At 63.1% G+C, this 55064-nt stretch carries 56 protein-coding genes and 1 riboswitch; of the genes, 25 read left to right on the plus strand and 31 right to left on the minus strand.

Going from position 1 to position 55064, the window contains the following annotated elements; all coding sequences use genetic code 11:
* The 3 genes from BLT09_RS11270 to BLT09_RS11280 form a co-directional block, all read left to right on the plus strand.
* Positions 1 to 836: electron transfer flavoprotein subunit alpha/FixB family protein (locus BLT09_RS11270; protein ID WP_091593031.1), on the plus strand; the 836-nt coding region annotated here is incomplete at its 5' end.
* Positions 837 to 953: 117 nt separating this feature from the next.
* A complete protein-coding gene (locus BLT09_RS11275; protein WP_023797239.1) occupies positions 954 to 1832 on the plus strand; it encodes a 3-hydroxybutyryl-CoA dehydrogenase in 879 nt (292 codons plus the stop codon).
* Positions 1833 to 2237: 405 nt separating this feature from the next.
* Complete coding sequence (locus tag BLT09_RS11280) at positions 2238 to 2579, plus strand: hypothetical protein (protein ID WP_091593033.1); 342 nt, start codon at positions 2238 to 2240, stop codon at positions 2577 to 2579.
* Here the strand turns inward: BLT09_RS11280 and BLT09_RS33640 are convergent.
* From BLT09_RS33640 to BLT09_RS11310, 7 genes are all read right to left on the minus strand, one after another.
* Positions 2576 to 3091, minus strand: coding sequence for a hypothetical protein (locus BLT09_RS33640; RefSeq protein WP_139172583.1), 516 nt, complete (start codon positions 3089 to 3091; stop codon positions 2576 to 2578). The two genes, BLT09_RS11280 and BLT09_RS33640, sit on opposite strands and share 4 nt — an antisense overlap.
* 109 nt (positions 3092 to 3200) lie before the next feature.
* Positions 3201 to 4226, minus strand: coding sequence for a gluzincin family metallopeptidase (locus tag BLT09_RS11285; RefSeq protein ID WP_342028444.1), 1026 nt, complete (start codon positions 4224 to 4226; stop codon positions 3201 to 3203).
* A 224-nt stretch (positions 4227 to 4450) separates the two neighbouring features.
* Complete coding sequence (locus BLT09_RS11290) at positions 4451 to 5239, minus strand: TfuA-like protein (RefSeq protein ID WP_091593038.1); 789 nt, start codon at positions 5237 to 5239, stop codon at positions 4451 to 4453.
* A 2-nt stretch (positions 5240 to 5241) separates the two neighbouring features.
* The gene (locus BLT09_RS11295) at positions 5242 to 6474 is read right to left on the minus strand and encodes a YcaO-like family protein (protein WP_167366404.1); all 1233 of its coding nucleotides are present in this window, start codon (positions 6472 to 6474) and stop codon (positions 5242 to 5244) included.
* The gene (locus BLT09_RS11300; protein ID WP_091593043.1) at positions 6471 to 9494 is read right to left on the minus strand and encodes an AAA family ATPase; all 3024 of its coding nucleotides are present in this window, start codon (positions 9492 to 9494) and stop codon (positions 6471 to 6473) included. Before BLT09_RS11300 ends, BLT09_RS11295 begins: the two co-directional genes overlap by 4 nt.
* A gap of 493 nt (positions 9495 to 9987) precedes the next feature.
* Positions 9988 to 10626 (minus strand): NrsF family protein, encoded by a 639-nt coding sequence (locus tag BLT09_RS11305; protein ID WP_091593044.1) that lies wholly within the window; start codon positions 10624 to 10626, stop codon positions 9988 to 9990.
* A 1-nt stretch (position 10627) separates the two neighbouring features.
* Complete coding sequence (locus BLT09_RS11310) at positions 10628 to 11179, minus strand: sigma-70 family RNA polymerase sigma factor (RefSeq protein WP_091593047.1); 552 nt, start codon at positions 11177 to 11179, stop codon at positions 10628 to 10630.
* 207 nt (positions 11180 to 11386) lie between these two features.
* Here BLT09_RS11310 and BLT09_RS11315 point away from each other — a divergent pair, with 207 nt between their 5' ends.
* From BLT09_RS11315 to BLT09_RS11325, 3 genes are all read left to right on the plus strand, one after another.
* A complete protein-coding gene (locus BLT09_RS11315) occupies positions 11387 to 12394 on the plus strand; it encodes an iron ABC transporter substrate-binding protein (RefSeq protein WP_091593049.1) in 1008 nt (335 codons plus the stop codon).
* A gap of 174 nt (positions 12395 to 12568) precedes the next feature.
* Positions 12569 to 14155, plus strand: coding sequence for an ABC transporter permease (locus tag BLT09_RS11320; RefSeq protein WP_167366405.1), 1587 nt, complete (start codon positions 12569 to 12571; stop codon positions 14153 to 14155).
* Complete coding sequence (locus BLT09_RS11325) at positions 14152 to 15234, plus strand: ABC transporter ATP-binding protein (protein ID WP_091593054.1); 1083 nt, start codon at positions 14152 to 14154, stop codon at positions 15232 to 15234. The genes BLT09_RS11320 and BLT09_RS11325 overlap by 4 nt, the downstream gene beginning before the upstream one ends.
* Positions 15235 to 15273: 39 nt before the next feature.
* Here the strand turns inward: BLT09_RS11325 and BLT09_RS11330 are convergent, their stop codons facing one another.
* From BLT09_RS11330 to tlpA, 5 genes are all read right to left on the minus strand, one after another.
* Positions 15274 to 16341 carry a sn-glycerol-3-phosphate import ATP-binding protein UgpC gene (locus tag BLT09_RS11330; protein WP_091593056.1) on the minus strand — a complete coding sequence of 356 codons (1068 nt, stop codon included), beginning with the start codon at positions 16339 to 16341 and terminating at the stop codon, positions 15274 to 15276.
* Positions 16342 to 16348: 7 nt separating this feature from the next.
* The gene (gene ugpE, locus BLT09_RS11335) at positions 16349 to 17197 is read right to left on the minus strand and encodes a sn-glycerol-3-phosphate ABC transporter permease UgpE (RefSeq protein ID WP_023797226.1); all 849 of its coding nucleotides are present in this window, start codon (positions 17195 to 17197) and stop codon (positions 16349 to 16351) included.
* Between the two features lie 8 nt (positions 17198 to 17205).
* Positions 17206 to 18090 carry a sn-glycerol-3-phosphate ABC transporter permease UgpA gene (ugpA, locus tag BLT09_RS11340; RefSeq protein WP_091593057.1) on the minus strand — a complete coding sequence of 295 codons (885 nt, stop codon included), beginning with the start codon at positions 18088 to 18090 and terminating at the stop codon, positions 17206 to 17208.
* Between the two features lie 84 nt (positions 18091 to 18174).
* Positions 18175 to 19485 (minus strand): sn-glycerol-3-phosphate ABC transporter substrate-binding protein UgpB, encoded by a 1311-nt coding sequence (ugpB, locus tag BLT09_RS11345; RefSeq protein ID WP_091593059.1) that lies wholly within the window; start codon positions 19483 to 19485, stop codon positions 18175 to 18177.
* 240 nt (positions 19486 to 19725) lie between these two features.
* A complete protein-coding gene (gene tlpA, locus BLT09_RS11350; RefSeq protein WP_091593061.1) occupies positions 19726 to 20412 on the minus strand; it encodes a thiol:disulfide interchange protein TlpA in 687 nt (228 codons plus the stop codon).
* A gap of 34 nt (positions 20413 to 20446) precedes the next feature.
* On the opposite strand from tlpA, the gene argH reads away from it, so the two are divergent.
* The 3 genes from argH (at position 20447) to lysA (ending at position 23602) form a co-directional block, all read left to right on the plus strand.
* A complete protein-coding gene (gene argH, locus BLT09_RS11355) occupies positions 20447 to 21847 on the plus strand; it encodes an argininosuccinate lyase (protein WP_091593063.1) in 1401 nt (466 codons plus the stop codon).
* Positions 21848 to 22075: 228 nt separating this feature from the next.
* Positions 22076 to 22282, plus strand: a complete 207-nt coding sequence (locus BLT09_RS11360) for a lipoprotein (protein ID WP_091593065.1) — start codon at positions 22076 to 22078, stop codon at positions 22280 to 22282.
* 51 nt (positions 22283 to 22333) lie between these two features.
* Complete coding sequence (lysA, locus tag BLT09_RS11365) at positions 22334 to 23602, plus strand: diaminopimelate decarboxylase (protein WP_091593067.1); 1269 nt, start codon at positions 22334 to 22336, stop codon at positions 23600 to 23602.
* A gap of 68 nt (positions 23603 to 23670) precedes the next feature.
* Here the strand turns inward: lysA and BLT09_RS11370 are convergent, their stop codons facing one another.
* Complete coding sequence (locus tag BLT09_RS11370; RefSeq protein ID WP_091593070.1) at positions 23671 to 23973, minus strand: ArsR/SmtB family transcription factor; 303 nt, start codon at positions 23971 to 23973, stop codon at positions 23671 to 23673.
* A 50-nt stretch (positions 23974 to 24023) separates the two neighbouring features.
* Here BLT09_RS11370 and BLT09_RS11375 point away from each other — a divergent pair, with 50 nt between their 5' ends.
* Both BLT09_RS11375 and BLT09_RS11380 read left to right on the plus strand, forming a co-directional pair.
* Complete coding sequence (locus BLT09_RS11375; protein WP_091593072.1) at positions 24024 to 24965, plus strand: threonine/serine dehydratase; 942 nt, start codon at positions 24024 to 24026, stop codon at positions 24963 to 24965.
* 172 nt (positions 24966 to 25137) lie between these two features.
* On the plus strand, positions 25138 to 27792 hold the full coding sequence (locus tag BLT09_RS11380; RefSeq protein ID WP_091593074.1) for a TIGR02302 family protein: 2655 nt from the start codon (positions 25138 to 25140) through the stop codon (positions 27790 to 27792).
* A gap of 12 nt (positions 27793 to 27804) precedes the next feature.
* On the opposite strand, the gene BLT09_RS11385 is transcribed toward BLT09_RS11380, so the two are convergent.
* Positions 27805 to 28662 (minus strand): LysR family transcriptional regulator, encoded by an 858-nt coding sequence (locus BLT09_RS11385; protein WP_091593075.1) that lies wholly within the window; start codon positions 28660 to 28662, stop codon positions 27805 to 27807.
* A gap of 312 nt (positions 28663 to 28974) precedes the next feature.
* Between BLT09_RS11385 and BLT09_RS11390 the strand changes: the two genes are divergently transcribed.
* Positions 28975 to 29925 (plus strand): DMT family transporter, encoded by a 951-nt coding sequence (locus BLT09_RS11390; RefSeq protein ID WP_091593077.1) that lies wholly within the window; start codon positions 28975 to 28977, stop codon positions 29923 to 29925.
* A gap of 12 nt (positions 29926 to 29937) precedes the next feature.
* Here the strand turns inward: BLT09_RS11390 and BLT09_RS11395 are convergent, their stop codons facing one another.
* From BLT09_RS11395 to BLT09_RS11405, 3 genes are all read right to left on the minus strand, one after another.
* Complete coding sequence (locus BLT09_RS11395; protein WP_091593079.1) at positions 29938 to 30309, minus strand: response regulator; 372 nt, start codon at positions 30307 to 30309, stop codon at positions 29938 to 29940.
* A 61-nt stretch (positions 30310 to 30370) separates the two neighbouring features.
* A complete protein-coding gene (gene hpt, locus BLT09_RS11400) occupies positions 30371 to 30913 on the minus strand; it encodes a hypoxanthine phosphoribosyltransferase (RefSeq protein ID WP_091593082.1) in 543 nt (180 codons plus the stop codon).
* Between the two features lie 27 nt (positions 30914 to 30940).
* Positions 30941 to 31588 (minus strand): hypothetical protein, encoded by a 648-nt coding sequence (locus tag BLT09_RS11405; RefSeq protein ID WP_091593500.1) that lies wholly within the window; start codon positions 31586 to 31588, stop codon positions 30941 to 30943.
* Between the two features lie 194 nt (positions 31589 to 31782).
* Here BLT09_RS11405 and ftsE point away from each other — a divergent pair, with 194 nt between their 5' ends.
* The 3 genes from ftsE (at position 31783) to BLT09_RS11420 (ending at position 34222) form a co-directional block, all read left to right on the plus strand.
* Entirely contained in the window at positions 31783 to 32442 is a 660-nt protein-coding gene (ftsE, locus tag BLT09_RS11410) for a cell division ATP-binding protein FtsE (protein WP_023797212.1), read from the plus strand.
* Entirely contained in the window at positions 32435 to 33421 is a 987-nt protein-coding gene (locus BLT09_RS11415; RefSeq protein WP_091593084.1) for a cell division protein FtsX, read from the plus strand. The genes ftsE and BLT09_RS11415 overlap by 8 nt, the downstream gene beginning before the upstream one ends.
* 81 nt (positions 33422 to 33502) lie before the next feature.
* Positions 33503 to 34222 (plus strand): YdcF family protein, encoded by a 720-nt coding sequence (locus BLT09_RS11420; protein WP_091593086.1) that lies wholly within the window; start codon positions 33503 to 33505, stop codon positions 34220 to 34222.
* Between the two features lie 24 nt (positions 34223 to 34246).
* Here the strand turns inward: BLT09_RS11420 and BLT09_RS11425 are convergent, their stop codons facing one another.
* Genes BLT09_RS11425 through BLT09_RS11435 form a run of 3 tightly spaced genes read right to left on the minus strand, consistent with a single transcriptional unit; the run spans position 34247 to position 35934 of the window.
* Positions 34247 to 34879, minus strand: coding sequence for a pyridoxamine 5'-phosphate oxidase family protein (locus BLT09_RS11425; protein ID WP_091593088.1), 633 nt, complete (start codon positions 34877 to 34879; stop codon positions 34247 to 34249).
* 12 nt (positions 34880 to 34891) lie between these two features.
* The gene (locus BLT09_RS11430) at positions 34892 to 35362 is read right to left on the minus strand and encodes a nuclear transport factor 2 family protein (RefSeq protein ID WP_023797208.1); all 471 of its coding nucleotides are present in this window, start codon (positions 35360 to 35362) and stop codon (positions 34892 to 34894) included.
* Between the two features lie 20 nt (positions 35363 to 35382).
* Entirely contained in the window at positions 35383 to 35934 is a 552-nt protein-coding gene (locus tag BLT09_RS11435) for a carboxymuconolactone decarboxylase family protein (protein ID WP_023797207.1), read from the minus strand.
* Positions 35935 to 36040: 106 nt separating this feature from the next.
* On the opposite strand from BLT09_RS11435, the gene BLT09_RS11440 reads away from it, so the two are divergent.
* Entirely contained in the window at positions 36041 to 36952 is a 912-nt protein-coding gene (locus BLT09_RS11440; RefSeq protein WP_091593089.1) for a LysR family transcriptional regulator, read from the plus strand.
* A 79-nt stretch (positions 36953 to 37031) separates the two neighbouring features.
* On the plus strand, positions 37032 to 37826 hold the full coding sequence (locus BLT09_RS11445; protein ID WP_091593091.1) for a lysophospholipid acyltransferase family protein: 795 nt from the start codon (positions 37032 to 37034) through the stop codon (positions 37824 to 37826).
* A 27-nt stretch (positions 37827 to 37853) separates the two neighbouring features.
* On the opposite strand, the gene BLT09_RS11450 is transcribed toward BLT09_RS11445, so the two are convergent.
* From BLT09_RS11450 to BLT09_RS11460, 3 genes are all read right to left on the minus strand, one after another.
* A complete protein-coding gene (locus BLT09_RS11450; protein ID WP_091593093.1) occupies positions 37854 to 38471 on the minus strand; it encodes a LysE family translocator in 618 nt (205 codons plus the stop codon).
* 146 nt (positions 38472 to 38617) lie between these two features.
* Complete coding sequence (locus tag BLT09_RS11455) at positions 38618 to 39565, minus strand: aldo/keto reductase (RefSeq protein WP_091593095.1); 948 nt, start codon at positions 39563 to 39565, stop codon at positions 38618 to 38620.
* 115 nt (positions 39566 to 39680) lie between these two features.
* Positions 39681 to 40259, minus strand: a complete 579-nt coding sequence (locus BLT09_RS11460) for a gamma-glutamylcyclotransferase (protein WP_091593097.1) — start codon at positions 40257 to 40259, stop codon at positions 39681 to 39683.
* Positions 40260 to 40376: 117 nt separating this feature from the next.
* On the opposite strand from BLT09_RS11460, the gene BLT09_RS11465 reads away from it, so the two are divergent.
* Together BLT09_RS11465 and BLT09_RS11470 are read left to right on the plus strand one after the other, a co-directional pair.
* Positions 40377 to 41375, plus strand: coding sequence for a DUF2125 domain-containing protein (locus BLT09_RS11465; protein WP_091593502.1), 999 nt, complete (start codon positions 40377 to 40379; stop codon positions 41373 to 41375).
* 53 nt (positions 41376 to 41428) lie between these two features.
* The gene (locus BLT09_RS11470; protein ID WP_091593099.1) at positions 41429 to 42352 is read left to right on the plus strand and encodes a sugar kinase; all 924 of its coding nucleotides are present in this window, start codon (positions 41429 to 41431) and stop codon (positions 42350 to 42352) included.
* A 91-nt stretch (positions 42353 to 42443) separates the two neighbouring features.
* Here BLT09_RS11470 and BLT09_RS11475 read toward each other — a convergent pair whose 3' ends face one another.
* Both BLT09_RS11475 and hisC read right to left on the minus strand, forming a co-directional pair.
* Positions 42444 to 43379, minus strand: coding sequence for a prephenate/arogenate dehydrogenase family protein (locus tag BLT09_RS11475; protein ID WP_208602497.1), 936 nt, complete (start codon positions 43377 to 43379; stop codon positions 42444 to 42446).
* Positions 43380 to 43385: 6 nt separating this feature from the next.
* On the minus strand, positions 43386 to 44495 hold the full coding sequence (hisC, locus tag BLT09_RS11480; protein WP_091593102.1) for a histidinol-phosphate transaminase: 1110 nt from the start codon (positions 44493 to 44495) through the stop codon (positions 43386 to 43388).
* A 207-nt stretch (positions 44496 to 44702) separates the two neighbouring features.
* A riboswitch (SAM riboswitch) is annotated at positions 44703 to 44780 on the plus strand.
* A gap of 120 nt (positions 44781 to 44900) precedes the next feature.
* Here hisC and metX point away from each other — a divergent pair.
* Both metX and metW read left to right on the plus strand, forming a co-directional pair.
* On the plus strand, positions 44901 to 46070 hold the full coding sequence (metX, locus tag BLT09_RS11485; RefSeq protein WP_091593104.1) for a homoserine O-acetyltransferase MetX: 1170 nt from the start codon (positions 44901 to 44903) through the stop codon (positions 46068 to 46070).
* A 171-nt stretch (positions 46071 to 46241) separates the two neighbouring features.
* Complete coding sequence (gene metW / locus BLT09_RS11490) at positions 46242 to 46856, plus strand: methionine biosynthesis protein MetW (RefSeq protein ID WP_023797197.1); 615 nt, start codon at positions 46242 to 46244, stop codon at positions 46854 to 46856.
* A gap of 72 nt (positions 46857 to 46928) precedes the next feature.
* Here the strand turns inward: metW and BLT09_RS11495 are convergent, their stop codons facing one another.
* From BLT09_RS11495 to BLT09_RS11505, 3 genes are all read right to left on the minus strand, one after another.
* Positions 46929 to 47699: a DUF1194 domain-containing protein gene (locus tag BLT09_RS11495; protein WP_236473450.1), complete on the minus strand. Its 771-nt coding sequence runs from the start codon at positions 47697 to 47699 to the stop codon at positions 46929 to 46931.
* Between the two features lie 194 nt (positions 47700 to 47893).
* Positions 47894 to 49720, minus strand: coding sequence for an ABC transporter ATP-binding protein/permease (locus BLT09_RS11500; RefSeq protein WP_091593106.1), 1827 nt, complete (start codon positions 49718 to 49720; stop codon positions 47894 to 47896).
* A gap of 115 nt (positions 49721 to 49835) precedes the next feature.
* Positions 49836 to 50612, minus strand: coding sequence for a class I SAM-dependent methyltransferase (locus tag BLT09_RS11505; RefSeq protein ID WP_091593108.1), 777 nt, complete (start codon positions 50610 to 50612; stop codon positions 49836 to 49838).
* Between BLT09_RS11505 and BLT09_RS34260 the strand changes: the two genes are divergently transcribed.
* Genes BLT09_RS34260 through BLT09_RS11520 form a run of 3 tightly spaced genes read left to right on the plus strand, consistent with a single transcriptional unit; the run spans position 50611 to position 52079 of the window.
* Positions 50611 to 50841, plus strand: a complete 231-nt coding sequence (locus tag BLT09_RS34260; RefSeq protein WP_091593110.1) for a hypothetical protein — start codon at positions 50611 to 50613, stop codon at positions 50839 to 50841. The genes BLT09_RS11505 and BLT09_RS34260 overlap by 2 nt on opposite strands.
* Positions 50831 to 51598 carry a hydroxyacylglutathione hydrolase gene (gene gloB / locus BLT09_RS11515; protein ID WP_091593112.1) on the plus strand — a complete coding sequence of 256 codons (768 nt, stop codon included), beginning with the start codon at positions 50831 to 50833 and terminating at the stop codon, positions 51596 to 51598. The genes BLT09_RS34260 and gloB overlap by 11 nt, the downstream gene beginning before the upstream one ends.
* 40 nt (positions 51599 to 51638) lie before the next feature.
* On the plus strand, positions 51639 to 52079 hold the full coding sequence (locus BLT09_RS11520) for a cupin domain-containing protein (RefSeq protein ID WP_091593114.1): 441 nt from the start codon (positions 51639 to 51641) through the stop codon (positions 52077 to 52079).
* Here BLT09_RS11520 and BLT09_RS11525 read toward each other — a convergent pair.
* The 3 genes from BLT09_RS11525 to BLT09_RS11535 are packed head-to-tail and all read right to left on the minus strand — an operon-like array spanning position 52054 to position 54426.
* Positions 52054 to 52722: a lysoplasmalogenase family protein gene (locus tag BLT09_RS11525; RefSeq protein ID WP_091593116.1), complete on the minus strand. Its 669-nt coding sequence runs from the start codon at positions 52720 to 52722 to the stop codon at positions 52054 to 52056. The genes BLT09_RS11520 and BLT09_RS11525 overlap by 26 nt on opposite strands.
* Positions 52722 to 53609 carry an aromatic amino acid exporter YddG gene (gene yddG, locus BLT09_RS11530; RefSeq protein ID WP_091593118.1) on the minus strand — a complete coding sequence of 296 codons (888 nt, stop codon included), beginning with the start codon at positions 53607 to 53609 and terminating at the stop codon, positions 52722 to 52724. Before yddG ends, BLT09_RS11525 begins: the two co-directional genes overlap by 1 nt.
* Positions 53610 to 53637: 28 nt before the next feature.
* Positions 53638 to 54426 carry a DUF3108 domain-containing protein gene (locus tag BLT09_RS11535; protein ID WP_091593506.1) on the minus strand — a complete coding sequence of 263 codons (789 nt, stop codon included), beginning with the start codon at positions 54424 to 54426 and terminating at the stop codon, positions 53638 to 53640.
* Positions 54427 to 54680: 254 nt separating this feature from the next.
* Between BLT09_RS11535 and rpmB the strand changes: the two genes are divergently transcribed.
* A complete protein-coding gene (gene rpmB / locus BLT09_RS11540; RefSeq protein ID WP_023797188.1) occupies positions 54681 to 54977 on the plus strand; it encodes a 50S ribosomal protein L28 in 297 nt (98 codons plus the stop codon).
* The last annotated feature ends 87 nt before the right edge of the window (positions 54978 to 55064 follow it).

Here is a 55064-nt window from a genome sequence, read left to right on the forward strand (position 1 = left end):
TGCATGTGCTGGTCGCCGGCAACGGCGCCAAGCCGGCAGCGGACGCCGCCGCCAAGCTCAAGGGCGTGAGCAAGGTGCTGCTTGCCGAAGCCGACGAGCTCACCGAGCGTCTCGCCGAACCGCTGGCGGCGCTCGTCATCGGCATGGCCGATACGTATGACACGATCGTCGCGCCGGCGACCTCCTCGGGCAAGAATGTCGCGCCGCGCGTGGCAGCCCTGCTCGATGTCGCGCAGGTGTCGGAGATCATCGAGATTGTCTCGCCCGACACCTTCAAGCGGCCGATCTATGCCGGCAACGCCATCCAGACGGTGCAGTCGAGCGACGCCAAGAAGGTGATCACCGTGCGCACCGCCTCCTTCCAGGCTGCACCCGAGGGCGGTTCAGCCCCGGTCGAGACGGTTCAGGCAGCAGTCAATCCCGGCCTGTCGAGCTTCGTCGAGAACAGGCTTTCCGAGACCGACCGTCCGGAGCTGACTTCGGCCAGGATCATCATCTCGGGCGGCCGCGCGCTGGGCTCCTCGGAGAAGTTCCAGGAAGTCATCCTGCCGATCGCCGACAAGCTCGGCGCCGCCGTCGGCGCCTCTCGTGCCGCAGTCGATGCCGGCTATGCGCCGAACGACTGGCAGGTCGGCCAGACCGGCAAGGTGGTCGCACCCGATCTCTACATCGCCGTCGGCATCTCCGGCGCCATCCAGCATCTTGCCGGCATGAAGGATTCGAAGGTCATCGTCGCCATCAACAAGGACGAGGAGGCGCCGATCTTCCAGGTCGCCGACTACGGCCTCGTCGGCGACCTTTTCGTCATTCTGCCGGAACTGCAAAAGGCGCTTTGACGCCTTCTGCCAAAGCGTATTAAATTGTGAAGGGCGGGGTAGACGAAGTCGCCCCGCCCTTTTAGTTTGCACCGCACAAAAAGCAGGCCGCAAAGGCCATTTGACGGGATCGGTGTAATGAACAAGATCGAGACGATCGGCATCATCGGGGCGGGCCAGATGGGCGGCGGCATCGCCCATGTGTCCGCGCTGGCGGGCTACAAGGTGCTGGTTTACGACATCTCGCCCGAGCGCATCGAAAAGGGCATCGCCACGATCAGCGGCAACATGGCCCGCCAGGTCGGCTCCGGCAAGCTCGAGGAAAAGCTGCGCAACGAGGCGATGGCGCGCATTTCGTCAGCACCGACCATGGCCGACCTTGCCGGTGCCGATCTGGTGATCGAGGCAGCGACCGAGGACGAGACGGTCAAGCGCAAGATCTACGCCCAGCTCTGCCCGCAGCTCAATCCGGAAGCCATCCTGGCGACGAACACCTCGTCGATCTCGATCACGCGTCTCGCCGCGCAGACCGACAGGCCGGAGCGTTTCATCGGCATCCATTTCATGAATCCGGTTCCGGTCATGAAGCTGGTCGAACTGGTGCGCGGCATTGCCACCGAGGACCAGACCTTCGAAGCGGCAAAGGCCTATGTGAACCATCTCGAGAAGACGATCACCGTCTCGGAGGATTTTCCAGCCTTCATCGTCAACCGCATCCTGCTGCCGATGATCAACGAGGCGATCTACACGCTCTATGAAGGCGTCGGCTCGGTCGACGCGATCGACACAGCCATGCGGCTCGGCGCCAACCATCCGATGGGACCGCTGCAGCTTGCCGATTTCATTGGCCTCGACACCTGCCTGTCGATCATGCAGGTGCTGCATGACGGCCTGTCGGATTCGAAATACCGGCCCTGCCCGCTGCTGGTGAAATATGTCGAGGCCGGCTGGCTCGGCCGCAAGACCGGGCGCGGCTTCTACGACTATCGCGGCGAGCATCCCGTTCCAACGCGCTGACCGGCGATACGAGCCAGCGCGCCCGGCCGCGCTAAGTGAGGACCGTGCGGCTGCTCTGTCGGCAGCCTCGTGGCCGCGGATCGAAGACCGTGCCGGTCCGGAAGCAGACGAGCCGCTTTGCGGACATTCGAGAGCAGGACCCTCAGCTTGATGCGGCATCGCTGTGAATGACCCGATATTCGACCTTCTCGCGCCGCGTCTCACCCGCACGACTATGTTGTGGGTATAATCTTGACCGCTTCACTAAGACGAGGGGCGGCAATTCTTAGGGGTCGAGTTTGTCCGTGTGGGTTCTGTTCCCGAAAGGCAAGGCCGAGTAAGGCCGAGGTCACTGCCTTTACAACGAGCCAAACTGGTTGCACTGTATCTGCTTCGCATGAGCACGACCTTCTGAAGGAGGGATCAATGGCAGGCGGCGTGGAATCGATATATTTCACCGTGACGGTTAGTAATAAATTTGTGAGAGTATTTGACAATCTTACAATGCCGAAGTCGATGACGTCTTTTTTTCAGAAAGTCAGAGATGAAAAAAAAGAGGTAGCCGTTACGACCCAAGGCAATAACGTCGGCAGTGTGGATGTCCATGTGAGCAAGGACGAGGAAGATTGGTTTGTACACGAAGAGAATATAGAGGTCGTGGCTGAAATCATATATAATATTAATGACAAAGCTTTCTCGCCACCGCCACCGCCACCGCCACCTTCGAAGTCGAAGCAAGAATCCGCCAAGGAAGATACCAAGAACTAACTTTGGCTCCCCCCTCCGCGGCTTAGCCGGCCGCCGCGATGTGCCAGCATGAAGCTGTTCCCGTAAGTGTTTGGGCTGCGGTTGCCGGGAAGATTTGCATTCAAGACGATTTCTTCGGCGAAGTCAGTACTTGTGGCAAGTTCCATGATCGGGGTTTTCATTGTAACTCCCCACATAACGTATCCTAGGTCATCAAATCCGCATCCTGTCGCGGCGGTTTCTCCTGACGTTGGATGAAAAATGAGCAGTTTTGGTTTGTCATTGCGGTAGCATTGACCTTCAAAGGCATATCCATAGACGACAGCAATCACCTCCTTGGTTGGAATTATAGGCGTGGCATCATCGCGGTTCTTGACAATGGACATGCGAAGTAAGTTTTCATTGAACGGCAAAGTCGCTGTTCTGTGACTAACTTTGCCCACATTATCGAAATTCAACCTGACACCATAGAGCGTAATCTGATCCGGCAAATAGTTTTGCGCGCTGGGTGGCGCAGGAATATCGGACGACATAGTGCTTCTCCCTCCAGTATTGTTTGGCGATCGACCTGGCCCACCAGGAGGGCCAGACGGTTTAAGCGCGTTGCCTGTAGGGGTTGGCGACCTTGCCATCCCATTCTCCTCAAAAAATCTCGCGCCAGACGAAGTTGGCGACAACACTCTCGACGAAGCGACTCGCGCGCCCGCTTTCGGCAGCCACAACCATCGCCTCGGCCGCTTCACGATAGTCCAGCGTATGGGGATCAAGCAGTTCCCACGACCGCACCATAATTTCGCCAACGAGATCGCGGGCCTCTTCCAACGCCGATTTCAGTGCGAAGAGGCGGCCGTCGTTGGCGGCGAGTGAGGCCGAAAGCAGGTCTTCGATCTCTTCTTCGGAAAGCTCACTCCTGAGATCACGAAAGTCACGCGGATCCAGGTCGGACAGCCCGCGTTCGAACAGCAGCACCTGGTAGATCTCGATAAGGATGTCGAAGAGTGCGCCCGCGAAGGGCTTGGAAAGGTCATGCACTTCCGTGCTGACGTCGCTCATCCGCAGCGAGTGGCTGAACCGTCGGACCTGCTTTTCGTCGGAGAGCTCGCCGAAGCGGTCCAGTTCGTTGTTGATCAGGAGGTTGCCGCGCGTGCGCCGCAAAAGCAAATCCAGCGCAGTATCGAAGTGCAGGAGCGAGATCAGCGCGATGAAATCGGCCACTGCTTCGTGGTAGGCGAAGTATTCATGCGGCGGATCGAAACGGGGAACTCCCATGACGCCGAAAATCACCAGATGCCCGATCTCGTGTGCGACAGCATCGAAGTTGAGCGCGAAGGGCTGCGTGGTTCCGCGGGCCTCATCGATCCCCATCTCCAGAAAGCCGTAACCCGACTGGGCGTTGTCCCAGTTCAGCCGCGGCACAATCTCGAGACGCGGATAGGTCGGTTCGAAGAACCAGGGAATCTCGCGCCCCACATAGCTCTCGCAGATGTCGAGCACCCGCCGCACGCAAGCGTAGGCATGCGCCGCCTCGAACTCCGGTGTGCCCAGCGGAATGTTGTCGAAGTGCCCGTCTGGGCCGGCTACCGCAGGCGGCCTGAGGGCACCGGCGTAAGGAGGCAGGTAAGGAAACTGGTATGGCTGCTTTTCAAGCAACGGGTCGATCACATACATCCGTCGGTCGGCTGGCCCGGGGCCGATCGCGTCAGGCGGCGTGGAGACCCAAATCATCTCGGGCCGTTCGTAACCCTGAATGAAAGGAGGTTGGGGAAAAACAAGGAAGCGTGTTCCAAGGCGCGAAGCCGCGGATCCAACCCCCGACTGCCATCTTGCGCTGGCGTCCATGCAGGCAGTCCCACCCCTCTCCTGAAAGGACAGTGTGAAGTATTCCTGTTAGATCAAAATCCATCCCGTTCCGCAAGAACAGACCCAATGTCGTCGTCCCACAGCCCGGCCGCGCCGAGATCATAGGCCCAAGCTTCGGTCAGGGTGAAAGGCGGGGTCATCGGCGCATGCGCCAGAAGTTCAGGGCAGCATGCAAGTTTCGCCAGCAAGCCGGTTGCGTCTTCGCGTTTGCGGTCGATCGCCGATCGGGGAAGCCAGTCAGCAAGCCGATCCAGGGCCGTTGCGGATTTGCTGGGCAGAGAAGATCGCGCCTCCGCGAGCAGCCTAGGATAGCTGCGATCGACGAAGTGCGTGTCGCGCGCCAGCACTTCCAGAGATCGCCTTTCCACGGCGTTGATGATGCCTGCTCGCAATGCCCGCTTTAGCGTAAGGCGTATATTGATAAGCGCTTCGCTCAGCGCCGCCGCGCCGAGTTCAGAAGGACACATCGCTACCGCGACTTCATCGTCGTCAGCGAGCGGCGTCAACGCGTACCATCGGTAGATGAACCCATGGCCCTGCATACCGAACGCCGCCAGTTCAGCGGCGCGGAGCGCGCCCATGCTTGCCGCCCCGAACACCGGAACGCCGTTTCCCAACGCCCACAGGATTTCCTTGTGACGAACTGCCGGTACCTTGCCGAACGAACCGTCGATGAGGATTATCGCTTTCGGTTGATAGGCTCTCATTGCGCGGACGATCGAACCCTGTTCGGCGGGCGGTAGATAAACGGCGTCGAGGATGGCTGCCGCTTGGGCACGCGGCAGCGTCGGTCCGAGGAAAATGACCGGCTTGTCCGCCATCCTTATCCTCTGATGAGGTCTTTGAGCGGAGGGGCGACGAGACGGACAATCTCGATATCGGGATCCGTGCTGCTATGGAGCGGCACGACAAGGGCCGCCTGCGCTCCGGCGCGCCTTAGCGATTGGAGAACGGCGTCGAGCTTGCTGGCGCCCGAGGTCGGTCCGACGCTATCGGCGGGAAGCGTGGTGGCGTTCCCTGGCACCCGGAACGAGCGTCGACACGTGTCAAGGTCCACTCGGTCGTACCACTCGGGATAGGCGGCACGTGTAATGTCTTCGCGGGCACCGGCGAGCGCGGTTACCCGGGCCTGTGCCGCCTCCATCAGTGCCTTGGCCATGGCGCCATCATGGGTAAAGTCGCACGCAAACCCCTCGCCCGGCAGCGGCGCAATCTCCTGATGGGCTTCCGATTCCATGACGGCGCAGCGAAAGACCGGCAAATCATGATCGCCTGGGACGAGCCATATTCCGGCAACGAGATCCGCGGCTGCGAGGCTTGTCAGAATTCGCGACGAATGCGGACCGCCAACACGGGCGGGGTCGATACGAATTTCCGGAAAGGAACGTGGATACCGCTTGGCGCCTGCGATGCTCGAGCGCTCGATGATTTCTAGCGCTGCATGGGTGATCGCGGAAACTAGCGTTTGCCCGGCGGCGAGTCCACGCGTGGAACGGGGAAACGCCACGGGATGCGGGGACGGAAGCGTGTAGATGGTATCGACCAGGGGGAGAGGAACTGGCAACACCCGGCCGGTGAAAATATCATAACCGTCGGTCCACTGGAGTTGCAGTTGATCCCAGCCGGCGTCGAAGTCATGGACTCGGCAGCCGGCATAGAGGGCCCGAATCTCTTCCCCCAGATCGCGCGCGCTTGCGATCCTGATGCGCTCATGCGAGACCTGCTCCGCCGCCCATCCTTCGAGCGCTTCCATCAGCGCCCCGGCCGCTGCCTCTATGAGGGTCTCACCCTTGCCCTGGGAGACAGCGTTGGAGAGCGACAATGGCCGCACGGCTTGAGCAACCGCCACGCCGGCGCGATCAAGGCGGGTCAACGATCCGATCCGCGTTATGCCAAAACGTCTCCGGACGGAGAAAAGCCCGCGGACGAGCTTCTCGGTGGCTGCGGAGTCTGTGCACTGGACACCGCTAAGGGCGGAGAGTTCGCGGTCGAGCCTAACACCGATCTCATTCGCAGGAATGGCAAGCGCCTGCGCAAAGCCGGTGTCGGACTTCACAGCCGGAGCCGATCGAGGTCCAGCCGCACGCGTGACGCCAGGGGTGCGGCCCGCTGTTCGGTGCTGATTTCGAGCGCTCGACGAAGGTCGGCCACCACCGCCTCCTGCGATTCGCCGAGGGCATGACGGAGCACAGCGCGCTGCCGTAGCAACTCAGCAAGCCAGAACACTTGCCCACTGCTGGTCGAAGCCGCGATGATGCTATCCAGTATCGACAAAGCCTCGTCGTTGCGTCCGGCGCGTTCGAACAACTCCGAACGCATGCCCTCAAAAACGGGGGCACCCTCGTAGGTCGCGATCTCGCGCCAGCGCGTCAGCCCGGTTTCGAATGCCATTACGCCAGCTGCCGCGTCCCCGCTCATACCCTGCGCCCAGGCACGGAACAGCGCCGCCTTGGCGAGTACACCCGGCGTCGCCCGTCCGAGGTCTCCGATCCTTTCGGAGACCGCAATCACACCGGGATGGTCGTTTCGATATCGTTTCAGCTCGATCTCGAACTCCAGTGCATGCAACATGCTGTTCGGATGATTGATGTGCTCGGCCCATCGTTTGGCAGCGATTATACTTTCGGAAGCCCCGTTGTCGTCGCCTACGAACCACAGGGAGAACGCACGTTCGCCCAGGCCGCAGACCTTGGCGTCATGACCTCCGTAACGGCCGCGGTTGAAACGTGCGCGATCCTCGTCGTAAAGAACGAGACCCTGCTCGACGCATTTTAGGCAGCGCGAATGCAGCCCGGCATCAATGTTAGTCGCCCATGCGCAATGCAGCGACTGGAGCCGGACCTCAGGATCTGCAGAGCCTTCAAGGTCCTGCACGAGGATGTCCGATCTTGCGCGCTGCGTCTCGTAGTCGGGAGCGGTGAACCACCAACCCCAGTAAAGCGGGAACCATTCTGCACGATCCCGATCCTTAATCGCGGCGCACAGTGATACGCCGCGCTCATAGATCGCACGCGCTTGCTGGCTGCCTCTACCGAAAAGAGCCGCAACGACCGGCCCGCGAACTGTGAGGAGGCGAAGCAGTTGCTCATTCGACTCGGCATTCCTGCCGGCCTGAGCGAGTTGTTTCTCAGCGAAATCCAGCAGGTTTTCTGCCTCCTGCATTGCTGACCGAACATCGCAAGCCTCTGCCGCCTGGATAGCGTGGCGCGCCGCCTGCAAAGGCTGTCCGGCCTGCCCGAAATGCCACGCCATCGTCTCGTCGGAGAGCGGCGGAGCAACGCCAGATTGAATGAGATTTACAACGCTTGTGTGGATTTCCTGCCGCTCGGATTTCAGGAGGCTCTCGTAGGCCGCTTCCTGGATCAGCACGTGGCGGAAGCGAATTTCCATACCGCCAGACTTCCGACGGACAATCCCGGCTTGGACAAGTCCTTCGATTGCTTCGTCCAGGGGTGTGGCAAGATGCCCAAGTTCAAGCACACAAGCCAGCAGTTTCCGTCGGAACTGTCGCCCCAGGACGCTTGCGATTTGTGCGACACGTCTCAATGGCCCCAGGCTGGCGAGGCGGGCTGCGATAAGATCCCGGAGATCCAGAATGCTATCCGCACGAAGCAACGCCTCCAATCCGGCCCGATCGGGCAAGCCAGCCTTCGCTCGTTCGCGGATCCAAAGCGCCAGCTGTTCGGCAAACAGGGGCACGCCATCGCTCTTCTCGTAGATAAAGGCGACCAGTCCATCTGGTGGCGAATCCTCCCAGATCGTGCTGATCAGCCCCGCGGTAGCTTGAGCAGTTAGGCCAGACAAGGCGACGGCAAGCACGTTTGGATCGCCGAAACCATCCAGCTCGATAGCCTCGCGCGACGTTACTGCGGCAAGGATCGGGCGTGTTTCGATCCACCCACTCAGCTTGGCGACGAGTGCTTTGGTGAGCGTGTCTGCCCAGTGAACGTCCTCGATTATCAACAGGAGCGGTCCAAGAGCGGACGGCGACGTCAGAAGTGACAGCATGGCCTCGACAACACGCGCCCTGATCTCCTCGTCCGAGAGATCGACCTGCCAGGCTTCGCCAGCGCCCCCCTCCGTCTCGCCCGCGACAAGAAATGTGATTATCTCGGCATTCAACGGGCTAAATTCCGAGCCATGTGACCGCAGGTAGCGCGTGACTGCATCACGATCCGGGTCGGCGTTGCCGGTCGTGTCTGCGATTGCCTTTCTGAGAGGCTCCAGAAACGGGTGCAGCGGTTCCGAATTACCGCGCGGCTGACATTGAAACACCAGGGTGCGCACACCCTTAGCGGCAAGATCACGGCGAAACTCGGCGATCAGCCGGGATTTTCCGATCCCGGGGTCGCCATGGAGAAGAATGAACTGGCCATTGCCGCTTGCAGCTCTAACCCAACGCCGGCCAAACAATTCAAGCTCGTCTTCGCGACCGATTAACGGCGCAGAAACGCGCCGATACGCTGTGAAGCGGTCGAACTGCTGCCGGCGAGTTATTGGCCGCCACAAAAGCACCGGTTCGCCAAATCCTTTCAGGTGCCTTGGACCGATCTCCTCGAATTCGAACGCGCCCATGGTAAGCCGATAGGTGGCTTCTGCGACAGCAACACTGTTCGGCGCTGCTTCGGACTGGATGCGAGCAGCCAGTGCCGGCGCGACGCCAATAATCTCGGTGGCGCCCGGAAGGTTCGTTTTCGAAGCGTCAGCGACGACGACCACACCTGTGGTGATGCCGACCCTTACCTTGAGGCTGGATTCGGATTGTCTCGCCAATTTCTCGCACCACTCGACAATCTCGATTGCCGCCGCGACCGCACATTCGGCGGCATCTTCCCTGGACTCGGGAAAGCCGAAATAGGCGCAGCCGCCGTCGCCTTGAACCCGCTCGAGGTAGCCATTGTAGTCGCTGATCAATGCAGCCGCTCCATTGTGGAGCGAACGTTGCATAGTGCCGAATTCTTCGGGGTCCAGCTGATTTAACAAAGTGGTCGAACCAACAATGTCATAGTACAGCGCGGTCACATGCCTGCGCTCCCCTGCAAGCGACCCGGTCTGAACTCGTTCCCTGGTGGTCATCGGACGTCCTGCAACACGCCTGAGATCGCGACGCGGCTTTCTCGGATGTTATCGAAGCTCCATCGCGAGCACTAAGGCTTAGAATAGTCCCATTGGCAACGGCATAATATGTTCCTAGCCCACCCGTCTGCTATCCGTTCGCAACCCAGCCATGATCATCAACGCGGGCTTTTAGTTGCAACGACAGGGATGGGGTGCCTTTAGCCTAACAGGAGCGTCGGCAGGAGGAGCGCGCGTGCGATCCACGTTTGGCGCAATCACGTTTCTAGCGCGCTCACTGGCAAGGTCCGCTTCCGGGATAGGGCCGCGGGTCTCGGGAATGAGATCAAGCGCAGAGCTGCCATTCAGAATCTGACATGTGGATGTGTCGCCTTCGAATCCGGCACGGGCGATCGAACTTCCGCAACCGGCCGAACCAGGTCGTTCAGAAATGCCAGATCGTTCATGAGTTTTGACGAGTTAGAGCATCACGGTCTCCGATCGCAGGCTGTCGCTACCAGCGCACGAAAAGCCGCCCGCCGAGCGCGCCGAGAGCGGCGAGGATGGCAATCGCGATCGTGTACCAGGTGGCGACGAAAAGCGGCGAGTCGTCGAAGCAGTGTGCGGCATAGAAGGTTGCCGCCAGCCCGCCGGCGAGCAGGCCCGCAACGGCTCCGGCAAGCACCGGCCGCGTCGGCGCGCCATAGCGCAGCACCGCCAGGAAGACGGCAAGCGGACCGATGCCGATCAGCGGAATGAAGGTCAGGCAGATAAGCATGTTGCTGCCGACCAGCCGCCTGCCCCAGTCGGCCGCAGGCACCGAAAGGAGTTCCAGACCCACGGCTACGGCCACCAGCAGCGGTGCGGCAATCATCCAGGTCGCCGCCCTGCTCGTTGCTGCACCGGGTGTCGACAGGGCGCGGATCAAGGCGAAGGCGCTGACCGCCAGAGCCGTCGTGAACACAAACTTGGCAACGAAACGCGTCGTATACATGGCGGTGGCGATGTCGGTGCGTGGGCCGATCGCCAGCCAGAAAACCACCGCCGCGATCAGCGTAGCCGCACCTGCGCCTATCCACCAGGCCGAGCCAAGCGGCATCGCCGTGCTGCGGACATCGGCGTCGAGCGCCTTGATGAGATCGTCGGTCCTCATGTTATTCCCGCTTGAATTGTTTGGCCCCGAACCGTTTGGCAATGGCGGCGAGACCGCGATGCAGCGACACGCGCACCGCCGTCTCGCTGATACCGAATTTCGCTGCCGTTTCACCAATGGAACGGCCTTCGACCGACACCGACGAAACCACCGAACGCTGCGCCGGCGGCAGGCCGTCCAGGGCCCGGTTGATGTCGCGCCCGCTGACCGTCTCGGCCTCCGGTTCGGCGAAGGTCTCGGCGATCTCGTCGATCTCGATCTCGATGCGCCGGCCGCGCCGTCGAAAGGCGTCGATCAGCTTGAAACGCGCTATGGCGTAGACCCAGGGCAGCACAGGTAAATCCTGGCGCCAGGTATGCCGCTTCACATGAATGGCCAGCAAGGTTTCCTGCACGACATCCTCGGGATCGACCCCGCCCTGAACGATCTTGCGCCTGATGAAGCCGCGAACGAGGGCAGCCGTCCGGCGCAGAAAGTCGGCGTAGGCCCTTTCATCTCCCGCGATCGCGGCCCGCATCAGCCGGGAAAGCTCGGCCTCGTCCTTGCCGGTCACAAGAGTTCACTCCCCGATAATTCGCGCCTCGGCGCTGATTTGTTACGTGGCCGGCGAAATAATGTCCAAGCCAAAGTAAGGACTATCACGAAGGTTTCACCTCCGGCGCCCGATTACGCAGCTCACCAATCTTGACTGCACCGATCAGGAATTGATAGTGCAGCCATGCCAAATCAAAGACCATCGAAATCGAGCGGGATGACGTCCATGAAACATGCTCTTTCCGTCCTTGCCGGAGCCACAGCACTTGCAATCAGCCTGGTCGCCAGCCCGGTTATGGCCCAGGACAGCGGCATCGTCGTCTACAATGCCCAGCATGAGAGCCTGACCAATGCCTGGGTGGAAGGTTTCACCAAGGAAACCGGCATCAAGGTTACCGTCCGCCACGGCGGCGACAGCGATTTTTCCAACCAGATCGTCGCCGAAGGCGCCGCCTCGCCGGCCGACGTGTTCCTGACGGAAAACTCGCCCGCGATGGTGCTGGTAGAATCAGCCGGCCTGTTCGCGCCAGTCGACGCCGACACGCTGGCGCAGATTCCCAAGGAGTACCAGCCGGCCAGCGGCAAGTGGGTAGGCATCGCCGCGCGCAGCACCGTCTTTGCTTACAACAAGACCAAACTGACCGCCGAGCAGTTACCCAAGTCGCTGCTTGAACTCGCCGATCCGAGCTGGAAGGGACGCTGGGCCGCTTCGCCGTCCGGCGCCGATTTCCAGGCGATCGTCAGCGCGCTTTTGCAGCTTAGGGGTGAGGCCGCAACGGCCGACTGGCTGAAGGCGATGAAGGCGAACTTCACCGCCTACAAAGGCAACAGCACGGTGATGAAGGCGGTCAATGCCGGCGAGGTCGATGGCGGCGTGATCTATCACTATTATTACTACGGCGACCAGGCCAAGACCGGCGAGAACAGCAAGAATGTCGGGCTGCATTATTTCAAGAACCAGGATCCCGGCGCCTTCGTCTCGGTTTCCGGCGGGGGCGTTCTGGCCTCCAGCAAGCACCCGAAGGAAGCCCAGGCCTTCCTGAAATGGGTGACCGGCAAGGGTGGTCAGGACGTGCTGAAGACCGGCAATTCCTTCGAATACGCGGTCGGCAAGGGCGCGGAGTCCAATCCGGCGCTGGTGCCGCTGGCCGATCTGCAGGCGCCGAAGGTCGACGCGACGACGCTGAACTCCAAAGAGGTGACCGACCTGATGACGGCAGCCGGCTTGCTTTAGTTCGCGTTCGTCCTAAAACGGCAGCCGACTGCGCTCCTGCGGGAATTCGCTTCCGCAGGAGCGCTCTGTTTTCGAGGTGGCATTCGTCCATGACGACAAGCTGCGTTTTTGGCCGTGTTTGCGGCTCTGCGATCGTTTCCGCCACCGGGCGGCAACGGCTCGGCGTCTGAGCTGATGCTGCCTGCGGCCGACCTTGCACGTTCAGGCTTGCCAACCGGCATGGTGGCTGTGCATTGGAGGCGCCGGCGGCCGATATCCTGGATTTCGCTCGCCGCCATCCTGGTCTCACTGTTCTCGCTGCTGCCGCTCGCCTTCATCATCTGGATTGCCGTGCAGACTGGCTGGGACACCGTATCGGCACTGGTCTTCCGGCCACGTGTTGGCGAGCTCCTGGTCAACACCCTGCTTTTGGTGGTGCTGGCGGTGCCGATCTGCATCGTGCTCTCGGTGGCGCTGGCCTGGCTGACCGAACGCAGCAGCCTTCCCGGTGCCCGGCTGTGGGCCTGGCTGTCGGTGGCGCCGCTCGCCATCCCCGCCTTCGTCCACAGCTACGCCTGGATTACCCTGGTGCCGGGACTGCACGGGCTGTGGGCCGGCGTACTGGTTTCCGTCGTCGCCTATTTCCCGTTCCTCTATCTGCCGGTGGCGGCAGCCTTGCGCCGGCTCGATCCTGCTCTCGAAGATGCCGCTGCAGCCGTCGGCCTCGGGCCATGGCGCGTGTTCCGGCGGGTGGTGCTGCCGCAGCTCAGGCTCGCCATCTGCGGCGGCTCGCTGCTGGTCGGCCTGCATCTCCTGGCCGAATATGGCCTCTACGTGTTCATCCGCTTCGATACCTTCACCACCGCGATCGTCGACCAGTTCCAGTCGACCTTCAACGGCCCCGCCGCCAACATGCTGGCTGCGGTGCTGGTGACATGCTGTTTCGTGCTGCTCGGGATCGAAGTGCTGGTGCGCGGCGAGGAGCGCTATGCCCGCGTCGGCTCGGGCGCCGCGCGGCAGCAGCAACGCACAAGGCTCGGCCGCGCCACCATCCCGTGCTTGGCTCTGCCCGTCGTCACCGCGCTGCTGGCGCTTGGCGTGCCGTTCGTCACCATCGGCCGCTGGCTTGTGGCCGGCGGCACCGATGTCTGGCGCCTCGATGAGATCGGCCTGGCGCTCGGCCAGACCCTGTTCCTGGCGCTCGCCGGCGCCCTACTCGCCACAATCGCCGCCATGCCGATGGCCTGGATCTCGATCCGCGCGCCGGGGCCGCTGCAGCGCCTTCTGGAGGGCTGCAACTACATCGTCGGCTCGCTGCCAGGCGTCGTCGTGGCGCTGGCGCTGGTCACCATCACGGTGCGCATCGCCCTGCCGCTCTATCAGACCCTGTTCACGATCCTCGTTGCCTATGCGCTGATGTTCCTGCCGCGCGCCCTGATCAGCCTGCGAGCGTCGATCGCGCAGGCGCCGGTCGAGCTCGAGCGCGCCGCCGCCAGTCTCGGCCGGTCACCGCTCAAGGCGCTGTGGTCGACGACGATCCGCCTGTCGGCGCCGGGTGCCGCGGCGGGCATGGCGCTGGTGGCGCTCGGCATCATGAATGAATTGACCGCCACCCAGATGCTGGCGCCCAACGGCACCCGCACGCTGGCGATGGCGTTCTGGGCCCACAGCGGCGAGATCGACTATGCGTCCGCCGCACCTTACGCGCTCATCATGGTGGCGATGTCGCTGCCGCTGACCTGGCTGCTCTACGTCCAGTCGAAGCGGATGGCCGGACGATGAGCTTCCTCGAGCTCACCGATGTGCACAAACACTACGGCCCGGTGGCCGCACTGGCCGGCGTCGACCTCAGCGTGGCCAGCGGCAGCCGCACGGCGATCGTCGGGCCGTCCGGCTGCGGCAAGACGACCTTGCTGCGGCTGATCGCCGGTTTTGAGGCGCCGGACCAGGGTCGCATCGTGCTCGACGGCGAGGTACTGGCCAATGGCGGCGCCGCGGTGCCGGCATATCGGCGCGGCATCGGCGTGGTGGCGCAGGACGGCGCCCTGTTCCCGCATCTGAGCATCGCCGCCAATATCGGTTTCGGCATGCGGCATCACCAGGACAAGCGCAGCGAGCGTATCGCCGAGCTCGCCTATATCGTCGGGCTCGACAAGGCGATCCTGAAACGGCGGCCGCACGAGCTCTCAGGCGGTCAGCAGCAGCGTGTGGCGCTGGCCCGCGCCATGGCCATGAAGCCGCGGCTGATGCTGCTCGACGAGCCGTTCTCGGCGCTTGACACCGGCCTGCGCGCCTCGATGCGCAAGGCGGTGGCCGAGCTTCTGGAGGCCGCCGGCATCACCACGATCCTGGTCACCCACGACCAGGCCGAGGCGCTGTCCTTTGCCAGCCAGGTCGCGGTGATGCGCGACGGCAAATTCTCGCAGGTCGGCACGCCGCGCGAGCTTTATCTCAAGCCGAAGGACCGGATGGTCGCCGAATTCCTCGGCGACGCCATCATCCTGCCGGCCAGGATCGCGGACGGCTTCGCCAGCTCGCCGCTCGGCCGCATCGCCGTCGACAGCACCGAGCGGCGCGATCTCGTCCGCATCATGCTGCGGCCGGAACAGGTGCTTTTGAAACGGACATCGCGCGAAGGCATGTCGGGCACGCCGGACATGCTGTTCGGCGAAGTCACGGAGTCCGAATTCGCCGGCTCGATGTGCACCATCGCAGTGCGGCTCTTGAACAGTCCCGATCCGCCGGACGCAGCCGCGATCGGCAACACGCCACTGGTCCTGCGCAAGCCGGGCATGGACACACCGACGGTTGGCGAGATCGTCCGGCTGACGGTGTCAGGCAAGGCGCATGTGTTTGCCTGAACGCTCGGGTAGCGCGCCGATCAGGCCGACAGGCCGGCTTCAATCGACCCGCTTGCCGGCCTGATCGAACCAGTGCAGCTTTTCGGCTTTGCCCACGACACGCAACTGGTCGCCGGGCTTTGCGGTGGCGCGCCCTGAGACGCGCACGATGATACGGCTGCCGGCTGCGGCGCAGTGAAGAAAGCTTTCGGCCCCGACCGGCTCGACCGCTTCGACTGCCGCCGGCAGGACGAGCGCACCGGGCAGCGCCTCCGCATTGAAGGTGACGTCGGCATCTTCAGGGCGAAACCCCAGCGTCACGGCTTGCGTTCCGGGAGCCGCAAAGCCGATCGCGGTGCCGTCAGCCAGTATCGGGCCTGAGGAACTTCCGGTCAGCGCCAGGAGGTTCATCGGCGGCGCGCCGATGAAGGAAGCGACGAAGATCGACGCCGGCTTTTCGTAGATGTCGAGCGGCGCGCCCGTTTGCTCGACCAACCCGGCGTTCATGACAACAAGGATGTCGGCCAGCGTCATCGCCTCGAGCTGGTCGTGGGTGACATAGACCGAGGTGACGCCGAGCGTGCGCTGCAAGTTCTTGATCTCGACCCGCATCTGCCCGCGCAATTTGGCATCGAGATTGCTGAGCGGCTCGTCGAACAGGAAGACTTTCGGATTGCGCACGATGGCGCGGCCCATGGCGACACGCTGGCGTTGACCGCCGGAAAGCTCGCGCGGCCGCCGGTCGAGCAGCGCCGAAAGCTCCAGCACCTTGGCGGTCGAACGCACCCTGCTGTCGATCTCGTCCTTCGGCGTGCCGCGATTGCGAAGGCCATAGGCCATGTTGTCATAGACTTTCATATGCGGGTAAAGCGCGTAGTTCTGGAACACCATGGCGATGTCGCGCTCGGTCGGGCCGATGGCGTTGACCACCTTGCCGTCGATGGCGACCGTACCGGCGGAAATGGTCTCCAAACCGGCGATCATCCTCAGCAGCGTGGACTTGCCGCAGCCGGAGGGGCCGACCAGCACGCAAAGCTCCTTGTCGGGAATGGCGATGGAGACGCCCTTAACGGCTTCGACGCCGCTCGGATAGACCTTCTTCACATCCTTCAGATCGACGGTCGCCATCAGCTTCTCACTTTTCGGATTCGACCAAGCCGCGCACGAACCAGCGTTGCATCAGCACCACCACCAGGATCGGCGGCACGATGGCCAGCATCGCGGTGACCATGACCAGGTGCCATTCGGTATCGGCATCGGCAAAGGAAACCATCTTTCTCAACGCGATGACGATGGTGTTCATGTCGTTGCTGTTGGTGACCAGCAGCGGCCAAAGATACTGCGTCCAGCCATAGATGAAGAGGATGACGAACAGCGCCGCGATGTTGGTGCGCGACAATGGCAACAGGATATCGAAGAAGAAGCGCCATGGCCCGGCGCCGTCGACGCGCGCCGCCTCGACCAATTCGCCCGGTATGGTCATGAAGAACTGGCGGAACAGCAGCGTCGCGGTGGCCGAGGCGATCAGCGGGATGATCAGGCCGGCATAGGTGTCGATCATGCCGAGATCTACCATGACCTTGTAGGTCGGAAGGATGCGCACTTCCACCGGAAGCATCAAGGTGATGAAGATCAGCCAGAAGAAGGTCATGCGCAGCGGGAAGCGGAAGAACACGATCGCATAGGCCGACAGGATCGAGATGCAGATCTTTCCCACCGCAACGCCGAGCGCCATGATCGTGGTGTTGAGGAGCAGTTGGCCGACGCTGACACCGCCGATGCGGCCAATGCCGCCGAACAGCGCCTCGCTGTAGTTGTTCCAGAGCTGGCCGCCGGGCAAGAGCGGCAGCGGCGGCCTGAGGATGGTTTGCAACGTGTGTGTCGAGGCAACGAACGTGTAGTAGATCGGGAAAGCCACGATCAATATGCCGAGGATAAGCACGGCATGGGCGATGAAGGTACGGAGCGGGGACTGGCCGATCATCGCTGCCCTCAGCCGTAATGGACTTTGCGTTCCACGTAGCGGAACTGGATAGCGGTGAGCGCAATGACGATCGCCATCAGGATGACCGACTGCGCCGCCGACTCGCCCAGGATCAGATTGACGAAGCCGTCATTGTAGACCTTGTAGACCAGCGTCTCGGTCGCCTTGCCCGGCCCGCCGCCGGTGACGGCATGAACGATGCCGAACGTATCGAACAGGGCATAGACGGTGTTGACGACCAGCAGGAAAAAGGTGGTCGGCGCGAGCAGCGGGAAGACGATGGTCCAGAAGCGCTTGGTCTCGCCGGCGCCGTCCATGGCCGCCGCCTCGATCAGCGTTTTCGGCACTGCCTGCAGACCGGCGACGAAGAACAGGAAATTGTAGCTGATCTGCTTCCAGGCAGCCGCCGACACCAGCAGGATCATGGCGTGGGTTCCGTTGAGCAGCGGATCCCATGCGATGCCGAGGCTTCTCAGCAAATACGCCAACGAGCCGATCGAAGGATTGAACAGAAACAGCCACAGCATGCCGGCAATCGCCGGCGCCACGGCATAAGGCCATATCAACAGCGTGCGGTAGAGGCCTTTGCCGCGCACCGCCTTCTCGGCCATGACCGCAAGCAAAAGGGCCACGCACATCGCGACGATCGCGGTCGCAAGCGAGAACACCACGGTGACCTTGATCGAATTGAGGTAGGCCGGATCGGCCAGCACCTTGCGGAAATTGGCAAACCAGACGAACCTGGTCCTCAGCCCGAACGGATCCTGTCTGAGCATCGACTGGTAAAGCGCCTGACCGGCCGGCCAGTAGAAGAAAACCAGTGTTATGGCGAGTTGTGGCGCCACCAGAAGGTAGGGCAGGATCTTGTTGGGAAAGACGACGCGTGGAGACAGGCTGATTTCCTTCGCTATCTCGGGAGACGCCCACGCGAGCTCGCGTGGGCGATATTCAAACCGACACCAACCGAGATAATCTCGTCAGTTCTCCAGCGCTTCCTTGATTGCGGCGTTGCCGCGCGTGACCGCGTTGTCAAGCGCCTGCTGAGCGGTTTGCTGGCCGGCCAGCATCTTCTCGAACTCCTCGTTCTGGATATCGCGCACCTGCGGCAGGTTCGGCAGGCGCACGCCCTTCGAGTTGTCGGTCGGCGCCTTGCCCGTCATTTGCAGGATGGGTGTCTCACGGCCGGGGTTCTTGTCATAGAAGCCCGATTTCTTGGTCGCCTCGTAGGCAGCGAGCGTCACCGGCAGGTATCCCGACTTCTGGTGCAGATATTCCTGCACATCGGTCTTGGACAGGTAGGCGAAGAATGCCGCAACGCCCTTGTATTGCTCGTCCGACTTGGCGCCGAACACCCACAGGCTGGCGCCGCCCGGCGTGGTGTTCTGCGGTGCGCCCTTCGCGTCGCTGTCGTAGGGAAGCTGGCCGATGCCATAGTTCATGCCGGACTTGACGATGTCGCCGAGGCCGCCCGACGATTCGGTGAAGATGCCGCATTCGCCGGCGAGGAAGATCTGCTTGGCTTCGGAGGTACGCCCGCCATATTTGAATGTGCCGTCCTTGGCGAGGTCTGCGAGCGCCTGGAAGTGGTTGACGAAAATCGGCGCGTTGATCTTGAGTTCGACATCACCGCCGGCCAGACCGTTCTGCTGGGTCGCCCACGACACATCATTCCACGCCGCGAAATTCTCCAGATGGATCCAGGTCAGCCAGGTCGAGGTATAGCCACAAGGGGCGGCGCCGCTCGTCTTGATCTTCTTGGCGGCTTCCCAAACCTCGTTCCAGGTCTTGGGCGGGTTGTTCACGTCGAGACCGGCCTTCTGGAAGATGTCCTTGTTGTAATAGAGGATCGGCGAGGAGGAATTGTAGGGGAAGGACAGCATGGTGCCGTCCGGCTTCGAATAATAGCCGACGATGCCGGGCAGATACTGGCTCTTGTCGAAGGTCATCCCGGCACCGGTCATCACCTCGGCCACCGGCTTGATCGCACCCTCGGCCGCCATCATCACGCCGGTGCCGACGTCGAACACCTGGAGGATGTCGGGCGCCTGGCCAGCGCGGAAAGCGGCGATGCCGGCGTTCAGCGTCTCCGGATAGGTGCCCTTGAACACCGGAACCAATTCATAGTCGCTCTGGCTGGCGTTGAAATCCTTGGAGATCTTGCCGACGACCTCGGCGTTGGCGCCGGTCATGGCGTGCCACCAACTGATCTGCGTGACGGCGAAGGCGGAGGTGGTGGAAAGCAGGGTCAAGGTGGCGGCGACACCGGCCGCGAAGCCGAACAACTTCATGTTTCATCTCCCGTTTGTCATTGGCGAAAGGGGCACTCTCGCAAAGCCAATATGTGCCGCCCGTGACAATTGGACAACGGTTTTGTTGCGGACCGATGAACTTGATTCCCACTTAAAGTGGCGTGCGCTTCGAGATGAGAGCCGATGGAAAGCAATTGAAAAGCCGGCTTACCAATCGCACAACGACGACGACCGGCAATCGCCGGCGCCTCCTAAAGAGCGCACTTTGCGCGACATGCATTAGTCCGACTTGCCGAGCGCCGTCTCGACCAGCCGCCTGGCGTCGGGGCTCGACCATTCTGCCGGGCCGTTCATGTGGGCAATCAGGCAGCCTTCACCGTCGATCAGCATGGTGACCGGCAGGCCGAGCGCCAGGCCGCGTGTCTTGAGATCGTTGAACAGCGCCATCGTCGAATCGCGGTAGTAGCCGAGCGCCTTGACGCCGGTTTCCTCGAGGAACTTCTTCGGCTTGCTGTCGTCGCCGGCATCGACATTGACCGCGACGACCTCGAAGGCATTACTGCCCATTTCGTTCTGCAGCGCGTCGAGCGCCGGCATTTCGGCGCGGCAGGGCGCGCACCATGTCGCCCACAGATTGAGCAGCACCGTCTTGCCGGCATGGTCGGCGAGCGTCATCGGCTTGCCGTCGGGGCTGTTGAAGGCAAGGCCCTTCAGCGACTGCGGCGGATCGGCCGGCAAAAGTGCTGCAACCTGGCCGGTGGCAGCCGCCGCGACCGTCTTGGCGCGGTCGGCCTTGGCGGCGCAGGCGACATCGTCCTTGCTGTCGCCCACGGCGACTTGAGCGGGGGCGTTGTTGCCAGAACCGCTTTCGCTGACATATACCGCGACCGCGCCGGCCAGCACGCCTGCCACCAAAGCGGCGAGGATGAGGCGCGGGGCCGGGAAAAATCGATTGCCGTCTGCCATTTTTTAAAACTGCTCCGGAGCACGGGTTATAGCGATGAGCGACAAGAAGGCCAGCAACCAGATGTGGGGCGGACGTTTTGCCTCGGGTCCGGCCGCGATCATGGAAGCGATCAACGCGTCGATCTCGTTCGACCGCAAACTCTACGCGCAGGATATCCGAGGCTCGATCGCCCACAGCGAGATGCTGGCGCAAACCGGCATTATTTCGGCGGCCGATCAAGAAAAAATCGCTCACGGGCTGAACACGATCCTGGCAGAGATCGAAGCCGGCACGTTCGAGTTCTCGACCAGGCTGGAAGACATCCACATGAATGTCGAGGCCCGCCTTGCCGAGCTGATCGGCCCGGCTGCCGGCCGCCTGCATACCGCCCGTTCGCGCAACGACCAGGTGGCGGTCGATCTCAGGCTATGGGTCAAGGACGAGTGCTTTCGCGTCGCCGAGGCGCTGAAGGGCCTGATCACGGCGTTCCTGGAGCGGGCCGAGGAGCATGCGGCAACGGTAATGCCGGGCTTCACCCACATGCAGGCGGCGCAGCCGGTGACCTTCGGCCATCACTGCATGGCCTATGTCGAGATGTTTTCGCGCGACCTGTCGCGTGTTCGCGACGCTATCGAACGGATGGACGAAAGCCCGCTCGGTGCGGCCGCGCTTGCCGGCACCAGCTTTCCGATCGACCGGCAGCAGACGGCCAGGGCGCTCGGCTTCCGTGAGCCGATGCGCAATTCCCTCGACAGCGTTTCGGACCGCGATTTCGCGCTCGAGTTTTTGGGGCTGGCGGCGATCTGCGCGACGCATCTGTCGCGGCTGGCCGAAGAAATCATCATCTGGTCGACGCCGCAATTCGGCTTCGTCAGGCTGTCGGACTCATTCTCCACCGGCTCCTCGATCATGCCGCAGAAGAAGAACCCCGACGCCGCCGAGCTGGTGCGCGGCAAGACCGGCCGCGTCACCGGCCATCTGGTCGGCCTGCTGACTGTCATGAAGGGCATGCCGCTGACCTACGGCAAGGACATGCAGGAAGACAAGGAATCCGTGTTCGACGCCGCCGAGACGCTCGACCTGATGCTGGCTGCGATGACCGGCATGGTGCGCGACATGACGGTGAATGCCGCCGCCATGAAGAAGGCAGCCGGGTCAGGCTATGCGACCGCGACCGATCTTGCCGACTGGCTGGTGCGCAGCCTTGGCTTGCCGTTCCGCGAGGCGCACCACGTCACCGGCCGCGCCGTGGCGTTGGCCGAAGAGAGGAAAATCGGGCTCGACAGGCTGCCGCTGGAAGACTTGCAGTCCATTCACCCCGGCATCACGGCGGACGTGTTTTCGGTGCTTGCCGTGCAGAATTCTGTGAAGAGCCGCACGAGCTTCGGCGGCACCGCGCCGTCGGAAGTGAGGAAGCAGATTCGCTACTGGAAAAAGCACATCGCCAAGGCGTGATGCTCGTGCGGCGAATCCGAAATTCGCATCACGTTGGAGCAGCGCGGCGAGCGAATTTCGGATTCAAGAGCCGCACGAGTTAATCAATGAATTCTAGTGTGGTTTTGGATTTGAAGTTCCTCAACGCGAATGCCATCAATGCCAGGAACTTCAAATCCACCACACTAGGTGCAATGCCAGCAAAACTCCGCTAAAAGCGGCGGGCAAAAGTTTCGGACGGATGGATCGATGACCGCAAGCAGGATTTTGGTGACGCTGACGCTGCTGGCGGCGCTGGCAGCCGTAACGGCCTGCGGCAGGAAAGCCGGGCTCGATACGCCCTATGAGGCGGCCGTGCAGGCGCGCAAGGACGCACAAAAGGCAGAGCAGCCCGTGCCGCCGGAGCCGGAAAAACCCGTCGAGGACAAGAAGTTCATTCTCGATCCGTTGATCTAGAGCCGATGAGATCGGCCGATCTATCGTGCTCCAACTTCCGGAACCACTCTCGTGAACCATTTCGACTACCGCGACGGCGTGCTGCATGCCGAGGACGTGGCGATATCAGAGATCGCCGCAAGCGTCGGCACGCCGTTCTATTGCTATTCGACGGCGACGCTGACCAGGCATTTCCGCGTGTTTGCGCAGGCCTTTGCCGGGCTCGACGCGCTGGTCTGCTATGCCATGAAGGCGAATTCCAACCAGGCTGTGCTAAAAATCCTGGCAAAACTCGGTGCCGGCGCCGACGTGGTCTCGGAAGGCGAACTGCGCCGCGCGCTGGCCGCCGGCATTCCGGCCAACAAGATCCTGTTTTCCGGCGTCGGCAAGACCGCGCGCGAAATGGATCTTGCACTCTCGGCCGGCATTTTGTGCTTCAACGTCGAATCCGAGCCGGAACTGGAATTGCTGTCGGCCCAAGCCGCGGCGCTGGACAAGGTGGCGCCGATCTCGCTGCGCATCAATCCGGATGTCGACGCCAAGACCCACAAGAAGATCTCCACCGGCAGGGCCGAGAACAAGTTCGGCATTCCCTGGCAGAAGGCGCGAAAGGTCTATGCCCGCGCAGCTGAGCTGCCTGGCATCAAGGTCACCGGCATCGACACTCATATCGGCAGCCAGATCACCGAGTTGCAGCCCTTCGACGACGCCTTTGCGCTGCTGGTGGAACTGGTCGGCGTGCTGCGCGCCGACGGGCACGCCATCGAGCATATCGACCTCGGCGGCGGCCTCGGCATACCCTACCGCGTCGACAACAGCCCGCCTCCCCTGCCGGACGCTTATGCTCAGATCGTCAAGAAGCACGTCGCTAGGCTCGGACTGAAGGTGATGTTCGAGCCGGGCCGGCTTATATCAGGCAATGCCGGCATCCTGGTCTCCCAGGTGATCTTCGTGAAGGAGGGCGACGCCAGGAATTTCCTGGTCGTCGACGCCGCGATGAACGATCTGATCCGGCCGACGCTCTATGACGCCTTCCATGACATCAAGCCGGTGGTGCAGCAGCCGGCCGCGGCGCCGCGCATGACGGTCGACGTGGTCGGCCCGGTCTGCGAGACCGGCGATTATCTCGGCCTCGACCGCGACCTGCCGCGGCTGAAGGCCGGCGACCTGATCGCCGTCGCCACCGCCGGCGCCTATGGCGCGGTGCAGGCCGGCACCTACAACACCAGGCCGCTGGTGCCTGAAGTGCTGGTCGACGGCGACCGTTTCCATGTCGTGCGCCGGCGCCAGACCTATGACGAGCTGATCGGCCTGGATTCGCTACCTGATTGGCTGGAATAGACCCATGATCCCGAAAAACGGCGGTTTCGGAAAAGATCATGGTCAACAAGAATGGATCGTCTGCAGCGCTACAGCCGGTGCTGGAGGAGCGCCCTGGTCTCGGCGATCCTGCTCTCGTCGCGGCGATAGAACGTCCACTGCTTGATACGTTTGCTGCGCAGAAGGCCCGCCTGGGTCAGCACCCGCATATGCTCGCTGAGCGTCGCCTGGGTAATCCCCAGCTTTTCGGCGATCAGCAGCGCGCAGACGCCGTCCTCGACCAGATCGCCATCCGTCTGCGGCGGAAAATGCGCTCGCGGATCCTTCAGCCAATCGAGGATTTGCAGCCTGCGCTCGTTGGCGATCGCCTTGAAGACATCAATCTCTTGCATTTAGTCATTTTGCTAAGTTACTAAGTGATGTCAACCCTTGGGAGCAGACCATGCTGAACGGCAATAGCATCACCCGCGAACGCATCGCCGCAATGGAGCCGCGCATCCGGCCATTCGTGCGCCACACGCCGGTGCTGCGCGTCGACATGGCCGATTTCGGCCGCCCGCCTCTTGGCGTCGACCTGAAGCTCGAATGCCTGCAGCATTCCGGCTCGTTCAAGGCGCGCGGCGCGTTCACCAATCTTCTCGAGCGGCCGGTTCCCGAGGCTGGCGTCGTCGCCGCATCGGGCGGCAATCATGGTGCCGCGGTCGCCTACGCCGCCATGCGGCTTGGCCACAAGGCAACCATCTTCGTTCCGGAGGTCAGCCCGCCGGCCAAGCTGGAACGCATCCGCGGCTATGGCGCCGAGCTGGTCGTCGGTGGCGCACGCTATGCCGAAGCGCTGGCCGCCAGCGAAGACTTTGCCGAAAGCTCCGGCGCGCTGCAGATCCATGCGTTCAACCAGGAGGAAACGCTGGTCGGGCAAGGCACGCTCGGCCTTGAGATCGAGACCGACCTGCCTGAACTCGACACGCTGCTGGTCGCCGTCGGCGGCGGCGGCCTGATCGGCGGCATCGCCGCCTGGTTTGCCGGCCGCATCAGGATCATCGCCGTCGAGCCGGAGGGCGCGCCGACGCTTCATCGCGCCTTCGAGGCCGGCCGGCCCGTCGATGCGCCGACTGAGGGCATCGCCGCCGATTCGCTGGCGCCGAAGCGCGTCGGCGAGATGATGTTTCCGATCGCCGAGGCCTTCGTCGAGCGTTCCATACTGGTCAGCGACGACGAGATCATCGCCGCGCAGGCGGCGCTTTGGGACCGGGTGCGAATCATCTCCGAGCCGGGCGGCGCCGCGGCCTTCGCGGCGCTCCTGTCCGGCCGCTACGCGCCGGCTGCGGGCGAGCGTGTCGCCGTGCTGGTCTGCGGCGCAAACGCCAATCCGGCTAAATTCTGACGATAGCGGGGGCAGTCCTGTTCACGTTTTAGGGAACTGCCTCGCCTTCGCCGTGTTTCTTGGTATGTTTGGAGCGACGTGCATCTAAGACTTTGAGTCCTTCGCATCCGATTTTCGGGCCGGTGCGATAGATTTGTGAGGTTCGGTTATCCCGCCCGAACAGGAAGGGCCGATGACGCAACGACCCACCTTCACCAGCGATCGCAGCCTGGCCGGGCGCCTTGCCGTGAGCCGGCTGGCGACGCGGGTCTCGATGACGGTCGAGCGTGGCTGGCCGTTGCTGCTTCCACTCGTCATCGTCGCCAGCCTGTTCCTCAGCGTCTCGTGGCTCGGCCTCTTCCTTTTGCTGCCCGACATGGCGCGCATCGGTCTTGTGGCTGTGTTCGCCATCGCAGCCTTTGTCGCGCTCTATCCCCTGCGTTTCTTCCGGGTGCCGTCCAGTGCCGAGATCGATCGGCGCATCGAGGCGGCCAACCTATTGCTGCACAGCCCGGTGCTGGTGCAGACGGACCGGCCAAGCGGCAGGGAAAGCATTTTTTCGCAAGCGCTGTGGCGCGAGCACCAGAAACGCATGGCCGAAAAACTCGGCAACCTCGGTGGCGACCTGCCACGCACCCGGGTGCCGGAGCGCGACCCTTGGGGGCTGCGCGCCGTGGCGGCGCTTGTGTTGGTCACCGCTTTCGCCTTCTCGTTCGGACCGTCGGGCGGCCGCATCGCGGACGGGTTCAGTGCCCACGCGGCGCGCGACGCCGTGCCGCCGCGCATCGACGCCTGGGTGACGCCGCCGGCCTACACCGGCAGGGCACCGGTCTTCCTCACTTCCCCAGCCCTCGCCAACCCGGCCCTTGCCAGCAATGCCAATCAGGCTGAGTCCACCTTCACCGTTCCGGAGGGCAGCGATGTGTCGCTGCGCGTCACCGGCGGCTCGGGCGAGGAAACGCTGAGCTATGCCGACGCCGACGGTAACGCCCGCACCATCGAGCCGGCCGGGCAGCAGGCCGACGCGGCCCAATCGGCTGCGGGCAAGCCGGCTGCGGCCAAGCCGGCGGCCTCAACGGTGCGCCAGTTCACCGGCAAGCTGACCGCCAACGGCACGCTGACGCTGAACTCGGGCGGCGACGAACTCGGCAGCTGGGCCTTCGCGGTGATCCCGGACAAGCCGCCACAAATCCGCTTCGTCGGCGAGCCGAAACGCGCCGTCAACGGCTCCTTCGAGCTCAACTACCAGATCGACGACGACTATGGCGCGGCCTCCGCCAAGGCGGATTTCGTATTGGCCGACCCACCGGCGCCGAATGCGCATCCGCTCTATGGCCCGCCCGAAATGCCGCTGACGCTGCCGCGCCGCGGCGTCAAGGGGAATGCCGCCAAGACCACGAAGGACCTGACCGAGCATGTCTGGGCCGGCGGCGACATCAAGCTCAGGCTTGTCGCCACCGACGATGCCGGCCATACGGCAACCAGCGAAACCAGGACCCTGGTGATGCCGGAGCGGCCATTCTCCAATCCGCTGGCCAAGGCCGTGATCGAGCAGCGCCGCGCGCTGGCGCTCGACGCCAACGCCAAGAGCCGCGTGCTCGACCTGATGGATGCGATCACGCTCAGGCCCGAAGACACGTTCGACAATATGGCGCACTACCTCGCCATCATGAGCGCCCGCACCCGGCTGAAGATGGCCGACAGCGACGACAAATTGCGCGACGAGGTCGCCTATCTCTGGGAGATCGCGCTCGGCATCGAGGAAGGCAATCTTTCGGACGCCGAGCGCCGGCTGCGCCAGGCGCAGCAGGCGTTGCAGGACGCGATCAAGAACGGCGCCAGCGACGAGGAAATCGACAAGGCGATGAAGGAACTGCGCGAGGCGATGAACCAGTTCCTGCAGGAATTCGCCCAGCGTGCGCAGCAGAATCCGAACGCGCCGCAGATGCAGCAGAACGGCCAGGAGCTGCGCCAGAGTGATATCGAACGGATGATGGACCAGATCGAGAATCTGGCGAAGTCCGGCGATCGCGACAGCGCGCAGCAATTGCTTTCGCAGCTGCAGGACATGATGAACAACCTGCAGGCCGGACGTCAGCAGCAGGGCGGCCAGCAGAACAGCGAAATGCGCCAGCAGATGGACAAGCTCGGCGAGATCATGCGGCGCCAGCAGGAGATGATGAACGAAACCTTCCGCATGGACCAGATGCAGCGCGGCCAGCAACAGCGTGGGCAGAACCGAGACGAGCAGCTCGGCGAGAACGGCGAGCAGGGCCAAATGGGCGAACAGGGCGAGCAGCCCGGCCCAGGCGAGGACCGCGATCCGCTCGGCCGGCCGAAGCCGATGACGCCGGAGGAATTCGCAGACGCGCTGAAGCAGTTGCAGGAAGGCCAGGGCAAACTGCAAAGCGAGCTCGACCAGTTGAGAAAAGGTCTCGAAGGCATGGGGCTCGAGCCCAATGAGGGATTTGGCGAGGCCGGCAAATCCATGGGCGATGCCGAACAGGCGCTTGGCGACAGCGATGGCGATCAGGCGGTCGGTCACCAGGGCCGCGCGCTGGAAGCGTTGCGCAAGGGCGCCAAGGACATGATGAAGCAATTGCAGGCCATGCAGGGGGACGAGGGCGAAGGCCAGCGCGGCGGCCGCCAGCAGAACGCCGACCGCGATCCGCTCGGCCGGCCACGCGCCACCGAGGGTCCAGATTTCGGCGATTCGGTGAAGGTGCCGGACGAGATCGACGTGCAGCGCGCCCGCCAGATCCTCGACGCGATCCGCAAGCGGCTCGGCAACGCGCTCAGCCCCGACATCGAGCGCAGCTATCTGGAGCGGCTGCTGGAGCTGAAGTAAAGCCGGCCTGCTCTAACGGTTGGTGAACGCCTCGCGGATCGCCTCTTCCATGCTGACGATGGCCTCGCCGGAAGCATTCGGATTACGCCGCAGCACCACGTTCGAGGAATCGATGTCGCCGAATCCATCGGCGGCGGTAAGCTCGCGGCAGCCAGCCGGGATGTTGCTGCGCGAGATCGGCGCAATCGCCAGCCCGGAGGTGACGGCAAGCCGCAGGCCGCCATTGGTATCGCTGGTATAGGCGACACGATAGGCGAGACCACGCTGTTCCAGCGACTTTATCGCAAAATCCTTGCACCAGCCGGCGCGATTGTAGAGCGCGATCGGCACCGGCCGCTCCTCATGCATATGGTGCAGCTCCGACGTCACCCACACGGTCGGATCATGCATCAGCACTTCACCGCCGGAGAGGTCCTGCCATTCGAACACCACCGCCAGATCGAGCTCGCCGGCGGCGAGCGCCGCGATCTGCGCACCGGAATGCGCGTAACGGACGGTGATGTCGACCTGAGGATGGCGCTTGGCAAAGGCGCCGAGCGCGCGCGACAGGATCGCGTGGCCATATTCCTCCGGAATGCCGATGCGCACCGGTCCGCCAAGCGGCGTCGCGACCATCGATGCCGCCGTCTCGTCCAGCAGCGACACGATGCGGCGGGCGTTGACGATGAGTTCGCCGCCGCGGCGCGTCAGCGCCACACCCCGCGAGCCGCGCTCGAACAGGCTGTCGCCGACCATATCTTCGAGCTTCTTCATCTGCATCGAAACCGCCGACTGGGTACGGCCGGCCTGCACCGCAGCCTTGGTGAAATTGCCGGCGTCGGCGACCGCGACGAAGGTGCGCAGCAGATCGCTGTCGAGCGTGGGCTTCATTTGTCCGCCATAAGAAAATCTGATTGCTGGCATCATTCCAATTCGTTTGCAACATGTCAAACGGCGGATAATAGTCGCTTCACCCATTGGATATGCGGCTGCGAAATCGGCTGCGGACCAAAAAAGTCCTCACTCGTACCCGCTGCCCGAAATGGTGGCGGGTTCTTTTTAATGCGGGTCGCCCAAAAGCATGTCCTCGGGCCTGACCCTGGGCCTGACCCGAGGGTGCGAAGCGGTTTTGGGCGATATGCATAAAACAAAGTTACGCGGGCCCGGCTCTCGGGCCGCGCACGCAAGGAGCCGTCGAACGACATGCAGAACCGGATCGTCCTCGGCATGGCAAGCCTTTGCCTCGGCGTTCTGGTGTTCTCGCTCCAGGATCCGCTGATCAAGGCCGTATCGGGCACCTATCCGGTGACCGAGGTGATGGCGATCCGCTCGATCGTCGCCCTGCCCATTCTTCTTGTGCTGGTTCATGCCGATGTCGGGCTCAGGGCGATCTTTTCGAAGCGGTTTCGCATGCTGACGATGCGCGCCTTGATCCTGTTCACCTCCTACACGCTCTACTACCTGGCGATCGCCGCCCTGCCGCTTGCCGACGCGGTGGCGCTCTATTTCATGGCACCGCTGTTCATCATGGCGCTTGCCGGCCCCTATCTCGGCGAACGGGTAGCGGGGCAGACACTGGTCACCGTCATGGTCGGCATGCTCGGCGTGCTGGTGATGCTGCGACCCGGCGCCGGGCTGTTCGACTGGGCGGCGCTGCTGTCGCTGGCCTCGGCGGTGCTGTACGGTTTTTCGCAGTTGATGGCCCGCAAGATCGGCGACACCGAATCATCCACAGTCATGGCGTTCTATCAAAACGGCGTCTATCTCCTGGGCGCTGCAGCGGTCGCCGGGCTGTTCTGGCTGGCAGGAATAGCTCATGCCACGCATCCGAGCCTCGAATTCCTGGTCAGGCCATGGATCTGGCCGACGTCAATCGACTTCCTGACGATGGCCGCCTGCGGCGTCGTGGCTTCGGCCGGGATGATCCTGTTGTCGCAGGCCTACCGGCTGGCGCCGGCCAACGGCGTCGCCACCTTCGAATACACCGGCATCATCTGGTCGCCGCTGTGGGGCTTCCTGTTCTTTGCCGAAGTGCCGCGATCGACCACCGTCGTCGGCGCCGCCCTCATCATCGGCGCCGGTCTGTTCGCGCTCAACGCCAGCCGGCGCCGGAGCAGCGCGCCGGCAATCGCAGCGACCTGCGATCCGGCCTGACCGCGCGGAATCTTAAGCGAAACAGGCGAGCGCCTGTTCGACGCGCGCGCGGATTTCGGCCAGCGTGAACGGCTTCTGCACGACGTCCACAATGACGCCGTTCAATTCCTCGGCGCGCTCGCGCTGGTCGGCATAGCCGGTCATCAGCAAGATCTTCATCGCCGGGAAAAGCGATGCAGCCGCCTTGGCCATGTGGATGCCGTCCATCTCCGGCATCCGGATATCCGAGACGACAAGGTCGTAGCCGCCACGTGCAGCGCGGATCAGGGCAAGCCCCTGCGCGCCGTCGGCGGCGATGTCGATCATGTGCCCGGCGCGTTCGAGCGCGCGAGCGGCGAGGGTGCGGACGGACTCATCGTCCTCAACGATCAGGAGCTTTGCCATAGCCGAATGTTGGCGTGGAAAAGTTGACTTTTCCTGAACCGCAACCGCATCGAAGATGAATCTAGGCGTCGCCCTTGACGACGCCGACAAACGGCAGTTCGCGAAAGGCGTGGGCGACATCCATGCCGTAGCCGACGACGAAATAGTCGGGGCAGTCGAAGCCGACATAGTCGGCGTTGAGCGTGGTCTGGCGGCGCATGCGCTTGTCGAGCAGCACGGCGATGGCGCAGCTTTTGGCGCCGCGCGACAGCATCAGGTCGCGGGTGAAGGACAGCGTCTTGCCGGATTCGAGGATGTCGTCGACCAACAGCACGTCTCGGCCGGCGACCTCATTGTCGATGTCGCGCAGCACCCTCACCTCGCCGCTGGTGGTGCCGGCACCGTAGCTGGAGATGAAGATGAACTCGACCTCGGGCGACAGGCCGACATCGTGCATGGCGCGGATGAGGTCGGCGGCGAAGATGAACGATCCCTTCAGCACCGAAATCACCAGAAGGTCGTGATAATCGCGCCCGGCGATCTCCTTGGCGAGCTCCAGATTGCGGCGGGCAATCGCCGACGCCGAAAACAGGACCTCGATATCCTTGCCGCGCACGATTGGCATTGGCTGCCCTTCCAGAAATGATCGCCGCTAATTGGCGAAGCTGACCGAGACGGTCTTGACCCCGTTTCTAGGCATGTCGAGCCGGCTGGAAAAGCCAAATCTTTCGCCGGGCGCCAGCGAACGGTTAAATGTCGCCAGCCTATAACGGGTTGTGCGCCTGTCATTGCCGGTGACCCGGACTTCCAGCGGTGGCAATGGCGACGGGCTGGCGCCGTCATTCGCGGCCTCGCCACCGACGAACAGGACAGGTTGCGGCCCGGACGCATCGATACGCGACGTAACGCCTGAAATGGTCAGGGCAGCGCCCGCTTGTCGCGCCGCCAGAAGAAGCGGCGTCTGGCGCACCAGCGCGTGCCCGCCCGAGATCCAGAAGGCTGCAAACGCGGCACTGAGGCCGGCGATCCAGAAGATCGGCCCGCCGCGCGACGCCCGCAGCCGTTCCATCGCCGCTACCGGCTTGCGCAGCATGTCCATGCCTTTGATCGATGGCGTGGTGATCACGCGCAAAAGCGGCGGTGAAACGCCCGTGCTGGCGGTTAAACGCGGCAGCACCTCGTAGTCGGCGTCGACGATGTCACCGGCCGGATCACGCATGATGCGTTCCGGCGCAGGATTTGCGGCCGTATCGGTCATGATTTCGCCGGAAACCGGGCGCGCGGTTCGATCGTCAGCCATCGCGGCCCCAGCACTTCGCACTTGTTCGCTCTTCGTTTCTTATGCGTAAACGGAAATGGTTAACGTTTCCCCTGGAAACCCCTTGTGACGCGCCCAAAAAACCCCAAAATTAACCGCCGGTTAACCATGCCGGCCGATGGTCTTTTCTCAGAGAAGGCTGCCTCGTCGCCGCCGCAAGTTTCAGGTCGTCGAACGTGATCCGCTTCGAAAATGTCGGCCTCCGCTATGGCATGGGTCCGGAAATCCTCCGCGACATTTCCTTGCACATACCGGAGCGCTCCTTCCAGTTCCTGAGCGGCCCTTCGGGCGCCGGCAAGACGACGCTGCTGCGGCTTTTGTTCATGTCGCTCAAGCCGACGCGTGGGCTGATCACCATCTTCGGCAAAGACCGCTCGCGCATCTCGCGCGCCGAGCTGCCGCATCTGCGGCGGCGCATCGGCGTGGTGTTCCAGGACTTTCGCCTGCTCGACCACATGACGACCTATGAGAATGTGGCCTTGCCGCTGCGCGTGCGCGGGCGCGAGGAGGCCAGCTACCGCACCGATGTGACCGAGCTCTTGAAATGGGTCGGCCTTGGCGAGCGCATGCATGTGCTGCCGCCGGTGCTATCGGGTGGCGAGAAGCAGCGCGCCGCAATCGCCAGGGCGCTGATCGAGCAGCCCGAAATCCTGCTCGCCGATGAGCCGACCGGCAATGTCGATCCGCCGCTGGCGCGACGCCTGTTGCGGCTGTTCATCGAACTCAACCGGCTGGGCACCGCCGTGGTGATCGCAACGCACGACCTCGGCCTGATGGAACAGGTCGACGCACGCCGCATGATCCTGTCCGGCGGAAGGCTGGATATCTATGACTGACTTTTCCGCTCGCCATGTCGAAGACCAACACGCTAACAGGGCTGGGACGCAGCGCGTTCAGCGCAAGATGGCGCCGATCGTGCCCGCCCAGAACATCGCCGGCCGGGCGCTGGTCCTGGTGATCGCCATCATGACGTTCCTCTCCTGCCTGACCTTCGGCGCGGTGACGCTGGTGCGCGACACCGCCTCGGTCTGGGAGAACCAGATCTCACGCGAGGCGACGATCCAGATCAAGCCGATGGACGGTCTCGACATCGAGGCAGCACTTGCCCAGGCCTCGCAGATCGCCGGCGAATTCCCTGGCGTGAAGAGCGCCAGGATCGTCGACCGCGATGCCACGGCGCGGCTTTTGGAGCCCTGGCTGGGTTCGGGTCTCAACATCGACGAACTGCCGGTGCCGCGTCTGATCATCGTCACCATAGACGAGACCAACCCGCCCGATTTCGCCGCAATGCGCGCCGCGATCACGCCGAAACTGCCCAGTGCCTCGCTTGACGACCATCGCACCTGGGTCGACCGGCTGGTCGCCATGGCCCGCACCACGGTGACCATCGGCATCGCCGTGTTGGCGCTGATGCTGGCGGCAACCGTGCTGACCGTGGTGTTCGCGACGCGCGGCGCCATGGCCGGCAACGGCCACATCATCGAGGTGCTGCATTTCGTCGGCGCCGAAGCGCGCTTTATCGCGCGCGAATTCCGCCACCACTTTCTCGTCACCGGCATGAAGGGCGCCGCCGCCGGGGGTGCGGCGGCGGTGTTCGTCTTCATCGTCTTCTCGTGGTGGTCGTCGCGAAACATGGCGACGCCGCAGGCCGATCAGGCGACCGCCCTGTTCGGCAATTTCGCCATTGGTTCGGCGGGCTATCTCGGCGTTGTTCTCATGGTGCTGGTCATCGGTGCGCTGACGGCGGCAACCTCCCATGTCACCGTCGTCACCTATCTCAGCGACATCGATGTCCGCCAGCCGGACGCAGGGTGATCACGAATAGAGAATTAGCGTAACGAAATTTGTGCTTTCCGACCTACTAAACGCCGTATTTCGGAGTTAACGATAAGGACGATGGACGCGCGCGACTCGACCGGAATGGCTGGACAGTTGCCCTTGGTGATCACGCGTTCAAGCGAGCGCGTCAAGCCCGGTCGATTGGCGAGCGCGCTGCGCATCTCCGCTTTCTTTCTGCTCGTGCTGGTAACGTTGTTTGCCGGCGGCTTTGGCTGGTTCGCCAGCACCGTCAGCCGTCTCGCGACGCCCGCCAATCCGGCAAGGGCCGATGCCATCATCGTGCTGACCGGCGGCCATTCGCGTCTCGACGCGGCCATGGGCCTGCTGGCGTCCGGCAAGGGCGAGCGGCTGCTGATCAGTGGCGTGCATCCTTCCGCCAGCCGCCGCCAGCTTCAGGTCGCGACCCGCGGCGACAAGGAATTGTTTTCCTGCTGCGTCGACATCGACCGTGCCGCGCTCGACACGATCGGCAATGCCGAGGAAAGCGCCAAGTGGGTGGAAGACCACGCCTATGGCACCGTGATCCTCGTCACCAACAACTATCACATGCCGCGCAGCCTGCTGGAAATGGGCCGGCTGCTGCACAAGGCCAGGCTCGAGCCCTATCCTGTGGTCAACAGCAATCTTGGCAATGGCGGCTGGCTGACCAAGCCGAGAGCCTTGCGCGTGCTGTTCACCGAATACAACAAATATCTACTGGCGCTGGCGCGCGGCATCGTGCCGGTCAAGCCAACGCCAACCGGCATCGCGCTGGCCGAGGCTGTTGCGCCGAACTGAGCCGATCTGGAACCGGCAGCGCTATCATTCCTTGAGCGTGGCGCTTGAGACGCTGCGCAGCCGCGCGATCTCGTGTTCGAGACGTTCGATACGCTTGTCCCGCTCGGCCAGCGCCGCCGCCACATCGGCCGCTTCGAAACGCTGTGGAATGTGCTGCGGACAATTGGAATCCCAGGCCGAAACCGTGAACAGGATGATCTGCTCCGGGCGCGCCTTGTAGCCTTCCGGCATCAGCTTCGCCATCAGTTCGGCGTCCTGTTCGACGACCCGTGCGCTGCCCCAGATCTTGATGCGCTGCCGATGCGCATAGTCGATCAGGAACAGGAAAGCCCGCGGGTTGTCGTCCAGATTGCCTTGGGTGATGAATTGCTTGTTGCCGGAAAAATCGGCGAAGCCGATCGTCCGCTCGTCGAGCACCTTGAGGAAGCCGGCCGGCCCGCCGCGATGCTGGATGTAGGGCTGGCCCTCACCATTGGCCGTCGACAGGAAGACGCTGGTCTGCGCCTCGATGAAGGCGGCGAGATCGGGCGTGATATCAGCTTGCCAGCTGCCGCGCTCCTCGACGCGGGCATAGGCCTCGCGTGAGCCTTTGCGGGCCTGGATCGCCTTGACGGTTGGCGTAAAGGCGACATCGCTGGTGAAGAGGTGAGCATTCATGGAAAGCCTCCTTCAAAGGCCGAGTTCCGATAGAGAGGGATGACCGTCCGGCCGGCGGCCAAGCGGCCAATGATATTTGCGGTCGGCCTCGAGGATCGGCAGGTCGTTGATGCTGGCGATGCGCAGGCGCATCAATCCAAGCTCATCAAACTCCCAGTTCTCATTGCCGTAGCTGCGAAACCACGAGCCGCTGTGGTCGTGCCATTCATAAGCGAAACGCACGGCGATACGGTTGTCGCGGAAGGCCCAGACCTCCTTGATGAGCCGGTAGTCGCGTTCGCGACCCCATTTGCGTGTGAGGAATGTCTGGATAGCCTCGCGCCCTTGCAGGAACTCGGCCCGGTTGCGCCAGCGGCTGTCGATTGTGTAGGCAAGCGCGACCCGTGCCGGATCACGGGAGTTCCAGGCATCCTCAGCCATGCGTGCCTTCTGTGCGGCGGTCTCGGCGGTGAATGGCGGGAGCGGCGGGCGGCTTTCAGACATGGGAACTCCTTGCGACTGACTCAGGCTGCCCTGCGGGCAGAAACGACCGGAAAGTCGATTTCCGTCCTGGCGACCTCATTGACATAGTTGGTCCAGACATTGAGAGCGACATGCTGGACGATCTCGATGATCTGCGCATCGTCGTAGCCTGCGAGCCTGACGGCGCTGAGATCCTCGTCACCGATATGGCCGCGGTCGCGCGCAATCTTGGTGGCGAAACGCACGGCTGCGGCGGCCTTGGGATCGTTGGAACTGCCCGCGCGATTGGCGACCATTTCGGCATCATCAAGCTTGGCGAGATTCTTGCCGAGATAGGTGTGAGCGGAAAGGCAGTAGTTGCAGCCATTGACCTCGGCAACCGCCAGAGCAATGCGCTCGCGCGTCGGCGCGGGCAGTCGGCCTTTGGCAAGCGCTCCAGACAGGCTGAGATAGCCTTCAAGCGCAGCCGGGCTATTGGAAACAAGCCTGAAGAGGTTAGGCACGACGCCGAGTTGCTTCTCGACGGCATGTAACATCGGCTGCGACGCAGCAGGCGCGGCCTCTATAGACGCTGGTGTAGGGATACGGGGCATCGGCATTCCTTCTCGTTGATCAGCTCGCCGCCAAAACATGGCCCCTTCCATCGCTCGGATGTAGATGCCATATTTGCAACCTATCCTTCCATTTTCCGGGAGAAATATGGATCGCCTCGAGGCCATGTCGCTTTTTGTCGCCGCGGCGGAGGCCGGCAGCCTTTCGGCCGCCGGACGCCGTTTCGGCATCCCGCTTGCAACGGTCAGCCGCAAGGTCTCCGACCTGGAGCGGCATCTGAAGACGCGTCTTCTGAATCGCTCGACGCGGCAGCTGACGCTGACCGACACAGGTCACGCCTACCTCGCTGCCTGCCGTCGCATTCTCGACGAGGTCGGCGAGGCCGAGCGGACTGCCGCCGGCGAATACAGCGCCCCGACAGGCGAACTGATCATCACCGCACCGATCGTCTTTGGCCGCCTGCATGTGCTGCCGGTCGTCACCGGCTTTCTCGCTGCCTACCCCGACGTAGCTATTCGGCTGATGCTTGCGGACCGGATAACCCAGTTGACCGAGGAGCACATCGATCTCGCCATCCGCATCGGCCAGCTTCCCGACTCCAGTCTGGTGGCCACCCGCATCGGCTCGATTCGGCGCGTTGTTTGCGCGAGCCCTGCCTATCTGGCCGAGCACGGCACGCCGCGGACGCCGAAAGACCTCGCGGCACACGACTGCGTCACCTTCGAGGGACTCACCGCTCCCGCCGCATGGACTTTTGCCACGGGCAAGACCGAACTCACCGTTCCGATCCGCTCACGGCTTCGGGTCAACACCGCGGAAGCGGCGATCGATGCCGCGATTGCCGGCATCGGGTTGACGAGGGTGCTTTCCTACCAGATCACAGCTGCAGTGCGGTCGGGCACCCTCCGCACCGTGCTGGAGGCATTCGAGCCGCAGCCATGGCCGGTCAGCCTCGTGCATGCCGGCCAGGGTCTGCTGCCGGTGAAACTGCGTGCGTTCCTCGATTTCGCCGCCCCACGCCTGAAGAAACGGCTGGTGCAAGAGACGTGGCAGACCTGACGAACGGGCCATCGCACCCTTTCCTTTTTGCCCGCGCTTGGTGTAACCAACGCACACCTCCTCACCGGGCTCTTCCTGCATGCTTTATGTCCGCTCGCTGGCGTTCAACTTCGTCTTCTACGTCAATCTGATCCTCCAGATGATCCTCTGGACCCCGTACTATTTCCTGTCGCCGCGCCACCGCGCCTGGTTCGTGCCGAAATTCTGGTCACACACCAGCATGTGGCTCTATGACAAGATCGCCGGCACCAAAAGCGAGATCACCGGCCAGGAAAACCTACCCGAGGGTTCCTTCATCCTGGCGCCGAAGCATCAGTCCTTCTGGGACGCGATCGCCTTTTTCCCGTTCCTGCAGGATCCGATCTACATCCTGAAGCGGGAACTGACCTGGATCCCGTTCTTCGGCTGGTACATCCTGAAAATGCGAATGATCCCGGTCGACCGCGGCAGCCGCTCGAAGGCGCTGAAAGCGGTGGTCGCCGCGACCAGGCAGGAACTGGCGCGCAATCCCCGCCAGCTGATCATCTATCCCGAGGGCACGCGCCGGGCGCCGGGCGACGAGCCGGCCTATAAATACGGCATCGTCGAGCTCTATATCCAGCTTGGCATTCCGGTGGTGCCGGTCGCCCATGTCGCCGGCCTCTACTGGCCGCGGCGAAAATTCCTGCGCTATCCCGGCACGATCAAGGCCCGCTTCCTGCCGCCGATCCCGGCGGGTTTGGGCAAGGAGGAATTCATGGAACGGCTGATCGGCGAGACGGAAGCCGCCTGCGACCAGCTGCTCATCGAGGCGTCCCAGGCGCCAAACCCGCCGCCAATGCCGCCAACGGCGGTAAAGCGGCTGAGGGAACTTGGCTCCGATATCCCGACCTGAACCATCTTGCTTGGTCGGCAGTATCCCCTAGGGAATCACAGCCAGCGCCGTGGTCAAAACCAGTGTTGCCGCGAACATCAGATTGATGATCCGCGACGCCAGCAGATTGCGCAGGAAGCGCGCAAACGCTGCCCCGGCGAGAAGCCACAGGACATGGATGGCGATGATCATCGAAGCGAGGACCGCCAGCTTGAGACCTGCATCGAGCTCACCAGCGGACGACGTGCCGGCAAATACGGCGGCAATCGCCACATAGGCTTTTGGGTTGGCAACGGCCAGAAGAAACCCGCCGAGGAATGTGGGACGCGCCGCGCCGCCGGTACGCGCTGCCAGAGGCGGGGCCGTTGCTATCTTGAAGGCGAGGTAGAGGATGTAGGCTGCGGATGCCACCGTCAGGAGGGGTGTGAGCGTCGGCACAGAGGCGAGCGTGGCCGTAATGCCCGTCGCCACGACCAAAAGCACGGCGACCGTACCAAGAATGATGCCCGAGGCGTAGCGGAGCGAATCGCGCGGGCCGAAGGCGGCGCCAACGGCGGTGACGCTTATCGTCGCCGGCCCCGGACTGCCCATCACGACCGCCGATGCCAGCACAAGCGCGAGCAATTGCTGCCATAGTTCCGGATGGGAAAAGACCTGTTCGGACATCTGTATACCAGTATCCAGGCGCGATGCCGGCAATGGTATGGCAGGGCACAGGAGGCGTCTTGAACGATCGTGCAGGGAGCGTTCCGGCGCCGGCCGCGCCCGGTTCTTGGCTGCTGTTTGATCAAGCCATCGCTTCGCGCTGGCGTCTAAGCACTCGCGCTGTCGAGCTCGACGATATCGTCCGGACCGAACTCCAATGATGCGGTGCGGACGAGGCTGTCTACCTGATCCAATGTCGTGGCACTGGCGATCGGCGCGGTGACGCCGGGCCGCGCGATCACCCAAGCGAGCGCCACTTCCGCCGGCTTGGCCGCGTGACGTGCCGACACGGCGTCGAGTGCCGCCAGGACGCGCATGCCGCGCGCGTTGAGATAGTTCTTCACGTCGTCGCCACGCGCGCTTTTGCCGAGATCGGCTTCGCTGCGGTACTTGCCGCTCAAAAACCCCTTGGCGAGGCTGAAATAGGTGATGACGCCGATATCCTCGGCCATGCACAGATCGCGCAGCGGTCCATCGAAAGAGGCGCGATCGTAGAGATTGTATTCCGGCTGCAGCACCGAATAGCGCGGCAGGCCCCGCAAGCTTGCCACGTCGAGCGCGGCGCGCAACTGGCCAGCATCGAGATTGGACGCGCCGACGTGGCGGATCTTGCCCTTGTCGAGCAGCTTTTGATAGGCGCCGAGCGTTTCCTCGTAGGGGGTGGCCGGGTCCGGCCAGTGCGACAGATAGAGATCCACGACTTCGGTCTGCAGCCGCTGCAGCGACGCATCGATGGCCTTTTCGATATAGGCCGCGGAGAGGTCTTTCCTGCCCTGCCCCATGTCCGACCCGACCTTGGTGATCACCACAACCTTGTCGCGATTGCCGCGGCTTTTCATCCATTTGCCGATGATCGTTTCGGATTCGCCGCCCTTGTTGCCGGGAACCCAGCGCGAATAGGCATCGGCGGTGTCGATGGCGTTGAGGCCGGCGCCGACGAACCGGTCGAGCAGGTCGAAAGAGGTTTTCTCGTCGGCGGTCCAGCCGAAGACGTTGCCACCCAGAACCAGCGGCGCGATGGACAGGTCGGTTTGACCGAGACGACGTTTCTGCAAGACTGATCTCCGTGGGGAATGGAAAGAAGCGGGCGAAAAGCCCCGTGACCGGCTTAACCTATGGCGGGCCGCACCAACGTCAAAGGGCCGGCCGACTTTTCCACCGACCAGCGCTTCACAAAGGCGCGATCCGTTTCGCCACCTCTTCCAGCCAATGGTCGCGGATCCCCAGCGCCTCGAGGTGCTCCAGCGTGCTGGACACGTAGTCCTCATTCTTTCCCGACTGGCCGACGGCGCCGCGAACGACGCTCGCCGCATCGGCCGCATCGAGCGCACCGGCATATTGCTCGTGGCTACGGTCGACGACATAGGCGACAGCCTCGACCGTCTCGCCTCCGCCCGTCTCGCCGCCATTCTCGCCCCCACCTTTGTCGGCCCCACGCGTGTCCCCCTTGTCGAGGCGAATGCTAAGCATGCGCTCGAGATAGACATTGGTGACCAGCTCGCGTTCGCGCAGATAGGTGATGACCTCGTTGCGCAGATCGCCGGGGACGCGGAAAGCCAGCCCGATGCAGGAGCCGCCACGGTCGAGGCCGAGCACCAGGCCGGGCCGTTCGCGCGTGCCGCGATGCACGAAGGAGTAGACGCACAGCGAGCGGCGGTAGCCATGGAGGCGGGCCCGCCGCGTCTCGACATGCGCAAATCCCGGCCGCCAGATCAGCGAGCCGTAGCCAAAAACCCAAAAATCGCCCATATCGCCAAGCCTGGTTGCAGCACCGCACTGGAATTGGTGTTTTTTTCAATCCGTCTCCGTCTACCCGATCTTGCCGGAAACGACACCTCTGCAACACGCGCCAACGAGAGCCGCAGCATGACGTCAAATGACGAACGCCCGCCGAATTTTCTCCGCCGGCTGTTCTGGCTCGGCGTTTTCATCGTCGTGCTGTTCGGCCTCTACAGCGCCGGCTGGTTCTACCTGGCAGACAAGGTCAAGAGCGAAGCCGGCATAGCGGTGGCCGAACTCAACGGCAGTGGCATCGAGGCGGACTGCGCCAATCTCACGGTCAGCGGCTACCCCTCAAGCTTCGCCGTTTCCTGCGACAGCCTGGCTTATCAGGACGACAGCAGGAACGTCGCCGCCTCGCTCGGCAGCCTCAAAGCAGTCACGCACATCACCCAGATCCTGTCGCCTGGCGCCGACCTGCAGGGGCCGCTCAGGACCTCCGTGCCGGGGATGGCGCCGCTGTGGATCGACTGGGATAATCTGCGAGCGAACGTCAAACTGTCCTGGCCCCTGCCCCGGCGCGTTTCACTGGAGGCAGAGGCTCTGTCAGCCCAGACCGATCCGGCCGATGGCACAGACCCGGTCGAGCTGTTCAGCGCTGGGACAGCGGTCGGAGAATTGCGTCCGAACGGCCAGGACATCGACTATGCCGGGAGTTTTACCGATCTCGAAATCGATCCGGACGCGATCGATGGCCGCGTGCTGCCGCCGCTCGACGGCAGCGGCGACGTGACGCTGAAGAACGGCGTGGCGCTGATCAAAACACAAACAGAGAGCCTGCGCGGCCAGGCGGTGGATATCGGCAAGCTCGATCTGTCGTCGGGAAGCGCGCGCGTCACCGTTTCCGGACCGGTTTCGGTCGATGCCGACGGGCTGATCGACGCCGATTTGATGATCAGGCTCAGCGATCCGAAGGCGGTGGCGGAAATCCTCGGCAAAGCCATTCCCGAGCAGAAGAGCCAGATCAAAACCGGCTTTGCCGGGCTGGCGCTGCTTGGCAACGAACCGTCGATGCCGCTCAAGATCGTCAAGGGCAAGGCCTCGCTCGGTTTTATCCCTCTGGGCAGCATCAAGCCGGTCGATTAGGCGATGATTGCGAACCTCCAGTTCGGAAAGACCATGGCCAAACAGGAAGATAGATGAACCGCCCGGTGAAGCTCCTGAGTGTTGGCGCGCTGACGCTCGATACGATCCTTCGCCTCGACACGCTTCCGGCGCGTCAGGGCAAGTTCATCGCGTCCGACGGCGTCCAGATCGCCTCGGGCATGGCTTCGAGCGCGGCCTGCGCCGCACGCCGCCTCGGCGCGGAGGTATCGCTGTGGGCGAGCGCGGGAGACGACCTCGTCGGCGATCAGCTGGTCGCAGGCATTGAGGCCGAAGGCGTCGATTGCAGCTTTGTCCGGCGCGTCGCCGGGGCGCGGTCGGCACTGTCGGCCATCCTGGTCGACACGCATGGCGAGCGCATTATTGTTCCATTCTATGACAAGCTCGCCCAGGCCGACCCCGAAGCGCTCCCCACTCAAGATCTCACCGCATTCGATGCCGTCCTGGTCGACGTGCGCTGGCCTGGCGCGGCAGCTCTGGCCCTGACGGCGGCGCGCGCAAACGGCCGTCCAGCCATACTCGACGCCGACACCGCGCCACGGGCCGTGCTGGAACGGCTGTTTCCGCTCGCCTCGCACATCGTCGCGTCGGAGCCGGCGGCGTTCATCCTCTGCGGCGAGGAGCAAGGCCCGCAGGCGGCCTGTGAAGCGCTGGCCAGACGCACCGATGCATTCGTAGCGGTGACCGGCGGCGCAGCGGGAAGCTGGTGGTTCGACCGTTCGGTGGCGTCGGTGCGCCACGTCGCCGCGCCAAGGATCAAGGCAGTGGATACGCTTGCCGCCGGCGACGTGTTTCACGGCGCCTTTGCCGTCGGGCTGGCCGAGGCGATGCCGATCGAACGGACATTGCGCTTTGCCAGCGCCGCCGCCGCGCTCAAATGCCTGCGCTTCGGCGGCAGGCTGGGCGCGCCCGACAGGGCCGAGACACTGGCGATGATGGCGGCTCACTGGCCGGATTGAGCGCGCGGCGGCCTTCAAATCGGATGGTACCGCCGCTCTATCTTTTGCTTGAGCATCGGATTTCACCTAAAACCGGTACGGGTCCGATGCTCTATCCCTTGGCCGGATGCTCGACTGCCTGCCGGCCAAAGTCCGGCACGTCGATGTCCTGGCCGGCCTCGATGATCGAGCGGCGCACGGCGCGGGTGCGGGTGAACAGGTCGAACAGCTTTTCGCCGTCGCCCCAGCGGATCGCCCGCTGCAGCGAGGCCAGATCCTCCGAGAACCGCGCCAGCATTTCGAGGATGGCATCCTTGTTGTGCAGGCAGACGTCCCGCCACATCGTCGGGTCGGAAGCGGCAAGGCGCGTGAAGTCGCGAAAGCCGGAGGCCGAATATTTGATGACCTCGGACTTGGTCACCGACTCCAGGTCGTCGGCGGTGCCGACGATGTTATAGGCGATGATGTGCGGCAGATGCGAGACGATGGCCAATGTCATGTCGTGATGCTGGGGATCCATCGTGTCGATGTTGGAGCCGCAACGGCGCCAGAATTCCGAGAGCTTTTCCAAGGCGGCCGGATCGGTGCCGGGCAACGGCGTGAAGATGCACCAGCGGTTTTCGAACAGTTCGGCAAAGCCGGCGTCCGGGCCCGATTTTTCAGTGCCGGCCAGTGGATGGCCGGGAATGAAATGCACGCCGGCAGGCACATGCGGCTGCATCTGCGCGATGACCGACGCCTTGGTCGAGCCGACATCGGTGAGGATCGCGCCCTGCTTCAGCGCCGGCGCGATTTCCTCGGCGACCTCGCCCGAAGAACCGACCGGCACCGAAACGATGACCAGGTCGGCATCGCCCACCGCCTCTCTCGCATCGGTCGTGTAGGAGGAGCCGAGGCCGAGTTGCTTCGCCCGCGCCAGCGTCGTTTCGCTGCGCGTCGAGATGGCGACGTGACCGGCAAGGCCTTCGCGATGGATGACGCGGGCCAGCGACGAGCCGATCAGGCCGATGCCGACCAGCGCGATCTTTTCGAACATCGGTGATGTCATGGTGTTCTAGCTTTTCAGAAATGTCGCGAGGGCGGCGACAACGCCGCGATTGGCCTCTTCGGTGCCGATGCTCATGCGCAGCGCATTCGGGAAACCGTAACCGGAAACACGCCGCAATATGTAGCCGCGCGCACAGAGGTAATCGTCCGCAGCTGCCGCGGAATGTTTTTTGTCTTCGGGAAAGTGGATGAGGACGAAATTGCCGACGCTCGGCGTCACCCGCAGTCCGAGCCTGGTCAACTCCTCGCTCACCCAGGTCAGCCAGGTCTCGTTATGCGCCACGCTGCGCTCGACATGGGCACGGTCGCGGATCGCGGCAATGCCGGCCTCGATCGCCGTCGCGTTGACGTTGAAGGGACCCCGCACCCGGTTGATCGCATCGATGACATGCATCGGCGCGTACATCCAGCCGATCCGCGCGCCGCCGAGGCCGAGCTTGGAGAAGGTGCGGGTCATGACCACGTTTTCCGCGCCAGCCACCAGTTCGACGCCGGCTTCATAGTCGTTGCGGCGGACATATTCGGCATAGGCTGCATCCAGCACCAGAAGCACGTTTCGAGGCAGGCCGGCATGCAGGCGGCGGACCTCCTGGAACGGCAAATAGGTGCCGGTCGGGTTGTTGGGATTGGCAAGGAAGATGATCCGCGTACGCGGCGTTACGGTGGCAAGGATCGCATCGACCTCGGCACGCTCATTGGTTTCCTTGACCGACACCGGGACAGCACCTGCCGACTGGATGTAGATCTTGTAGACCATGAAGCCGTGTTCGGTGATCACAGCCTCGTCGCCGGGTGCGAGATAGGTTTGCGCAAGCAGGCCCAGAATCTCGTCGGAACCGTTGGAACAGACGATGTTCGCCGGGTTGAGGCCATGCACCTCGGCGATCGCCTCCCGCAGGCGCCTGGCGGTGCCGTCGGGATATATGTCGAGCTTGGCCGCGACGTCGCGCGCGGCTTCTATCGCCTTCGGCGAGGGGCCGAGCGGGTTCTCGTTCGACGACAATTTATGGACCTTGGCAACGCCGGCCGGCGCCGTGCTTTTGCCCGGCACATAGGCTTCGATCTCCATGATCCCCGGGCGGGGCGTTGGACGTGCCTGATCCGATGCCTGGTTCATATTGCAAAAATCCGTCGAGAACGCTTCCACCTAGTGTGGTGGATTTGAAGTTCCTGCCATTTTGGTGGCAACGGCGCTCAGGAACTTCAAATCCAGCACACTAGAAGCCGCAGCGGAAATACAAGTCGTGGCCTGGAATGTCGAGAGGCGGCAATGATCGGTGCGTGACTGGCCGTTGACGGCGAGGCGCGCCGGTCCTAGAAGAAGGCGAAATCCCGTGGTGATTTGGCCGGTCGGCTTGCAGCCACGTTAAACAACTCGCTAAAGGGCCGTTTGCATCCTGTAACCGGCTTTGCGAAGGCAATGCCGGTTTTTTTGTTGTCCGCAGCCGGCCGGACAGTCGTATCGATCCGAAAATCGCAATCGACTTTCGGAAAACACGATGGGTTGATGTAAGAGGATGCGATGGTCGCGCTGCGCACGAAAAGAACCAACAACGAGGCCGACGAGCCGTCGAGCCCGGTGTTGCGCTTCGGCGCCGACAAGCCGCTCAAGCTCGATGCCGGCACGCTGCTGTCACCGTTCCAGATCGCCTACAAGACTTACGGCACGCTCAACGACGCCCGCTCCAACGCCATCCTCGTCTGCCATGCACTGACCGGCGACCAGCATGTCGCCAGCACCAATCCGGTGACCGGCAAGCCGGGCTGGTGGGAAGTGCTGATCGGCCCCGGCAAGATCATCGACACCAGCCGCTTCTTCGTCATCTGCTCGAACGTCATCGGCGGCTGCCTCGGCTCGACCGGCCCCGCCTCGACCAATCCCGCCACCGGCAAGCCCTACGGGCTCGACCTGCCGATCATCACCATCCGCGACATGGTGCGGGCGCAGTTGATGCTGGTCGACCATTTCGGCATCGAAAAACTGTTCTCGGTGCTCGGCGGCTCGATGGGCGGCATGCAGGTGCTGCAATGGGCGTCAAGCTATCCGGAGCGCGTTTTCTCGGCGCTGCCGATCGCCACCGGCGCGCGCCATTCCTCGCAGAACATCGCCTTCCATGAGGTCGGCCGGCAAGCGGTGATGGCCGATCCCGACTGGCATGGCGGCAAATATTTCGAACAAGGCAAGCGCCCGGAAAAGGGACTGGCTGTGGCGCGCATGGCCGCTCACATCACCTATCTGTCGGAGGCGGCCCTGCACCGGAAGTTTGGCCGCAATCTGCAGGACCGTGAAGCGCTCACCTTCGGTTTCGACGCCGACTTCCAGATCGAGAGCTATCTGCGCCATCAGGGCATGACCTTCGTCGACCGCTTCGACGCCAACTCCTATCTCTACATGACCAGGGCGATGGACTATTTCGACCTTGCCGCCGACCATGGCGGCCGGCTCGCCGACGCCTTTGCCGGCACCAAGACCCGTTTCTGCCTGGTCTCCTTCACCAGCGACTGGCTGTTCCCGACCGAGGAGAGCCGCTCGGTCGTTCATGCGCTGAACGCGGCCGGCGCCTCGGTGTCCTTCGTCGAGATCGAGACCGATCGCGGCCACGACGCCTTCCTGCTCGACGAGCCGGAGCTGTTCGCGGCCATCAACGGCTTCATCGCCTCGGCGGCCCGCGCCAGGGGGCTCAGCACATGACCCCGAAAGATTGCAGGCTTTTCGGACTGGCATCGTGCGCCAGGCAGCAGCGCATGATGCCTGAAGTTTGCAGGCTTTTCGGATCAAGGTCATGCGCAGGCAGCAGCGCATGATCCCGAAAAGTTGCAGACTTTTCGGATCAAGGTCGTGCGCCAGTCAAGAGGCACGATCATGAGTGTCAACCACGCCCAGCGCGTCGACCTCGAAGTCGTCGCCGATCTCATCCCGCCGCAGTCGCGGGTGCTGGACGTCGGCTCCGGTGATGGCCTGCTGCTCGAATTGCTGCAGGCAACGAAGCAGGTCGACGGCCGTGGGATGGAACTGTCGCAGCGCGGCGTCAACGAATGCGTGGCGCGCGGCCTGTCCGTCATCCAGGGCGACGCCGACAAGGACCTCAAATTCTATCCCGACAAGGGTTTTGATTTCGTCGTCCTGTCGCAGACCTTGCAGGCGACCCGCAACCCGAAGCTGGTGCTCGACGAGTTGCTCAGGATCGGCAAGCACGCCATCGTCTCCTTCCCCAATTTCGGCCATTGGCGGGTACGCCTTTCGCTGTTCGTCGAAGGGCGGATGCCGGTGACCAAGGACCTGCCCTATTCCTGGTACGACACGCCCAACATCCATTTCTGCACCATCCGCGATTTCGTCAATCTCTGCGAAGAGCTCGGCGCAACGGTGGAAAAGGCAACCGCGCTCGACGCCAATGGCCAGAAAATCGGCCTGTCGATGCCATGGTGGTTCTGGAATTTCTTTGGCCAGCAGGCGGTGTTCCTGCTGAAGCGATAACGGCGACCCCGTCGCTTCGGCCAGCCGGCCCGATTCCGGAGACATCTGGGACTGATCGCCATTCGTCGAGGTCTAACGATCAAGTTCCGGAAAATACGGATCGGAGAAAAACCGCCGACCGCGCTCGCCTTGCAAACAGTCGACCGGTGCTGCCGCGTCGACCGGGACGGACCCGGGATCGGCCCCGGGACCGGCATTAGGATCGGTAACACCGCTGACCTCGAGGACCAGCTTGCGGCGTATGGCGGTCACGAATTCCGAAGCGGCATAGACCGGCAGCACGAAGGAGCCTGGCCCGCCTGTGACGCACTCGGCATAGTATTGGTCGAGATGGCTGAAGCTGGGCGACGGGCTGATCAGGATCGGCAGGCCATTGATGACGATGCCCTTTGCTATCGCGGCGTCGCGTGTCGTGGCGACGGGCATCCCGATATTGTTGGGGCCATCGCCTGAGATGTCGATGACGCTGCGCGTCGCGTCGAAGGCGGCTCCATCCAAAAGCTTGGCGCCGAAGGCGAGCGCACTGGAAATCGAGGTGCCGCGAAAGCTCCTGAACGGGCGTGCCTCGATCTTGCCGGCGAATACCTCGGCGCTCTCGGCATCGTCGATGATCTGCCAGGCAATGACGGCGTCGTCGCGGACGGTGCCTGCCCATTCGAAATAGGCCAGCGCAATGCGGCCGTTCACGCCCGAACGCACCGCATTGATGAAGTCGGGGTGGCGCAGCGCCTTGACATAGCCGGCGCGCTGCAGGGCGAATTCCTTTTCGTCCATCGAGTGCGAGATGTCGACCGCCAGCACCAGTTCGACGTCCACCGCAATGGTGTCGGCAGGCGCGGCCAAAGGTGCTGCCTGGGCACGGGCAAGGCAGGCAAGCAGGCTGACGCAGGTCGCCCAAAAGCGCGCAGCGGTTTTGGGGTAACGACAAGCATCGAAGCAAACACTCAAAGCGTGTCGCATGAATCCAACGCCGCAGGCTTCCGAACGATGCCGGCAATCTTTCGCCGCGATCACGGCAAAATAAAGCTTACGGCCGGCTATGCCTGTTGGTGGGCTTTGGCGACGGCCGGGGGTGGTTCGATCGCGCCGGCCCTGACGCGGACTGGCTTGAGAGCCGGTCGCTCGACGTCTTTCACGATCGCCAATGAGCGCGGGAAGAATTCAATATTCTGCTGGCCACGGCCGATATTGAGGATCGCGGCGTCGGCAAGACGCGCCTCCAGCATCGACAGCACCCGCCGCAGCGTCGCGCCGTCGAACGTGTCCAAAGCCTCATCGATGATCACCCATTTCGGCTGCCGCAAGACCAGCCGGGCAAAGGCAAGCAGGCGCTGCTCGTCATCGCTCAATTCGCGCTCCCAGCGCGCCGACCGGTCGAGCGAGGATGACAGCCGCCCGAGGCCGACCTCGGCAAGCACCGCCGAGATCTCGGCGTCGCTGACCGCGGCATCGGCGTGGTCGAGCACCTCGCGCAGCGTGCCGAGCGGGAAATATGGTTTTCGGGGAACGAAGGCCGGCACCTCTCCGGCCGGCATGCCGATCCGCCCGCTTCCCCACGGCCACAGACCGGCAATGGCGCGGAAGAACAGCGTCTTGCCGGCGCGCGGATCTCCGGTGATCATGACGCGCTCGCCGGCGCGGATCTCGACATGCGGCTCGGCGAGCTTGGTGCATCCATCCCGCGACGCAATTTCGAGCTTGTCGAATGTCAGCCTGCCGTCCGGATTTTCGCCGAACTCGATGCGCCTCTCGCTGTGGTGGAGCACATCCGTTTCAGCAAGCGCGATGCGGAAATCGGCGACGCGCATCAGCGTGGCGCGCCAATCGGCGATGCCGCCGATATTGTTGATGAACCAGCGCAACGAGGAATGCACCTGGTTGAAGGCGCCGACAGCCATCATCAGCCCGCCGAAGCTGATGTCACCGGCGAAATAGACCGGCGCGGCGACGAGGATCGGCGCGACGACAGTGATCCAGCCATAGGTGTCGGTCACCCAGGAAAGATTGATCTGGGCGCTGTAGATGCGCCGCATCGCGCCCAGCACCGTGCCGAGGTCGAGCTCAAGCCGCCGTCGCGCGTCGGCCTCGCCGTGCGCAAGCGCGATGGCATCGACATTCTCGTTGACGCGGACCACCGAGGAGCGCAGCTCCGCCTCGCGCGTATAGCGGTCGCTGTTGAAGCGGATGAGCGGCCGTCCGACCAGCCAGCTCAGCCAGGAGGCGGTGCCGGCATAGAGGATTGCGGCCCACACCATGTAGCCCGGAATCGCCAGCGAATAGCCGCCGACATGGAAGACGAAGCCGGAAGACAGCGACCAAAGGACGCCGACGAACGAAACAAGCAGAATGAACGACTGCAATAGCCCTATGCCGAGACCTGTCGAAAGATCGGAGAGATGCCCGGCATCCTGCTGCAGGCGCTGGTCGGGGTTGACGCCGATGGCGCCGGCGTTGGCGAGCCGGAAAGCCCGCGCCGGCCGCATCCATTCACCGATCAGATCGACGGTCAACGCCTCACGCAGCTTCAGCCGGATCGTCTGGTCGAGCCAGGTCTGGCCGACATTGAGCACCACAAGCCCGCCGGCGATGGCGGAAAACACCAGAAGCTGGTGCAGGAAACCCTGCATGTCGCGCCGAGCCAGCGCGTCGTAAAAGGGCTCGTTCCAGCGATTGAGCAGAACCTGCCCGATCGAGGTTGCCACAATGACGGCGACGATGCCGAGGCAGGCCCAGAGCAGTTGTTTGCGGATCGGCGACGTCGCCAGCGCCAGCCTGATTGTCGCCAGTTGGTCGCCCAGGCTGCTGGCTTCGACCGACGCGGCAATCGGCTTGGCGCTGGCCTCGAAATCCGGATGATCAGCCATTGATGAAGACCCTTCGCAAGCGGTGCTGAAACCGGTGAACAAGTCGACTCAATCGGGTAGCAAATCCGCCCACGACAGATAGGTGGGAAAAAGCGTGATTCCGATCACGAAAACGTCATCGGCGGCCCGGCGACGGCGCCTTCCCGCTCGGCGATATCCGGCCGAGCCTTGTGGCGCCATGCGGCGAGAAAACCGGCACGAAGACGCGGCGAGAGGCGCGCTGGACGACCGGCACACCCTGATAGAGCCGCTTCTGCGCCTCGACGACGATGACGCCGGAAAAGATCGGCCAGAACCTGCGGCCGGCGCGCTCCAGCACATTGTGGAACCGCATCATGAAGCGTCGCCGCGATGGCGGGAAGAACAGGGCGTCGGACCAGGCCGCGGGCGTGAAATTCGCTTCGCGCAGCAATTCGGTGAGCTGGCCGCGCGAGAAGGGCCGGCCGCTGCCGAACGGCGTATGCTCGAAACGGGCCCAGACACCGCGCCGGTTGGGCACGACGATGACGACGCGGCCTGCGGGCGACAGCACCCGCCAGATTTCGTTCAGCGTCTCGCGCGGGTTCTCGGCATGTTCGAGTGAATGGACGAGCAGCATGCGGTCGATGGAGGCATCGACCAACGGCAATTCCTCATCGAAGACCAGCGCGGTCGCGGTCGGCCCGGTGGCCGGCCAGACCACCGCGCCTTGCGTCGCCGGCATGAAGGCAAAGACACGTTCGGCATCGGTGCCGAACCGCTCCAGCCACGGCAAGGTGTAGCCGAGGCCGACCAGCCGCTCATTGGGCACGACAGCCCATATCGAGGACAACGCCATGGTGATCGAGCGTTCGGCCAATCGCCCGAGCGTGGTCGAATAAAACGAGCGAAGGTCGACGATATCGGAATGCATGCGCGGCACGCTATCTTCGATGCTGTCCAAGTTCAACAAAGGCGCCAAGTTCTACAAAGACGATGACATCCGCGGGCAAGCGCCCTATGTCTGCGGCGACTGCTGCATCGGCCAGAAATCGGTTTCGATTTCGGAAGACACGATGCAGCAGGTAAAAAGTGTCAGAAGCGTCCTTTGTGCGTCCAACTGGACGCGCGGCGCTCTCGTGGAGAGATGCGATGCCGGTTGAAATCGAACAATTCATGTGCCGCAGCGACAATTTCGGTGTGCTGGTGCATGCCCCGAAAAGCGGCCAGACCGCGATCATCGACGCGCCCGAGGAGGCGTCGATTCTGGCCGCGATCGAGCGTACCGGCTGGACGCCGACGATGATCCTGACCACGCACCACCATGTCGACCATGTCGAGGCCAATCTGGCGCTGAAGGAGCGCTTCAAGCTGCGCATCGTCGGACCGGAAGCGGAAAAGGCAAAAATCCCCGGCATCGACGAAACCGTCGAGCAGGGTTCGGTCATCCACCTCGGCGAGGAGAGGATCGACGTGATCGCCACGCCCGGCCACACGGCGGGCCATGTCTCCTATCATCTGCCGGCGTCGAAAGTGGCGTTCACCGCCGACACGCTGTTCGCACTCGGCTGCGGCCGGCTGTTCGAATGCAAGCCGCCGGTGATGTACGATTCGTTGAAGAAACTCGCGGCGCTTCCGGCCGAGACGGTCGTCTATTGCGGCCATGAATACACGCTTTCCAACGCCCGCTTCGCGCTGACCGTCGACCCGACCAATTCGGCATTGAAGGAGCGCGCCGCGAAAATCGAAGCGCTGCGCGCCGACGGCAAGCCGACGCTGCCGACCACGATCGGTGAGGAACTGTCGACCAATCCGTTCCTGCGCTGGCACGATCCGGCAATCCGCAAGCATCTCGGCATGGAGAACGCCTCCGACGCCGAAGTGTTCGCCGAAATACGCAAGCGCAAGGACAATTTCTGAGCACCGTTGATGGTCTTGCATCCATGAAGGTCTGAGGAAAATGACCAGTTCCGCCGAAATCATCGCGGCGCTCGGCCTGAAACCGCATCCGGAAGGCGGCTGGTATGCCGAGACCTTTCGCGATGGCGCGGAAGGCGCTCGCGGCCATTCGACCGCGATCTATTTCCTTTTGGAGCAGGAGCAAGTGTCGGCCTGGCACCGCGTCAAGGACGCCGCCGAGGTCTGGCATTTCTATGCCGGCGCCCCGCTGGCACTGTCGATGCATCGGGAAAATGGGCCGGTGATCGAGCAGGTGCTCGGCACGGCATTGGCGGCGGGCGAGCGGCCGCAGATCGTTGTGCCGGCAGGCTGGTGGCAGTCGGCGCGCAGCCTGGGCGAGTGGACGCTGGCCGGCTGCACCGTGGCGCCGGGCTTCGATTTCGCCGCCTTCGAGCTGGCCGAACCGGGCTGGAGTCCTAGCCCAGCAGGAAACCCATCGTGATCGCCAGCTGGGCGGCATAATACAGCACCCAGACCGCGCGGCGCGTCCAGTCGCGGTGCGGCGAGATGGCGCTCAGCAGGAACTTTTCCGAGGCGAGCAGCCCGTCGGACGCCATGAACAGCACGGCGCCGCCGACGACCCAGAAATTGCTCAGGGTCAGCGCCGAAATGCCCATGGCAAAAATTGTCGCGATATAGAGGCTGATCGGAAGGCGCAGGGCGGGGCCGACACGGCGCCAGAGCGCAAAAAGCATGGCGAGTGCCAACACGGCCATTGCCACGGCAATCGCCGCGCGCCACGGCTCGGCCGAGAGCAGCCCGACCCCCTCGCCGGAGCGCAGGAACAGCGCGATGTAAAGCCCATGCGCCACGAGAAAACTGGCCAGCCCGCCGACAAAAGCCTTTTCACCGTCGCGCGACAGCAATGCGTCGCCGATGGCGCTGAGCGCCAGCGCCGCGATGAGCAGCCACGGACCGCCCTGCAGCGATGCCAGCAGAGCAAGCATCGCCACGGCCAGCGTCTTGACCGCGGAACGCGCAAGCGTCTGTGGCATGTCGATGGTGAAGGCGTAGATCACCGCGGCGGCCAGCGAAAACAGCAGCGTCGCATTGGCGTCGGCGTCGATGCCGCCGGGAAACGGCATCACGCCCCTGCCTCGCTCGCAGCCCTCTTGCGCAAGAACAGCGATTTCGCCGCAAGCGCTGCGCCGCCGGTGATCAGCACGCAGGCGGCGAGGATGCGCAGGGACGGCTCGGCGAAGCCGGCTGATATCAGCACCAGCGTCGACAGCAGCGGCGCGGCATAGCTTGCCGCGCCCAGCACCTGGATGTTGCCGCGCTTGACGCCGATATCCCAGGCGTAGAAGGCCGCGCCCACCGGCATCAGGCCGAGGCCGAGCACGGCCAGCCACTGGCCGGCGCCGACAGGCAGCACCGTCTCTTCCAGCATCAGATGGCAGACAAGCGAAAGCGCTGCCGTGGCCGCACAGAACCAGGTGACGATGCTGGTCGGCACCGACGGAAAGCGGCGCGACAACAGCGAATAGGACGACCACAGCACGGCGCAGACGCCGGCCATCGCATAGCCGAAGGCATAGCGCGCGTCGAAGGCAATCCCGCCGCCCTTGGTGACGATCAGAAAAGTGCCGGCAAGGCCGAGCAGTGCGCCGACGACATGGTTCCAGGCCAGGCGCTCGCCCGGCATCAGCGCCGATCCGAGCACGATCAGCAGCGGCCACAGATAGGCGATGAGGCTCGCCTCCACCGCCGGCGCGTTGCGCAGCGCAGTAAAATAGAAGAAGTGATAGCCGAACAGGCCGGCAATACCGATCAGCCACACTTGCGGCGGTATCTTCTCGCTCCCGGCGGTGGCCGGCATGAACAGCCGCGCGACGAGCCCGACGCCAGTGCCGATCGTGAAGGTGATCGCCGAGAGCAGGAATGGCGGCACCTTGCCGGAAGCGTCCGTAAGCAGCGCCAGCAGCGCCCACATGGCGACCGCCGAGAAGCCGATCAGTGTTGCGCGCCCCATGTCCGTCTCCGGCGGCGCGCGATCGCGCCTAATCTGTCGCTTCGAACCGCTCCGCGCTGACGGTAAGGGTGCCGATTTTCGTGCCGACCGTGGCGTGGATCGGCGCATATACGCCGGTTTGGCCGACCGGTGCAAACGTCACCATGATGCGGCTGCGCTTTCTCAGGTAATCCAGGGATTTGCGGTTCTTGCGATAACCCGCCACCGGCTCAAAATCCAGCCGGCAAGTGACGGTATCGCCCTCGTAGCCGCGCACCGAGGTCGAGCCTTTCGACTCGTAGGTCAGCGTCAGATCGGCGCGCATCTCGCCGTCATAGAGCTTCACCGTGCGCCCGCAGACCTTGTCGAGACTATCGGCATGGATGACGGTGGCGGCCATTGGATCGAGCACCGAGGCGAGATGGCTGGCGGCCAGCGGTATCCATTTCTTGGAATTGCGCTTCTTCGGCGCAGGCACGACCTTGGTCGCGGTAACAGTGCCGTTGGCGAACTGGATATCGATCATCGATGCCTTGTCGCCCGATTTGTAGTCGGCGCGGAACGCCTGCGGCTGCAATTGCTTGCCCAAAATCTTGCCCTTCGACGAGACCGTGCCACGCGTGTCGTCGAATATTGTGGCGAGGCCGGCGCTGGAGACGCTGCCTTCGATCGAATAGGTATCGCCTTCGTAACTGCTGGAAAAGCTTGCCTTGGCCACCGAGAAGCCGTGGACCGAAACCGTATACTCGCCCTTGAAGGATTGTTGCGTGGCGGCAGAAATTGCCGTTGGCAGCGCCACGGCGAGCGATGCAAGGAGAGCATGAGACGAACGAAGCATGGCGGGATCGATCCTCGATTTCAGCAGAAGCGCGCAACTCCAGCCTGGCATCTCCTTGTGCGACCGCTTATAGACTGAATTTCGGCCTTTATGTGAAAGACGTCGTCACACCCTGGCGCAAGCCGGAGCTTGACGCATCGCCGAAATGCAACTATGGAACGCCAACTTTTTCCATAAGGCCGCCTGACCGAAACCGCGCGCCACCCGGCGCGGGTTGAATGTTTGGCCAGACCGAGAACTGAAGGTTTAGAACCATGTCCCGCACCTGCGAACTCACTGCCAAGGCAGTCATGTCCGGCAACAATGTGAGCCACGCCAACAACAAGAGCAAGCGTCGCTTCCTGCCCAATCTCGTCAATGTGACGCTGATCTCGGAAGCGCTGAACCAGAATGTGCGCCTGCGCATTTCGGCCAACGCGCTGCGTTCGGTCGAGCATCGCGGCGGACTTGATGCGTTCCTGGCCAAGGCCGACGCCAAGGAGCTGTCGCAGCGCGCGCGGCTGCTGAAGAAGCAGATCGCCAAGAAGCTCGCCGAACAGCCGGCCGCTTGATTTTTCAGGCAGCCGCCTTCGGCATCGGACCGAAAAGTGCGAAGCGGTTTTCGGAGAAATCCGATGGCCAAACAGCAATGGAGTGTC

It is taken from the genome of Mesorhizobium muleiense, from assembly GCF_900099905.1.
GTDB lineage: Bacteria > Pseudomonadota > Alphaproteobacteria > Rhizobiales > Rhizobiaceae > Mesorhizobium > Mesorhizobium muleiense.

Coding starts and splice junctions, on each gene's coding strand:
- BLT09_RS11500 (WP_091593106.1), bottom strand. CDS start 49,720: ATGGCTGATCATCCGGATTTCGAGGCCAGCGCCAAGCCGATTGCCGCG.
- BLT09_RS11300 (WP_091593043.1), bottom strand. CDS start 9,494: ATGACCACCAGGGAACGAGTTCAGACCGGGTCGCTTGCAGGGGAGCGC.
- BLT09_RS11370 (WP_091593070.1), bottom strand. CDS start 23,973: ATGCAAGAGATTGATGTCTTCAAGGCGATCGCCAACGAGCGCAGGCTG.
- BLT09_RS11420 (WP_091593086.1), top strand. CDS start 33,503: ATGGACGCGCGCGACTCGACCGGAATGGCTGGACAGTTGCCCTTGGTG.
- metX (WP_091593104.1), top strand. CDS start 44,901: ATGGTCGCGCTGCGCACGAAAAGAACCAACAACGAGGCCGACGAGCCG.
- rpmB (WP_023797188.1), top strand. CDS start 54,681: ATGTCCCGCACCTGCGAACTCACTGCCAAGGCAGTCATGTCCGGCAAC.
- ugpE (WP_023797226.1), bottom strand. CDS start 17,197: ATGATCGGCCAGTCCCCGCTCCGTACCTTCATCGCCCATGCCGTGCTT.
- BLT09_RS11275 (WP_023797239.1), top strand. CDS start 954: ATGAACAAGATCGAGACGATCGGCATCATCGGGGCGGGCCAGATGGGC.
- BLT09_RS11395 (WP_091593079.1), bottom strand. CDS start 30,309: ATGGCAAAGCTCCTGATCGTTGAGGACGATGAGTCCGTCCGCACCCTC.
- BLT09_RS34260 (WP_091593110.1), top strand. CDS start 50,611: ATGCGCGGCACGCTATCTTCGATGCTGTCCAAGTTCAACAAAGGCGCC.
- BLT09_RS11315 (WP_091593049.1), top strand. CDS start 11,387: ATGAAACATGCTCTTTCCGTCCTTGCCGGAGCCACAGCACTTGCAATC.
- BLT09_RS11430 (WP_023797208.1), bottom strand. CDS start 35,362: ATGTCTGAAAGCCGCCCGCCGCTCCCGCCATTCACCGCCGAGACCGCC.
- BLT09_RS11290 (WP_091593038.1), bottom strand. CDS start 5,239: ATGGCGGACAAGCCGGTCATTTTCCTCGGACCGACGCTGCCGCGTGCC.
- BLT09_RS11475 (WP_208602497.1), bottom strand. CDS start 43,379: ATGACATCACCGATGTTCGAAAAGATCGCGCTGGTCGGCATCGGCCTG.
- BLT09_RS11525 (WP_091593116.1), bottom strand. CDS start 52,722: ATGCCGTTTCCCGGCGGCATCGACGCCGACGCCAATGCGACGCTGCTG.
- BLT09_RS11520 (WP_091593114.1), top strand. CDS start 51,639: ATGACCAGTTCCGCCGAAATCATCGCGGCGCTCGGCCTGAAACCGCAT.
- BLT09_RS11390 (WP_091593077.1), top strand. CDS start 28,975: ATGCAGAACCGGATCGTCCTCGGCATGGCAAGCCTTTGCCTCGGCGTT.
- ugpB (WP_091593059.1), bottom strand. CDS start 19,485: ATGAAGTTGTTCGGCTTCGCGGCCGGTGTCGCCGCCACCTTGACCCTG.
- BLT09_RS11440 (WP_091593089.1), top strand. CDS start 36,041: ATGGATCGCCTCGAGGCCATGTCGCTTTTTGTCGCCGCGGCGGAGGCC.
- BLT09_RS11445 (WP_091593091.1), top strand. CDS start 37,032: ATGCTTTATGTCCGCTCGCTGGCGTTCAACTTCGTCTTCTACGTCAAT.
- BLT09_RS11285 (WP_342028444.1), bottom strand. CDS start 4,226: ATGTATGTGATCGACCCGTTGCTTGAAAAGCAGCCATACCAGTTTCCT.
- BLT09_RS11330 (WP_091593056.1), bottom strand. CDS start 16,341: ATGGCGACCGTCGATCTGAAGGATGTGAAGAAGGTCTATCCGAGCGGC.
- BLT09_RS11465 (WP_091593502.1), top strand. CDS start 40,377: ATGACGTCAAATGACGAACGCCCGCCGAATTTTCTCCGCCGGCTGTTC.
- BLT09_RS11380 (WP_091593074.1), top strand. CDS start 25,138: ATGACGCAACGACCCACCTTCACCAGCGATCGCAGCCTGGCCGGGCGC.
- BLT09_RS11435 (WP_023797207.1), bottom strand. CDS start 35,934: ATGCCCCGTATCCCTACACCAGCGTCTATAGAGGCCGCGCCTGCTGCG.
- BLT09_RS11425 (WP_091593088.1), bottom strand. CDS start 34,879: ATGAATGCTCACCTCTTCACCAGCGATGTCGCCTTTACGCCAACCGTC.
- yddG (WP_091593118.1), bottom strand. CDS start 53,609: ATGGGGCGCGCAACACTGATCGGCTTCTCGGCGGTCGCCATGTGGGCG.
- hisC (WP_091593102.1), bottom strand. CDS start 44,495: ATGAACCAGGCATCGGATCAGGCACGTCCAACGCCCCGCCCGGGGATC.
- BLT09_RS33640 (WP_139172583.1), bottom strand. CDS start 3,091: ATGTCGTCCGATATTCCTGCGCCACCCAGCGCGCAAAACTATTTGCCG.
- BLT09_RS11305 (WP_091593044.1), bottom strand. CDS start 10,626: ATGAGGACCGACGATCTCATCAAGGCGCTCGACGCCGATGTCCGCAGC.
- BLT09_RS11385 (WP_091593075.1), bottom strand. CDS start 28,662: ATGAAGCCCACGCTCGACAGCGATCTGCTGCGCACCTTCGTCGCGGTC.
- BLT09_RS11505 (WP_091593108.1), bottom strand. CDS start 50,612: ATGCATTCCGATATCGTCGACCTTCGCTCGTTTTATTCGACCACGCTC.
- BLT09_RS11405 (WP_091593500.1), bottom strand. CDS start 31,588: ATGGCTGACGATCGAACCGCGCGCCCGGTTTCCGGCGAAATCATGACC.
- BLT09_RS11325 (WP_091593054.1), top strand. CDS start 14,152: ATGAGCTTCCTCGAGCTCACCGATGTGCACAAACACTACGGCCCGGTG.
- BLT09_RS11460 (WP_091593097.1), bottom strand. CDS start 40,259: ATGGGCGATTTTTGGGTTTTTGGCTACGGCTCGCTGATCTGGCGGCCG.
- BLT09_RS11375 (WP_091593072.1), top strand. CDS start 24,024: ATGCTGAACGGCAATAGCATCACCCGCGAACGCATCGCCGCAATGGAG.
- BLT09_RS11415 (WP_091593084.1), top strand. CDS start 32,435: ATGACTGACTTTTCCGCTCGCCATGTCGAAGACCAACACGCTAACAGG.
- BLT09_RS11280 (WP_091593033.1), top strand. CDS start 2,238: ATGGCAGGCGGCGTGGAATCGATATATTTCACCGTGACGGTTAGTAAT.
- metW (WP_023797197.1), top strand. CDS start 46,242: ATGAGTGTCAACCACGCCCAGCGCGTCGACCTCGAAGTCGTCGCCGAT.
- BLT09_RS11360 (WP_091593065.1), top strand. CDS start 22,076: ATGACCGCAAGCAGGATTTTGGTGACGCTGACGCTGCTGGCGGCGCTG.
- tlpA (WP_091593061.1), bottom strand. CDS start 20,412: ATGGCAGACGGCAATCGATTTTTCCCGGCCCCGCGCCTCATCCTCGCC.
- BLT09_RS11535 (WP_091593506.1), bottom strand. CDS start 54,426: ATGCTTCGTTCGTCTCATGCTCTCCTTGCATCGCTCGCCGTGGCGCTG.
- hpt (WP_091593082.1), bottom strand. CDS start 30,913: ATGCCAATCGTGCGCGGCAAGGATATCGAGGTCCTGTTTTCGGCGTCG.
- gloB (WP_091593112.1), top strand. CDS start 50,831: ATGCCGGTTGAAATCGAACAATTCATGTGCCGCAGCGACAATTTCGGT.
- argH (WP_091593063.1), top strand. CDS start 20,447: ATGAGCGACAAGAAGGCCAGCAACCAGATGTGGGGCGGACGTTTTGCC.
- BLT09_RS11450 (WP_091593093.1), bottom strand. CDS start 38,471: ATGTCCGAACAGGTCTTTTCCCATCCGGAACTATGGCAGCAATTGCTC.
- BLT09_RS11470 (WP_091593099.1), top strand. CDS start 41,429: ATGAACCGCCCGGTGAAGCTCCTGAGTGTTGGCGCGCTGACGCTCGAT.
- BLT09_RS11320 (WP_167366405.1), top strand. CDS start 12,569: ATGCTGCCTGCGGCCGACCTTGCACGTTCAGGCTTGCCAACCGGCATG.